At 62.4% G+C, this 52986-nt stretch carries 50 protein-coding genes and 4 pseudogenes; 36 read left to right on the top strand and 18 right to left on the bottom strand.

Annotated elements, in window-relative coordinates:
* Positions 1-122: 122 nt before the first annotated feature.
* Positions 123-1163 (bottom strand): gentisate 1,2-dioxygenase, encoded by a 1041-nt coding sequence (gene gtdA, locus IVA98_RS25245; protein WP_247302645.1) that lies wholly within the window; start codon positions 1161-1163, stop codon positions 123-125.
* Positions 1164-1357: 194 nt separating this feature from the next.
* Between gtdA and maiA the strand changes: the two genes are divergently transcribed.
* The gene (gene maiA / locus IVA98_RS25240; protein ID WP_247302647.1) at positions 1358-1990 is read left to right on the top strand and encodes a maleylacetoacetate isomerase; all 633 of its coding nucleotides are present in this window, start codon (positions 1358-1360) and stop codon (positions 1988-1990) included.
* A complete protein-coding gene (locus IVA98_RS25235) occupies positions 1980-2492 on the top strand; it encodes a MarR family winged helix-turn-helix transcriptional regulator (protein WP_247302649.1) in 513 nt (170 codons plus the stop codon). The genes maiA and IVA98_RS25235 overlap by 11 nt, the downstream gene beginning before the upstream one ends.
* 63 nt (positions 2493-2555) lie before the next feature.
* Here IVA98_RS25235 and IVA98_RS25230 read toward each other — a convergent pair whose 3' ends face one another.
* The 5 genes from IVA98_RS25230 to IVA98_RS25210 form a co-directional block, all read right to left on the bottom strand.
* Positions 2556-4169, bottom strand: a complete 1614-nt coding sequence (locus IVA98_RS25230) for a benzoate-CoA ligase family protein (RefSeq protein ID WP_247302651.1) — start codon at positions 4167-4169, stop codon at positions 2556-2558.
* Positions 4166-5305 carry an FAD-dependent monooxygenase gene (locus IVA98_RS25225; protein WP_247302653.1) on the bottom strand — a complete coding sequence of 380 codons (1140 nt, stop codon included), beginning with the start codon at positions 5303-5305 and terminating at the stop codon, positions 4166-4168. Before IVA98_RS25225 ends, IVA98_RS25230 begins: the two co-directional genes overlap by 4 nt.
* A gap of 190 nt (positions 5306-5495) precedes the next feature.
* Positions 5496-5711, bottom strand: a complete 216-nt coding sequence (locus IVA98_RS25220; RefSeq protein WP_247302655.1) for a hypothetical protein — start codon at positions 5709-5711, stop codon at positions 5496-5498.
* 132 nt (positions 5712-5843) lie between these two features.
* On the bottom strand, positions 5844-6671 hold the full coding sequence (locus tag IVA98_RS25215; RefSeq protein ID WP_247334886.1) for a hypothetical protein: 828 nt from the start codon (positions 6669-6671) through the stop codon (positions 5844-5846).
* Between the two features lie 155 nt (positions 6672-6826).
* Positions 6827-7828 carry an NADP-dependent oxidoreductase gene (locus IVA98_RS25210; protein WP_247302658.1) on the bottom strand — a complete coding sequence of 334 codons (1002 nt, stop codon included), beginning with the start codon at positions 7826-7828 and terminating at the stop codon, positions 6827-6829.
* A 211-nt stretch (positions 7829-8039) separates the two neighbouring features.
* On the opposite strand from IVA98_RS25210, the gene IVA98_RS25205 reads away from it, so the two are divergent.
* Together IVA98_RS25205 and IVA98_RS25200 are read left to right on the top strand one after the other, a co-directional pair.
* A complete protein-coding gene (locus IVA98_RS25205; RefSeq protein WP_247276360.1) occupies positions 8040-9338 on the top strand; it encodes a dicarboxylate/amino acid:cation symporter in 1299 nt (432 codons plus the stop codon).
* A 9-nt stretch (positions 9339-9347) separates the two neighbouring features.
* Positions 9348-10289 (top strand): amino acid ABC transporter substrate-binding protein, encoded by a 942-nt coding sequence (locus IVA98_RS25200; RefSeq protein ID WP_247302660.1) that lies wholly within the window; start codon positions 9348-9350, stop codon positions 10287-10289.
* 156 nt (positions 10290-10445) lie between these two features.
* Here the strand turns inward: IVA98_RS25200 and IVA98_RS25195 are convergent, their stop codons facing one another.
* Positions 10446-11252 (bottom strand): ATP-grasp domain-containing protein, encoded by an 807-nt coding sequence (locus IVA98_RS25195; protein WP_247302662.1) that lies wholly within the window; start codon positions 11250-11252, stop codon positions 10446-10448.
* 373 nt (positions 11253-11625) lie between these two features.
* Here IVA98_RS25195 and IVA98_RS25190 point away from each other — a divergent pair, with 373 nt between their 5' ends.
* The 3 genes from IVA98_RS25190 to IVA98_RS25180 all read left to right on the top strand — a co-directional run bounded on the left by IVA98_RS25190 (position 11626) and on the right by IVA98_RS25180 (position 14759).
* Positions 11626-12399, top strand: coding sequence for a ferredoxin--NADP reductase (locus IVA98_RS25190; RefSeq protein ID WP_247302664.1), 774 nt, complete (start codon positions 11626-11628; stop codon positions 12397-12399).
* 330 nt (positions 12400-12729) lie between these two features.
* Positions 12730-14418 (top strand): FMN-binding glutamate synthase family protein, encoded by a 1689-nt coding sequence (locus IVA98_RS25185; RefSeq protein WP_524536412.1) that lies wholly within the window; start codon positions 12730-12732, stop codon positions 14416-14418.
* 101 nt (positions 14419-14519) lie between these two features.
* Entirely contained in the window at positions 14520-14759 is a 240-nt protein-coding gene (locus tag IVA98_RS25180; protein WP_247302871.1) for a PilZ domain-containing protein, read from the top strand.
* Positions 14760-14832: 73 nt separating this feature from the next.
* Here the strand turns inward: IVA98_RS25180 and IVA98_RS25175 are convergent, their stop codons facing one another.
* From IVA98_RS25175 to IVA98_RS25165, 3 genes are all read right to left on the bottom strand, one after another.
* Entirely contained in the window at positions 14833-16128 is a 1296-nt protein-coding gene (locus IVA98_RS25175; RefSeq protein WP_247355724.1) for a hemolysin family protein, read from the bottom strand.
* 247 nt (positions 16129-16375) lie between these two features.
* Entirely contained in the window at positions 16376-18346 is a 1971-nt protein-coding gene (locus tag IVA98_RS25170) for a carbohydrate porin (RefSeq protein ID WP_247302668.1), read from the bottom strand.
* Positions 18347-18696: 350 nt separating this feature from the next.
* On the bottom strand, positions 18697-19503 hold the full coding sequence (locus IVA98_RS25165; protein WP_247302670.1) for a creatininase family protein: 807 nt from the start codon (positions 19501-19503) through the stop codon (positions 18697-18699).
* A gap of 165 nt (positions 19504-19668) precedes the next feature.
* Between IVA98_RS25165 and IVA98_RS25160 the strand changes: the two genes are divergently transcribed.
* The 6 genes from IVA98_RS25160 (at position 19669) to IVA98_RS25135 (ending at position 24576) form a co-directional block, all read left to right on the top strand.
* Positions 19669-20691, top strand: coding sequence for an ABC transporter substrate-binding protein (locus IVA98_RS25160; RefSeq protein ID WP_247302672.1), 1023 nt, complete (start codon positions 19669-19671; stop codon positions 20689-20691).
* A gap of 104 nt (positions 20692-20795) precedes the next feature.
* Positions 20796-21611 (top strand): ABC transporter ATP-binding protein, encoded by an 816-nt coding sequence (locus IVA98_RS25155; RefSeq protein WP_247302674.1) that lies wholly within the window; start codon positions 20796-20798, stop codon positions 21609-21611.
* Entirely contained in the window at positions 21608-22426 is an 819-nt protein-coding gene (locus IVA98_RS25150; RefSeq protein WP_247302676.1) for an ABC transporter permease, read from the top strand. Before IVA98_RS25155 ends, IVA98_RS25150 begins: the two co-directional genes overlap by 4 nt.
* Positions 22426-23415 carry a 2-hydroxyacid dehydrogenase gene (locus tag IVA98_RS25145; protein WP_247302678.1) on the top strand — a complete coding sequence of 330 codons (990 nt, stop codon included), beginning with the start codon at positions 22426-22428 and terminating at the stop codon, positions 23413-23415. The genes IVA98_RS25150 and IVA98_RS25145 overlap by 1 nt, the downstream gene beginning before the upstream one ends.
* Positions 23415-24107 (top strand): AprI/Inh family metalloprotease inhibitor, encoded by a 693-nt coding sequence (locus IVA98_RS25140; protein ID WP_247302680.1) that lies wholly within the window; start codon positions 23415-23417, stop codon positions 24105-24107. Before IVA98_RS25145 ends, IVA98_RS25140 begins: the two co-directional genes overlap by 1 nt.
* 94 nt (positions 24108-24201) lie before the next feature.
* Positions 24202-24576: a hypothetical protein gene (locus IVA98_RS25135; RefSeq protein WP_247276373.1), complete on the top strand. Its 375-nt coding sequence runs from the start codon at positions 24202-24204 to the stop codon at positions 24574-24576.
* A 17-nt stretch (positions 24577-24593) separates the two neighbouring features.
* On the opposite strand, the pseudogene IVA98_RS25130 reads toward IVA98_RS25135, so the two are convergent.
* Positions 24594-24758, bottom strand: a pseudogene (locus tag IVA98_RS25130) (JAB domain-containing protein); the annotation flags it as partial.
* Positions 24759-25138: 380 nt separating this feature from the next.
* Here IVA98_RS25130 and IVA98_RS25125 point away from each other — a divergent pair.
* Positions 25139-25990: a hypothetical protein gene (locus IVA98_RS25125; RefSeq protein ID WP_247355723.1), complete on the top strand. Its 852-nt coding sequence runs from the start codon at positions 25139-25141 to the stop codon at positions 25988-25990.
* Positions 25991-26125: 135 nt separating this feature from the next.
* Here the strand turns inward: IVA98_RS25125 and IVA98_RS37730 are convergent, their stop codons facing one another.
* A complete protein-coding gene (locus tag IVA98_RS37730; RefSeq protein WP_524536411.1) occupies positions 26126-26512 on the bottom strand; it encodes an XkdD/Y8K6 family phage-associated protein in 387 nt (128 codons plus the stop codon).
* 271 nt (positions 26513-26783) lie between these two features.
* Here IVA98_RS37730 and IVA98_RS25120 point away from each other — a divergent pair, with 271 nt between their 5' ends.
* Positions 26784-27545: a hypothetical protein gene (locus IVA98_RS25120; protein WP_247355722.1), complete on the top strand. Its 762-nt coding sequence runs from the start codon at positions 26784-26786 to the stop codon at positions 27543-27545.
* A gap of 74 nt (positions 27546-27619) precedes the next feature.
* Here the strand turns inward: IVA98_RS25120 and IVA98_RS25115 are convergent, their stop codons facing one another.
* Positions 27620-27838 (bottom strand): helix-turn-helix domain-containing protein, encoded by a 219-nt coding sequence (locus IVA98_RS25115; protein WP_161532547.1) that lies wholly within the window; start codon positions 27836-27838, stop codon positions 27620-27622.
* Between the two features lie 508 nt (positions 27839-28346).
* On the opposite strand from IVA98_RS25115, the gene IVA98_RS25110 reads away from it, so the two are divergent.
* From IVA98_RS25110 to IVA98_RS25100, 3 genes and pseudogenes are all read left to right on the top strand, one after another.
* Positions 28347-29114 carry an HNH endonuclease family protein gene (locus IVA98_RS25110; RefSeq protein ID WP_247355721.1) on the top strand — a complete coding sequence of 256 codons (768 nt, stop codon included), beginning with the start codon at positions 28347-28349 and terminating at the stop codon, positions 29112-29114.
* 43 nt (positions 29115-29157) lie between these two features.
* Positions 29158-30354 carry a DUF932 domain-containing protein gene (locus IVA98_RS25105; RefSeq protein ID WP_247355720.1) on the top strand — a complete coding sequence of 399 codons (1197 nt, stop codon included), beginning with the start codon at positions 29158-29160 and terminating at the stop codon, positions 30352-30354.
* Between the two features lie 187 nt (positions 30355-30541).
* A pseudogene (locus IVA98_RS25100) lies at positions 30542-32694 on the top strand (ParB/Srx family N-terminal domain-containing protein).
* A 40-nt stretch (positions 32695-32734) separates the two neighbouring features.
* On the opposite strand, the gene IVA98_RS25095 reads toward IVA98_RS25100, so the two are convergent.
* Positions 32735-33088 (bottom strand): hypothetical protein, encoded by a 354-nt coding sequence (locus IVA98_RS25095; protein ID WP_247355719.1) that lies wholly within the window; start codon positions 33086-33088, stop codon positions 32735-32737.
* A gap of 310 nt (positions 33089-33398) precedes the next feature.
* On the opposite strand from IVA98_RS25095, the gene IVA98_RS25090 reads away from it, so the two are divergent.
* The 4 genes from IVA98_RS25090 to IVA98_RS25075 all read left to right on the top strand — a co-directional run bounded on the left by IVA98_RS25090 (position 33399) and on the right by IVA98_RS25075 (position 41163).
* Positions 33399-37730 (top strand): strawberry notch family protein, encoded by a 4332-nt coding sequence (locus IVA98_RS25090; RefSeq protein ID WP_247355718.1) that lies wholly within the window; start codon positions 33399-33401, stop codon positions 37728-37730.
* A complete protein-coding gene (locus tag IVA98_RS25085; protein ID WP_247355717.1) occupies positions 37730-38791 on the top strand; it encodes a DUF7146 domain-containing protein in 1062 nt (353 codons plus the stop codon). Before IVA98_RS25090 ends, IVA98_RS25085 begins: the two co-directional genes overlap by 1 nt.
* A 325-nt stretch (positions 38792-39116) precedes the next feature.
* Entirely contained in the window at positions 39117-40061 is a 945-nt protein-coding gene (locus IVA98_RS25080) for a DUF2493 domain-containing protein (RefSeq protein WP_247355716.1), read from the top strand.
* Between the two features lie 151 nt (positions 40062-40212).
* A complete protein-coding gene (locus tag IVA98_RS25075) occupies positions 40213-41163 on the top strand; it encodes a phosphotransferase (protein ID WP_247355715.1) in 951 nt (316 codons plus the stop codon).
* A gap of 138 nt (positions 41164-41301) precedes the next feature.
* Here the strand turns inward: IVA98_RS25075 and IVA98_RS25070 are convergent, their stop codons facing one another.
* Together IVA98_RS25070 and IVA98_RS25065 are read right to left on the bottom strand one after the other, a co-directional pair.
* Positions 41302-41592, bottom strand: a complete 291-nt coding sequence (locus IVA98_RS25070) for a hypothetical protein (protein ID WP_247355714.1) — start codon at positions 41590-41592, stop codon at positions 41302-41304.
* Positions 41592-42179: an RNA polymerase sigma factor gene (locus IVA98_RS25065; RefSeq protein ID WP_247355713.1), complete on the bottom strand. Its 588-nt coding sequence runs from the start codon at positions 42177-42179 to the stop codon at positions 41592-41594. The genes IVA98_RS25070 and IVA98_RS25065 overlap by 1 nt, the downstream gene beginning before the upstream one ends.
* A gap of 119 nt (positions 42180-42298) precedes the next feature.
* Here IVA98_RS25065 and IVA98_RS25060 point away from each other — a divergent pair, with 119 nt between their 5' ends.
* The 5 genes from IVA98_RS25060 (at position 42299) to IVA98_RS25040 (ending at position 45648) form a co-directional block, all read left to right on the top strand.
* Positions 42299-43156, top strand: coding sequence for a protein-L-isoaspartate O-methyltransferase family protein (locus tag IVA98_RS25060; RefSeq protein ID WP_247355712.1), 858 nt, complete (start codon positions 42299-42301; stop codon positions 43154-43156).
* Between the two features lie 206 nt (positions 43157-43362).
* On the top strand, positions 43363-43857 hold the full coding sequence (locus tag IVA98_RS25055) for a GNAT family N-acetyltransferase (protein ID WP_247355711.1): 495 nt from the start codon (positions 43363-43365) through the stop codon (positions 43855-43857).
* Positions 43858-43963: 106 nt separating this feature from the next.
* The gene (locus IVA98_RS25050; RefSeq protein WP_247355710.1) at positions 43964-44170 is read left to right on the top strand and encodes a cold-shock protein; all 207 of its coding nucleotides are present in this window, start codon (positions 43964-43966) and stop codon (positions 44168-44170) included.
* A gap of 729 nt (positions 44171-44899) precedes the next feature.
* Positions 44900-45253: an integration host factor subunit beta gene (locus tag IVA98_RS25045; protein ID WP_247355709.1), complete on the top strand. Its 354-nt coding sequence runs from the start codon at positions 44900-44902 to the stop codon at positions 45251-45253.
* A 203-nt stretch (positions 45254-45456) separates the two neighbouring features.
* Positions 45457-45648: a hypothetical protein gene (locus IVA98_RS25040; RefSeq protein WP_247355708.1), complete on the top strand. Its 192-nt coding sequence runs from the start codon at positions 45457-45459 to the stop codon at positions 45646-45648.
* A gap of 143 nt (positions 45649-45791) precedes the next feature.
* Here the strand turns inward: IVA98_RS25040 and IVA98_RS25035 are convergent, their stop codons facing one another.
* Complete coding sequence (locus IVA98_RS25035; RefSeq protein ID WP_247355707.1) at positions 45792-46211, bottom strand: hypothetical protein; 420 nt, start codon at positions 46209-46211, stop codon at positions 45792-45794.
* Positions 46212-46616: 405 nt separating this feature from the next.
* Here IVA98_RS25035 and IVA98_RS25030 point away from each other — a divergent pair, with 405 nt between their 5' ends.
* From IVA98_RS25030 to IVA98_RS25020, 3 genes and pseudogenes are all read left to right on the top strand, one after another.
* Positions 46617-47039 carry a hypothetical protein gene (locus IVA98_RS25030; RefSeq protein WP_247355706.1) on the top strand — a complete coding sequence of 141 codons (423 nt, stop codon included), beginning with the start codon at positions 46617-46619 and terminating at the stop codon, positions 47037-47039.
* 603 nt (positions 47040-47642) lie between these two features.
* Positions 47643-47969: a DUF736 domain-containing protein gene (locus IVA98_RS25025; protein ID WP_247355705.1), complete on the top strand. Its 327-nt coding sequence runs from the start codon at positions 47643-47645 to the stop codon at positions 47967-47969.
* Between the two features lie 436 nt (positions 47970-48405).
* A pseudogene (locus tag IVA98_RS25020) lies at positions 48406-49134 on the top strand (class I SAM-dependent methyltransferase).
* Between the two features lie 43 nt (positions 49135-49177).
* Here IVA98_RS25020 and IVA98_RS25015 read toward each other — a convergent pair.
* The gene (locus tag IVA98_RS25015) at positions 49178-49411 is read right to left on the bottom strand and encodes a helix-turn-helix domain-containing protein (protein ID WP_247355704.1); all 234 of its coding nucleotides are present in this window, start codon (positions 49409-49411) and stop codon (positions 49178-49180) included.
* Positions 49412-49640: 229 nt separating this feature from the next.
* Between IVA98_RS25015 and IVA98_RS25010 the strand changes: the two are divergent.
* The 6 genes and pseudogenes from IVA98_RS25010 to parA all read left to right on the top strand — a co-directional run.
* Positions 49641-49904: pseudogene (locus IVA98_RS25010) on the top strand (DUF2285 domain-containing protein).
* 129 nt (positions 49905-50033) lie between these two features.
* Positions 50034-50243, top strand: a complete 210-nt coding sequence (locus IVA98_RS25005) for a transcriptional regulator domain-containing protein (RefSeq protein WP_247355725.1) — start codon at positions 50034-50036, stop codon at positions 50241-50243.
* On the top strand, positions 50179-50820 hold the full coding sequence (locus IVA98_RS37725) for a DNA -binding domain-containing protein (protein WP_524536410.1): 642 nt from the start codon (positions 50179-50181) through the stop codon (positions 50818-50820). Before IVA98_RS25005 ends, IVA98_RS37725 begins: the two co-directional genes overlap by 65 nt.
* A 220-nt stretch (positions 50821-51040) precedes the next feature.
* Positions 51041-51292 (top strand): helix-turn-helix transcriptional regulator, encoded by a 252-nt coding sequence (locus tag IVA98_RS24995; RefSeq protein ID WP_247355702.1) that lies wholly within the window; start codon positions 51041-51043, stop codon positions 51290-51292.
* A gap of 15 nt (positions 51293-51307) precedes the next feature.
* A complete protein-coding gene (locus IVA98_RS24990) occupies positions 51308-52423 on the top strand; it encodes a replication initiator protein A (protein ID WP_247355701.1) in 1116 nt (371 codons plus the stop codon).
* Positions 52420-52986 (top strand): ParA family partition ATPase (gene parA, locus IVA98_RS24985; RefSeq protein ID WP_247355700.1); only part of this gene is annotated, 567 nt, incomplete at its 3' end. The genes IVA98_RS24990 and parA, both read left to right, overlap by 4 nt.

The following is a 52986-nucleotide window of genomic DNA, read 5'->3' as shown; positions in this document are numbered from 1 at the left end:
CCAGGCCACGCCTTGACGGACGCGAGCACGGCATCATCATGGCAGGCGCAGACCATCCGGGCGGAGCAAAAAACTGCCGCCACTTAATGGTTGCTACGAAGCCAGCTACGAGACCTGCTCCGTCACGCGTTCCCGCGATCTTCCCGAAACAGATCCAGCTTCTGCTGCACCGGCCGGTCCGAGAAGCTGAACAGCACGGCGTCCTCATCCGCCTCGTGCGTGACCCAGTGCCAGCTCGGCACCACGAACAGATCGCGCGGGCCCCATTCGAAGGTCGCATCCCCAATCCGGCTGCGGCCGCGGCCTTCGATCGGGCAGAACACCGTGGCATCGGTCGAGCGATAGCGCGCGGTCTTGAAACCCTTCGGCAGCAGCTGGATGAAGGTGCCGATGGTCGGCATTGCGAAATCGCCGGTCTCGGGATTGCTGAATTTCAGCTTCAGGCCGTGGCAGGCGTCCCATTCCTGGCTTGCGCGGGCTTTCTCCAGCGCTTCGCGGGTGTAGGCATAGGGATAGCTGAAGATCGGCGAGGTCTTCGAGCTCCGCTTTACGTCGACCGGCAGCAGGTTGTGGCCGTAGCGCGCAAAGCTGTCGCCGGCTGGTCTTGTGATCTTCTGCTGGTCCTCCCTTGAGCCTTCCGCAAAGGAGCAATCGAAGAACTGCACCAGCGGGATATCGAGGCCGTCGAGCCAAAACATCGGCTCGCTGGTCTCGTTGGAATGATCGTGCCAGGTCATCGACGGCGTGATGATGAAGTCGCCGGGCTCCATCGCGGTGCGCTCGCCGTCGACCGCGGTGTGGGCGCCCTTGCCTTCGAGCACGAAGCGCAGCGCGGACTGGCTGTGGCGGTGCGCGGGCGCGACGTCGCCGGGCACCACCATCTGCACCCCGGCATAGAGCGAGGTCGTGATCTTGGACTGGCCGCGCAGGCCCGGATTCTCCAGCACCAGCACGCGCCGCTCGGCTTCCTTGGCGGTGATCAGCTTGCCGGCTTCCGTCATGTAGTCGCGGATGATTTCGAACTTCCATAAGTGAGGCCGGCAGGCGCTCTTCGGCTCCGGCGTGATCAAATCGCTCATCACCGTCCACAGCGCGGTGAGATTTTCGCCGTCGATCTTCCGGTAAAATGCCTCGCGTTCCGGCGTCTTGGTCACGGCTTCCATGGTGCGGCTCCGTTCGTTTTGTCGATTGACAGTATACTGAGGATATAGGTAGCGTCAACGTGAGGGATGTTGGTCGCCATTCCGGGGCGATGCGGCAGCATCGAACTATGGTGCGCACTTGCGCACCTGGAATCTCGAGGTTCCGGGTTCTCGCTCCGCGAGCCCCGGAACGACAAGAAACAAGGGAGGTCTCAATGAAGCTGCACGGCTATTTCCGCTCCAGCGCCGCCTATCGCGTGCGGATCGCGCTGAACCTCAAGGGCCTCGGTGCCGAGCATCTGCCGCATCATCTGCGCAAGGGCGAGCAATGCGCGCCCGCCTATCTCGCCATCAACCCGCAAGGCCTGGTGCCGGCGCTGGAGGACGATGCGGGCGAAGTGCTGACCCAATCGGTCGCGATCATCGAATGGCTCGACGAAACGCATCCCAATCCGCCGCTGCTGCCGAAGGACCCGCTGCGCCGTGCCAAGGTGCGCGCGTTCGCACTCGCGATCGCCTGCGACACACATCCGGTGCAGAACCTGAAGGTGCTGGCGCGGCTGCGCGAGCTCGGCCTTGCCGAGGAGAAGGTCCAGGACTGGGCGGCCTGGGTCAACCGCGAGGGATTGTCGGCCTGCGAGACGCTGATCAGGGGCGAGCCGGGCCCGTTCTGCTTCGGAGACGCGCCGACGCTGGCCGATCTCTGTCTGGTGCCGCAGCTCGCCAATGCGCGCCGTTTCGGCGTCGATGTGTCGGCCTATCCGCGCCTGCTTCAGGCAGAAGCCGCCGCCAAGGCAATGCCGGCCTTCGCCAATGCCGCGCCGGAGAAGCAGCCCGATGCCGAGTAAGCCTCTTCCTCCGATCACGATGGATGCGGTCTATGCCGCGCCAGGCTATCTGTTCCGGCGCATGCAGCAGATCGCGGTCTCGATCTTCATGGAGGAGTGCAAGGCGTTCGACCTGACGCCGGTGCAATATGCGGCGCTGATCGCGGTCCACACCCATCCCGGCATCGACGCGACGCGTCTGTCGGCGGTGATCGCCTTCGATCGCTCCACGCTCGGCAGCGTGATCGAGCGGCTTCAGGCCAAGGCCTATATCGAGCGCAAGCCGGCGCCCGAGGACAAGCGGATCAAGCTGCTCTATCTGACCAGATCAGGCGCCGCGATCCTGCGCGACATCATCCCCGCCGTAGAGCGAGCCCAGGCGCGCATGCTGGAGCCGTTGAAACCCGCCGACCGCAAGGCGCTGCTGGAGCTCTTGGTGCAGCTCGTCGATCTCAACAACGAAGCCTCACGCGTGCCGCTGCGGGCCGAGGATGCGCTGGAACATCTGGGGAAGGGCGGGTGAGGTCTTCGCGGGCGATGACAGCGTGGGTATGGTCACGTGAGCGTATCCCTCACATCCTCGGCCTCACATCCGCAGCAACGCCTGCCGGTCGATCTTCCCCGTGCCGGTCTTCGGCAGCTCGTCGATGAAGATTACCTCGCGCGGATATTTGTACGGCAATAGCTTGCCCTTCACATAATCCTGGAGCTTGCGCGTCGTCTCGCTCTGATCAGTGGCGCGGTTGTTCATCACCACCACGGCCTTCAGCGTCATGCGCCGATCCGGCAGTTCGGCGGCGAACACCGCGCATTCGCGAATATCAGGGTGGTCGGCGAGGCAGAGTTCGACCTCCAGCGGATAGACCCACTGGCCGGAGATCTTGATGAGATCGTCGGCGCGGCCGCGGAAGAAGTGGAAGCCGTCGGCATCGCGCACGAAGCGATCGCCGGTGTAGATCCAGCCGCCCTCGCGAATGGTCTCGGCGGATTTGTCCGGCCGGTTCCAGTACAGCGGCGTGTTGGAATCGCCGCGCACCCACAAGATGCCTTCCTCGTTATCGGCGACGTCGCGGCCGTCCTTGTCGCGTAGCGCAACCTCGTAGCCGGGCACGCGCAGGCCGGCGGCGCCGAGCTTCCTCTTGTCAGGACGGTTGGAGAGATAGATGTGCAGCACCTCGGTCGAGCCGAGACCCTCGACGATCTCGAGGCCTGTGAGCGCCTTCCAGCCGTTGAAGACTTCGGCCGAGAGCACCTCGGCCGCAGAGAGCGCCATGCGCAGCGACGAAAAGTCGGTCTTGTCGGCGCCCTCGGCCTTGGTCAGTGCCGTGTAGAGCGTCGGCAGGCCGAAGAACACCGTCGGCTTGTATTGCTCGATCGCCGAAAAGATCGATGCGGGCTTCGGCTGGCCCGGCAACAGCAACGTTGCCGCGCCCGCCGAGAATGGGAAGGTGACGGAATTGCCAAAGCCGTAAGCGAAGAAGATCTTTGGTACCGAGAAGCAGATGTCGCCAGACGTCAGCTTCAACACGCTCCGGGCAAAGGCGGCTTCGCTATAGGCCATATCGTGCTGAAGATGCACGATGCCCTTGGGCCGGCCGGTTGAGCCGGAGGAGTACATCCAGAACGCCATCTCGTCGCGATCGGTGTTGGCTTCCGCGAGTTCGGCCGGGGACTGCATCAGCCAGCTTGCCGCTGCGATCGCAACAGGCGCGGCGTGGTCGCGCACCTCGCCATTGACGACGATCAGCGTGTGCAGACCCGTGTCCCTGCAAGCTTCCGCATTGAAGCGCGCGCAGAATTCGGCATCCGCCACCGCAACGGCAGCGCCGGAATCGGCAAGATAAAACTGCAAGAGGTCCGGCGGCGTCAGCGTGTTGATCAGGAGCGGCACGAAGCCGGCGCGCACCGCGCCGAAGAAGGCGGCGGGATAGGCCGGCGTGTCGTCGAGAAACAAGAGCACGCGGTCGCCGCGCTTGAGGCCGAGCGAGGCAAGCCCGTTGCCCCAGCGGCAAGCCTCGGCGCAGAGCTCGGCATAGGTCCGCGTGCCCGCCGGGCCGATGAGCGCGAGCTTGTCGCCGCGCCCTTGATCGAGATTGTCGAATAGCACGCGGCCGGCATTATAGATTTGCGGAACGGCAAAGCCGATCTCGCGTGCGCCGGGGCTGTCCGCGGGCACCTGGTCGCGAATCTCGTTGCTCATGCCGCACCCCCGCCGTTCTTGGCCGCCTCGTAGCGCGCCATGAAGGCCGGGGACATCGCCCGCAGCCGGGAATCGTCGATGCGGCCGGACCGGGTGATGTAGCTATAGGCGAAATCCATCACGGGCAGCTTCATGTGGTCGGCGAAGTGCTCGTACCAGAACGCGCTGGTGCGCGCGGCATCGACGAGCTTCTGCACGATCGGCTTGCGCGTGGCCTGGTAGCGATGCAGAGCGGTCGACAGATGCGCATCCGATTCCAGCGCCTTGACCAGCGCGATGGCGTCTTCGATCGCGAGCCGCGTGCCTGATCCGATCGAGAAATGCGCCGAGTGCAGGGCATCTCCGAGCAGCACGATGTTCTTGAACGACCAGTGCTCGTTCCAGACCCAGGGAAAGTTGCGCCAGACCGATTTGTTGGAGACGAGGCAATGGCCACCAAGCGTGTCGGCAAACACCTCCTCGCAAACGCCCTTGGACTGCTCGACGTCCTTGTAGGCGAAGCCATAGGCCTGCCATGTCGCGTGATCGCATTCGACCAGAAAGGTGCTCATGTTCGGCGAGTAGCGGTAGTGATGAGCGTTGAAGGCGCCGCGGTCGGTCTTCACGAAAGTCTGCGACAGCGTATCGAAGCGTTTCGAGGTGCCGTACCAGACGAACTTGTTGGAGGAGTAGGACAGCGAGGTGCCGAAATCGCCCTCATAGGCCCGGCGCACCAGCGAGTTGAGGCCGTCGGCGGCGACGATGAGATCGTGGCCGTTGAGTTGGTCGATCGCATGGATCTGGGTGTCGAAGCACGGGGCGACGCCGGCATCGAGCGCGCGCTGCTGCAGGAACTTGAGCAGCTCGAGCCGTCCGATCGAGGAGAAGCCGACCCCGTCGATGGCGACGCTGTCCCCGTGCAGGTTCAGCGTGATGTTCTCCCAGCTCTCCATATGCGGCGCGATCGCGTCGACCGTTTCGGGGTCGTCGGCGCGCAGGAATTCCAAAGCCTGGTCCGAGAACACGACGCCAAAGCCCCAGGTCGCGTCGGCCGGGTTCTGTTCGAACAGGTCGACTTGATCCTCGGGGTGACGCTTCTTCCAGAGATAGGCGAAGTAGAGCCCACCGGGCCCCCCGCCAATCACGGCGATCCGCAACGTCTGCCTCCCTAATTGACAGTATACTCACTATCTAGGGGTAGACTAATGTGCTCCGGCGTCCGGCGCCAGCGGAATTATGAAAGGCGAGGCGCGCCGAAGCTCACTCCCGAACGCGCGTTTGGCGCGTGTCCGAAGCAGTTTCGCGCGCAAGCATAGCCAAACTACGCGGGCTTGGCCATGCGCACCGTCAGACGCAGCGCTTCACGTAGACCCCGTTCACCAGCACCCTGGTGCAGCGGACGGCCGGAACCGGCTTGCGGACCACGACCGCCGCGCTCGGCCCGGCGCAGCCGGCGCGATACACGCCGCGGGCGCAGACCACCGCATTGGCGTCGGTGGCCTCGAACGTCATGGTCGCTGCGAAGGCAAGGAGTGCAGAAGCGACGAGCAGCAATGAACGCATGTTGTCCTCCTGGTCTGGCCGTGATCGAAATCGGGTCCTTGCAAAAGACTTGTCGTTGCAGGCGTGCGGGAATTCATTCGCGCAGGCCGCCAAGCATTGCCCCTGTGCCTTGGCGCGCGATCGTGCGCTGCCTCATCGCACTGCGAACGGGGCGAGCACGTCCTTGCACGCCGGCGATAGCGAGGCGGCATTGCTGGAGATGCATTGAATGATGCGGCCGCCGCCGGGCGCGACGCCGGCGCAGAGCGTGCGGATGTCGGCGCCGCAGGCCGACCTTGCGATGAACAGCTCTTCGCGCGGCCGCAGCGGGCGCAAAACGATCGCCGCTGGCGCGGCCGCCGGTGCTGCTGCCGCGGGAGCCGCACCCGCGGGCGCTGCCGTTGCAGCCGCGCCACCGCCGGACGCCGCACTCAACGCGCTCTGGCAGGCCGGCGAGACCTTGGCCTTGCTCTTCTCCAGGCATTCGAGCGCGGGGGCGCCGTCCGGCGGCACACTGGCGCACACCTTGGGATAATCGGCGCGGCACGCGCTCTTGACCGCCGCAACCTGCGCGCTGCTCGGCTGCGTGGCGGCAGCAGCCTTCGGCGCCGGCGCGGCGGCCGGCTTTGCAGCGGGAGCGGAGTCAGCCTTCGGCGTGGCAGGCGCCGCTGCCGGCTTGGGCGCAGCCTCGGTCTTCGGCGCAGCTTCGGTCTTCGGCGCCGAAGCAGGCTCGACCGCGCGAACCGCGGTCTGGCATCCCGATGACAGGCTGGACATGTTCTTTGCCAGACATTGATACGCTTCCACCCCGCCGGGCGTCACGCTCGAGCAATGCGCCATGAAGTCCGAGCGGCATGCCGAGCGGATGGCGCCCTTCTGCGCCTCGGTCGGCGCCTGCGCGAACGCGCCTGTTGCAATTGCGAAGAACGCTGCCGCCAGCAACACCTTGCGCGTTGATGCATGTCTCAACGTGTTGAGCATCTGACTGATTTCCTGCCCTGCCGGTCACGCCGACGACTCTTAAAATATAATGCAATCGCAATCGTCGCGAATGATGCCTCGCGCGTGGCATCATTCGCCGCTTTGATCTCTCCTGCAAGCCAATTATGCAGGTGCAATTGCGCCGTGGCGGCGTCTCAGAGCCTTATCATGCGCTTGCCGCGGTTCTCGCCCGCCAGCAATCCAATCAGCGCGTTCGGTGTGTTCTCGAGGCCATCGATAATGTCCTCCTGCACCTTCAGCTTGCCCGAATTGACCCACGCTTGGAGGTCTGCCAGTGCGCGCTGGCTGTCCTTCATGTAGTCCATCACGATGAAGCCCTGCATGACGAGCCGCTTCACCACGATCAAGCCGGGCACGCCGCGCGGGCCGTGTGCGGCGGGCGCGCCGTCATATTGCGAGATTGCACCGCAGCAGGCGATGCGGCCGTAATTGTTCATCTGCGGCAGGCAGGCTTCCAGAATGTCGCCGCCGACATTGTCGAAATAGACGTCGATCCCCTTGGCTGCAGCTGCGCGTAGCGCCTTGAACACCGCGCCGTCCTTGTAGTCCACGGCCGCATCGAAGCCGAGCTCGGAAGTCAGCCAATTGCATTTGTCGGCGCCGCCGGCGATGCCGATCACGCGGCATCCTTTGATCTTGGCGATCTGTCCGACGAGTGAGCCGACCGAGCCCGCGGCCGCGGAGACCACGACCGTCTCGCCCTCCTTGGGCTTTCCGATCTCCAGCAGGCCGAAATAGGCGGTCAGGCCGGCGATGCCGAACACGCTGAGCAGATGCGTCATCGGCTCGAGCTTCGGCATCTTGGTGAGATGCTTCGCCGGCACCGCGGCATATTCCTGCCAGCCGGTGTCGCCGAACACGATGTCGCCCGCCGCCAGCTCCGGCGCCTTCGAGCTGACAACCTCGGCAATGGCGCCGCCGGCCATCACGCTGTTGGCTTCGACGGCGGAGCGATAGGTCGCGCCATGCATCCAGGCGCGGTTGGCGGCGTCGAGCGAGATGTATCGCACGCGCAGCAGGGCCTCGCCGTCCTTCGGCTCCGGCACTGCGTGCTCCACCATCTTGAAATGCTCGGGCCCGAGCTTGCTGCTGGGTTTTTCCACCAGGAGAATCTGGCGATTGATGTTGCCGCTCATGGCGTTCCCCTCTCCGATCGTTTGGCGATTATTGATGCAGCGGCAGCCAAGAAAACGTGCAAGCCGCATGCGTTGTGCGCTGCATGAAAGCTAGATCGCGGCGTTCCATTTCACAACGAGAACATCCGGCCAACACGAGCACACGCAAAGCGTGTTGCGTCGCTGTGATATCTGCGACATCATGAAGCGCCGGTGTACGTGGGGGTAAGCGATGTCCAACAGGTTCACGCAATACATTCTGGCCGCGATGGTGCTGGGCATTGTCATGGGCTCGGCGATCTACAATTTCCTGCCCGACACGCGCGCCGACTGGGCCTCGTCCATCAACCTGATCGCTATGATGTTCCTGCGCCTGATCAAGATGATCATCGCGCCGCTGGTGTTCGCGACCCTGGTCGGCGGCATCGCCCATATGGGCTCCGGCTCCAAGCTCGGCCGCATCTTCGCCAAGACCATGGGCTGGTTCGTCAGCGCCTCGTTCGTGTCGCTGTTGCTCGGCCTCATCATGGTGAATTTGCTTCAGCCTGGCGCGAACTTCCCGGGCACGCTGCCCGCGGCGGGCCAATCGACAGGCCTGCCGGTTTCCGCCTTCTCGATCGAGAAATTCTTGACCCATCTGATCCCGACCTCGATCGCGGACGCGATGGCGCAGAACGAAATCCTCCAGATCGTGATCTTCGCCGTGTTCTTCTCGGTGGCGATGGGCGCGATGCCCGAGCGCTCCAAGCCGATCCTGGCGCTGATCGACGACATCGGCCACATCATGCTGAAGGTGACGAGCTACGTGATGTTGTTCGCGCCACTCGCGGTATGGGCCGCCATCACCGCGACGGTCGCCAAGAATGGACTCTTGGTGCTCTGGAAGCTCGTCGTCTTCATGGGCGGCTTCTATCTCTCGCTGGCGATCCTGTGGACCATCCTGGTTATCGTCGGGTTCATCGTGATCGGGCCACGCTACGGTCATCTGCTGAAGCTGATCCGCGAGCCCCTGATGATCGCATTCTCGACCGCGAGCTCGGAAGCGGCCTATCCGAAGACGTTGGAGGGCCTCAACCGTTTCGGCGCCTCGTCGCGGATCTCGAGTTTCGTGTTGCCGCTCGGCTATTCCTTCAACCTCGACGGCACGATGATGTACTGCACCTTCGCCAGCGTCTTCATCGCGCAGAGCTACCACATCGACATGCCGCTCGGCACCCAGCTCGCCATGCTGGCGACGCTGATGATCACCTCCAAGGGCGTCGCCGGCGTGCCGCGCGCCTCGCTCGTCGTGATCGCCTCGACGCTGGCGCAGTTCAACATCCCCGAGGCGGGCCTCTTGATGATCATGGGCATCGACACCTTCCTGGACATGGGCCGCAGTGCCACCAACGTGATCGGCAACACGCTGGCGACCTCGGTCGTGGCCAAATGGGAAGGTGAGCTCGGGCCCGAGCACGAGCTTGGACCTAGTGATGCGGTGCCCGAGGATATGGTGCCCGGTGAAGTGCCCGCCATGGCCGGCCATGGGTAGGAGCGAACCATGGGCCAGTTCCTGGCGAGGTCACTGACCTCATTCTGCTTATGGCTCGCGGCATGTTTGCTGATGACTTCGTTGTTCGTGAGCTCGGCGTTCGCCCAGACCGGCAGCGAAGGGCTCAGCCCGACGCTGTCGGCCATCAAGCAGGCGCACACCGTGCGGCTCGGATATCGCGAGAGCTCGCCGCCATTCTCCTTCCTCGACCAGGCGGGGCGCCCGATCGGCTACAGCCTCGAGCTGTGCGAGGCCATCGTCGAGGAGATCGGCATCGAGGTCGACGATCCCAATCTCAGGATAGATTACGTCAAGGTCACCTCGGACGACCGCATCGACGCCGTGCTCCAGAACAAGATCGACTTTGAATGCGGCTCGACTACCGCCAATGCCGAACGTGGCAAGCGCGTCGCCTTCTCGCCGCTGATATTCGTCGCCGGCACCAAGCTGATGGTGCCGAAGGCGTCGAACGTCCGGTCGCTGACCGATCTGAAGGGCAAGACCATCGTGGTGACGAAGGGCACCACGAACGAGCAGGCGATCCAGGCAGCCGACAAGAAGCTCTCGCTCGGTCTTAACATCGTGACCGCGCCGGATCACGAGCAGTCGTTTCAGATGGTGAACGACGGCAAGGCGGATGCGTTCGCGACCGACGACATCCTGCTCTACGGCCTGATTGCGCGTCACAAGGCCCAGGAATATTTTCGCGTGGTCGGGGACTATCTGTCCTACGATCCCTACGGCATCATGTTCAGGAAGGGCGAGCCGCAACTCGCCGCCGTGGTCGAACGCGCCTTCCGCAAGCTCGGCTCGAACCGCGACCTTATCCCGCTCTACAACAAATGGTTCACCGCCAGGTTTCCCACCGGCGAACGGCTGAACGTACCGATCTCGCTGCAGCTGGAAGAAGCCTTCAAGGCGATGGACGATTCGCCGGGCGCGAATAATTGAGCCGCGAGCTCAGTGCACCAGAGGCTGGCTCGCCGCGCAGCGGCGAGACGGTGAGGGGTCTCTATCCGCACGAGCAGCCTCGCGAGTGGAGAGAACCCCTCATCCGGCGCTTCGCGCCACCTTCTCCCGCAAGGGTAGAAGGGTTCCACCCTGCGCTTAGCAGTCAGCTCGCCTCCCAAACACCCGGTCCAGCGCCGCGTCGTACGTCGCCTGCACCAACTCCGGATGCAGCTTCGCCAGCGACTCCATCATCACGCCGGAATTGATCTCGAGCACGCGCCAATCGCCATCGACGCGCACCACGTCGATCGACGCAAAGGCGATGCCGATCGCGCGCGCAGCATCGATCGCGAGCTTGACGCAAGCCGTTCGAACCTCGCCGCTCCCCAGCAATACCGGCTTTGCGCCGGCATCAAGATTGTGTCGCCAATCTGTGCCACGCTGCTTACCGTAGACGACGAGGGGGACATCATCGAGCAGCACCACGCGGACCTCGTCCTCGATCGCGACATAGGGCGAGATCACGAGCCCGGCATTCATCGAGAAAACTTCGCCAACCGCGTGATCCAGCTCCGCCTCCGTCGTCACCTTGAACACCGAGCGCCCCGATGTCCCCTCATTCGGCTTCACCACCACGCCTTGCGGATGGCCGTGAAGCAGCTCAAGCATTGCATCTCGCCAGGTGGGGCCAACGACATTCTTGCCGAGCTTCGGGTTGAGGAACAGATGATGCGGAATGCACGGCACGCCCTCCAGCGCCAGCGCCTCGGCGGTGGCCGATTTATCGCTGGCGAGACGATGCGCGATGGCGCTGTTGAGGCCGATGTCGTAGCCGAAGGCGAAGCGGCGCGTCTTGCCCCGGCGCATCGCAACCAGCCAGCCACTGGCGTGGACATCGACCGCAATGCCATGGTCCGCGCAATAGCGCCTGATCGCCTGGATGAAGATCCGCTCGCTCGTCATGGTTCGGTCGTTCCTGTCGCCAAAAGCCGCAAAAATGCGGGAAACGGCGCCAAACCGGGGTGAAAATCAGAGCTATTCTTAATGAAATTCTCGTTAGCGCGACGGAAATTAACTGCTGCCATCGAGCCCCGGAGGGAAAAGAAATTGCCCGCCGCGCGCGCGGGGCAGCAAATTCATTAATGATGCGCCCAATTCCGCCCAAATGCCGGTTTGGCGGGCACTAATTGCTTCCGAAACGAGGTTGATTATTGGTCTCAATGGCGTAGATCACACACGCGAAATCCTCCGCCATGGCAAATGGTGCTCGCCCCGCCGTCAGGGGCCTGGCAATCCTTTTGTCCGAAAACCGCAAATATTCGGAATATCGAAAATCATGAGCGCGTTTTACCGAGAGAAGGTTCTTTCCGTCCACCATTGGACCGACACGCTGTTCAGCTTCCGCGCCACGCGCGATACCGGCTTCCGGTTCCAGAACGGCCAGTTCGCCATGATCGGCCTCGAGGTCGACGGCCGCCCGCTGCTGCGCGCCTACAGCATGGCGAGCGCCAATCACGAGGAACAGCTCGAGTTTTTCTCGATCAAGGTTCAGGACGGTCCGCTGACCTCGCGCCTTCAGAAGATCAAGGAAGGCGACACCATTCTGGTCGGTCGCAAGGCGACCGGGACGCTGATCACCGACAATCTGCTTCCCGGCAAGCGGCTGCTGCTGCTGTCGACCGGAACCGGCCTTGCGCCGTTTGCGAGCCTGATCAAGGATCCCGAGGTTTATGATCAGTTCGAGTCGATCGTGCTGGTGCACGGCTGCCGCCAGGTCTCCGAGCTCGCCTATGGCGAGAAGCTGGTCGCGAATTTGCGTGAGGACGAGGTGTTCGGCGAGCTGCTCGCGGACAAGCTCGTCTACTATCCGACTGTGACCCGCGAGCCGTTCCGCAACCGCGGCCGCATCACCGATCTCATCAGCTCCGAGCAGATCTTCAACGACATCGGTCAAGGCCCGCTCGACATCGCAACCGACCGCATCATGATGTGCGGCAGCCCCGCGATGCTCGAAGAGCTGAAGCTGATGTTCGAAGGCCGCGACTTCGTCGAAGGCTCCGGCAACAAGCCCGGCCATTTCGTGATCGAAAAGGCGTTCGTCGAGCGCTAAGCCCCCCTCTTCGTCGTCGGTGTGGTCCTGGCGAAGGCCAGGACCAGTACCGACCGGGTGAAGTTTGGCGAAGGCTTGGTCGTTGCCAGTCTTCGCAACAACGCCCGCTTAGGGGTGGTCCTTGCTTTCGCCAGGAGGACAGCGGCGGGTGAGGCGCCTTTGCCCGCTTAGCCGCGTCCCTTTCCCCTTCTGCTGCACTGCAAAAGCCCGCCCATCGGGCTGATTGATTTGTCTCAGCCGAATTCGCTAGCCTGAAACAAGGGCCGCGTCATATCCGTATGACAGGCACAGGCGTATCGTATCGCCTCATGCTGGCGAGAGGATCGGATCGTGGCCGAGGACAACAAGACGCACGAAGCTCCCAAACGCCTGCCCCTGGCGGAAGAGGGGGTCATGGAAACCCTGCTGCTTCCGTTCTCGCCGCGCTTTATCGTGCTGACGATCTGCGCGGTTGTCACTGCGCTGCTGATCGCCATCGGTATCGTCGACCGCAAGATCTTCGACATCCTGCTGGTCCCGATCCTGATCTTCGGCGCGCTGACGCTGCTCGGCGTCCGCGATCTCCTGCAGAAGAGTCACGCGGTGCTGCGCAACTATCCGATCTCCGCGCACATCCGCTTCCTCCTGGAAGAAATCCGCCCCGAGATGCGGCAATATTTCTTCGAGAGCGAGAAGGACGGTATGCCGTTCTCGCGCGATACCCGCGCGGTGGTCTATCAGCGCGCCAAGATGGAGCTCGACAAGCGTCCGTTCGGCACCCAGGAGGACGTCTATCGCGAGGGTTACGAGTGGATGCATCACTCGGTCTCGCCGAAGGCGCATGCCGAGGAAAAATTCCGCGTCGTCATCGGCGGGCCGGATTGCGCAAAACCCTATTCGGCCTCTGTGTTCAATATCTCGGCGATGAGCTTCGGCGCGCTCAGCCCCAACGCGGTGCGTGCGCTGAATGCCGGCGCGAAGAAGGGCGGTTTCGCGCATGACACCGGCGAGGGCGGCGTCAGCCCCTATCACCGGGAGATGGGCGGCGACATCATCTGGGAGATCGGCTCCGGCTATTTCGGCTGCCGTCATCTCGACGGCAGCTTCGATTCCGAGGCGTTCGCGCGCGTCGCCGGCGAGGACCAGATCAAGATGGTTGAGCTCAAGATCAGCCAGGGCGCCAAGCCCGGCCATGGTGGCGTGCTGCCGGCCGCAAAGGTCTCGGAAGAGATTTCCAAGATCCGCGGTGTCGCGATGGGCGAGGATTGCATTTCGCCGGCCTCGCACCGCGCCTTCTCCACGCCGGTTGGCATGATGCAGTTCATCGCCGAGATGCGCCGCCTGTCCGGCGGCAAACCGGCCGGCTTCAAGCTGTGCATCGGCCATCCCTGGGAGTTCCTGGCGATCTGCAAGGCGATGATAGAGACCGGCATCTATCCTGATTTTATCGTCGTCGACGGCAATGAGGGCGGCACCGGCGCGGCGCCTCTGGAATTCATGGATCATTTGGGCATGCCGATGCGCGAGGGCGTCAATTTCGTCCACAACGCGCTGGTCGGCATCAATGCGCGCGACCGTATCAAGATCGGGGCGTCCGGCAAGATCGCCACCGCCTTCGACATGGCGCGCGCCATGGCGATTGGCGCCGACTGGTGCAATTCGGCGCGCGGCTTCATGTTCTCGCTGGGCTGCATCCAGTCGCTGAGCTGCCACACCGACCGCTGCCCCACGGGCGTCGCGACGCAGGACCCGACGCGGGCGCGCGCGCTCTACGTGCCGCTCAAGATCGACCGCGTGCACAATTACCACCATGCGACGCTGCACTCGCTGACCGAGCTGATCGCCGCTGCCGGCCTCGAACATCCGCAGCAGCTGCGTCCGATCCACTTCAGCCAGCGGACGTCGACCACCCAGGTGCAATCCTTCGCACAGCTCTATCCGGCGCTGCGCCCGGGCGAGCTGCTCGAAGGCACGGAAGATCCGCGGTTTCGCGACGCCTGGCGGATGGCACGCTCCGAGACGTTCCAGCCCGCGCAGTGAGTGTCGCGCCGCCCCGCAAGGACGCCGGTCCCGGCGCGTAAAAACATCGCGAGCTCGGCTGCGGTTAACTCTTGGTTCAACTTTGGGTGTAAATTGTGCCCATGGACGAACGGCGCGACAAGGCGAGACATCGCGTGCTGAAGGCCGGGACGATCGAGTTCGGCGGCGGCGCGATCGACTGCACCATCCGCAATCTGTCCGACACCGGCGCAGCCCTCGACGTCACCAGCCCAGTCGGCATCCCCGAACATTTCACCCTGTTCGTCCAGGCCGACGGGACGCATCGATCGTGCACCGTGGTCTGGCGCAAGGAAAAGCGGATCGGGGTGAGGTTCGGGTGAAGGTTTTGCGTTTGGCCTGCGCCGGGACGAGTGGGTGCGGCGTCCCGCGCTCGGTGCATACAATTGCGCGCCCTCACGCCGCCGCCTCTTCGCCCCGCCGGCTCGCCAAAATCTTGTCGATCCGTCGTCCGTCGAGATCGACCACCTCCATGTGCCAGCCGGCGAAATCGAAGGCGTCGCCGACGTTGGGCAGCATGCTGAACTGTTGCAGCACGAGGCCTGCCACCGTGTTGTAGCGATGTGGCGGCAGCTCGATGCCGAGCAGTTCGCCGAACTCGTCAACCGGCATCCAGCCGGAGATCAGGAGCGAGTCGTCGTCGCGCCTGATAAAGGCCGGCTCGGGCGGTCCTTCCTCGGAATGGAAGGCGCCGACGATCGACTCGAGGATATCGGCGGCCGTCACCATGCCTTCGAAGGCGCCGTATTCGTCGTAGACGAAACCGACGTGAACCGGCGCAGCTTTCAGGATGGCCAGCACGTCGCGGGCATCGGCCGAGGCCGGAATGCCCGGCGCCTCGCGCACCAGCGCGCGCAGATCCGGCGTGCGCTCGTTCATATAAGCGATCAGCAGGTCCTTGGCCTGGAGCACGCCGATCGGCTTGTCGCGATCGCCGTCCGAAACGGGGAAACGCGAATGCGGGCTCTTCGCGATGATCTCGTGAATGGTCTTCACATCGTCGTTCAGGTCGATCTCGTCCACCTCGGTGCGCGGCGTCATGACCGCGCCGACTGGCCGATCGCCGAGCCGCATCACGCCCGCGATCATCTCCTTCTCGCCGGGCTCGAGCACGCCGGCGCTTTCGGCCTCGCTGACGAGGTGATGGATTTCGTCCTCCGAGACCTTTTCCTCGGCTCTGCCGCCGCGACCGAGCAGCGCGAGGATCACCTTGCCCGAGACATCGAGCAGGACGACGAGCGGCAGCGAGATCCGCGCCAGCAGGTGCATCGCGGGCGCGACCCTGACGGCGATGCTCTCGGGGTCGCGCAGTGCCACCTGCTTCGGCACCAGTTCGCCGACGATCAGGGTGGCGTAGGTGATGAGCGTGACGACCATGCCGACGCCGACGATGTCGGCAATGCCTGGGGACATACCGAGCTCGAGCAGCCATTGCGTCAGCCGCTGCCCGAGCGTCGCGCCGGAGAATGCGCCGGAAAGCACGCCGACCAGCGTGATGCCGATCTGCACCGTCGAGAGGAATTTGCCTGGATCGGCCGCCAGCGTCAGCGCCCGCTCGGCGCCGCGCACGCCCTTGGCGGCGAGCAGCGACAGCCGCGCCGGGCGGGACGACACGACGGCGAGTTCGGACATGGACAGCAGGCCGTTGATGACGATCAGGACGACGACGATGACGAGTTCGATCGAGAGCATTGATGTTCCGCGGTAAGCGACTGTGGCTGGGCGCCCAGGCCTTGATATAGGTATTCAGCGAGACACAATCCCGCCGCATCTGGCGCCTCGGGAACCGCATGATCGATGGTTCCTGCGCGCCGGCGAGGCCGGCCGCGGCTTCGCCGTCGCCTCCGAACAACTCTTCCCGCTCGGAAATCGTATTTGAAAAGCGAATCCCTGCGCGTCTCGAAGGACTACGCGCGCATTCATCCCGCCCGAGCTGCGTTCAGAACTCGCCGTGCAGCCGTCCCGAAAACACCGACACCGGTCCGCGGTCGGCGTTGTAGGCGGGATTGACGATGAGCTGGTAGTCGGCTGTGAGGGTGAGGTTTTTGTTCAGCGCGTAGGCGTAATACGTCTCGAGGATGCGCTCTTTGCGATAGTTCAGCGCCCCGTCGCCGATCAGCACGCCGAGGCCGCCGGCGGCCAGGAAGTCACGATAATCCTGCGAGATCGCGTTGAGCGCGCCGCCGATGCCGATCACGTCGTCAGGCCGGCCCCATTTCGTGCCCTTGATCGACAGTCCGGCGGACAGGCTGCGATGAATGTCGGTGAAGGCCAGCGTTTCGAAACGGCCGTCGTTCCAGCTCCAGCGGCCGAACAGCCCGACATCGTCCGTGATCGCCTGCTCGAGATTGAGCACATAGCCGTACTTTAAACGGCCGCGCCGGGTCTGCGTGATATCGAGATTGAGCGCGGCATTGTCCAGCGTCTCGCGGAAGCTGCCCATGTTCGCGCTGTCGAGCCAGCCCATGGTCCTGAGCTTGCCGGGCTGGCCGAACAGCGAGAAGCGCGTCTCGAGCTCGAGCACGTACTGGCCGCGCTCCCCGACCCTGGTGTCGAAATGATTCGAATTGGACTCGGAGACCATCAGGAAATAGCCGCCACGCAGGGCCCAGTGCTTCTGGTTGAGCTCGGCGGTGACGCCGTAGGTGAGGCCGACCTTGTCGGCGGAATAGTCGAAGGCGCCCGGCGCCCATAGCGACCAGTTCATGAAGTCCTTGCGGGTGTCCTTGGCGTAGGCATTGCCGTCGAACACGTCGATCACCGCGAACTTGCCGGCCTGCAAGGTGAGGCGGGACACGTCGACCTTCTGCCCGAGCTGCAACTGGCCGCTCGCGAGCTCCTCTTGCTCGCCACCGAAGCCGAAGGTCTGGCGCACGAATAGGCGCGAAGTGTTGTAATGCGGATAGGGGAAGTTCGACTTCTGCGCTTCGCCGTTGGGGAAGCCGGCGGCGCCAACGGTGTCGTTCAGTCCAAACCCCTGGAGCAGCTCGGGATTGTAATAGACCTCGCCACCGTCCCAGAGCCGTGCGTTCAGGAACAGGCTGTTGCTCCAGGTCGCCTTGGCCTGCGCCGACGGTGAGAGCGAATTCGGCCCTGTGTAGAGGGCGGGGAACAACGGATAGCCTTGCGGCAGATAGGTGCTCTGGCCGTGAATCTCCCAGCGGTCCGAGTCCGTGTCGGTCAGGGAGCTCTTCGGGACGTAGCTTGGCAGGCCCTCCCAATCGACCTTGCGGTTGAGGCCGAGCCTGATCTGCTGGAAGTCGAGCGACGAGGAGCTGTATTGGGCCCCCGTCGAGAAGGCGACGTTGGCGCCGTCGAAGCGGCTGTAGAGATATTCGAGCCGCGCACTCCAATGGGGCGCAAAGCCGTATTCGATGCCGGCGCCTGCGACCCAGCCGGGCCGCGTGTTCAGGATTTTTGGGATTTCGGCACCGGAAGCCGGCGCGTCGAAATAGCGCTCGCCCATCCAGGCAAAGCCGCCGGTGACGTAGAGCAGCCACGGACCGCTGGTGTAGCCGACGCGGCCGCGCAGGCTCGCAGTGTAGTCCCATTGCTGCGTGACGGTGTTGGCGGTCGTCGCCAGGAAGGAGACGATCGAGTTCGAGGTGATGTAGTTGGGAAACGAGAAATCGCCTTCGACGCCCACCAGCCAGCCGGAATTCAGCCGGTAATTGTAGCCGGCCTGGACGCCGCCGATCATGCCGCTGAAGACGCCGCTGTCGTTGAGTGCAGCGCCGTCGTTCAGCGCAAAGTGCGACGAGCCGCGGCCATAGCCGGCATGCGCGCCGATATAGAGCCCCGTCCAGTCATAGACCGCTCTCAGCGCCGAGGCCTTCAGCGGCAGATCGGCCGCGGTGCCAGTGGCGGGAAAAGCCAGCACGCCCGTCGCAATCGCCGCGGCCGTCCGCAAGTACCTGTAACGGTGACCTCTCAACGTCAAAACGCACGCCCCCAAAGGCCAATGTATTCCATTCGCCGCAGCCGACATCCCTGCCGATTCGCAGCGGCCCTGTCATCAGTTCTAATACCCGCGCAATCGCCCGGGATGATCTCGGCTCGACGCCGATTCTTCCCAGGTTTCGCGACCTTCTTTGAACGCTATTGCGATTAATTCGCAATAGCAACTGGTGCGGATTGCCGCAGGTGATGGTTCGCACCTCTGTGTGACGGGGCTGCAACGATTCCAGCGGGCCCAAAAACCAATGACCCTCCTGGCGGGACAGCCCGGCGCGAGGCGCGAGACGGGATGAGGCGCCGCAGCTAACCAAGCGGCCCCTTGGCGAGCCTGTTCACGTCGAAATCATCGACCTCGCCCAGCAATTCGCAAAAGGCGCGGGCGCCCTGGTCAAGGAGCTGTTCGCCTTTGGCCGGATCAGCCAGCGTCGCGTTGCCGACGGCGCCGCTGGGATTGAGATCCTGCGCCTGCCAGGCGAACGGCGCGGGCCGCTGCGTCGACAGAAAGCGATATTGCCGCTCCATTGCGATGCTGCTCGCGGGAAAATCCGCGATCGCATCCGTGCGCACCTGGTGAGGATAGCGCGCCAGCATGATCGAGGTCTCGATCGCGCCGCCGTGGATGCCGTGGCGCACTTCGTCGGCCGGGAACAGTCTGTCGGCGCCCGACAGCCGCGACCACGACGTCGTCACCACGAACATCTTTTGATGCGCGCGAAGATCCTGTGCGACCAGCATCATCGCCGCGCTGTTGCCGCCATGGCTGGTGATGATGACAAGCTTCGTCACGCCGCGCCGCGCGACGTCTTCGCCGATAGCTGTCCATCGCTTCAGCGCAACGTCGGTCGGCAGCGTCTGCGTGCCTGGATAGTCGATATGCTCGGTGGAAATGCCGACCGGTTCAACGGGCAGGAAACTGGCCGGAACGGTTTCGGGCAGCAGCTTGCGCACGCGCGCGAGATAGGCATCCGCAATCAGCACGTCGGTTTCGAGCGGCAGATGCGGGCCGTGCTGCTCGGTCGCCGCCAGCGGCAGCACGGCGATCCAACCCGAGGCCTCGGCCGGGGCAACATCGGCCCAGAGGATCTCGGTCCAGTCGCGGGACGGCATCATTGAGCTTTCCTTGGAGGTTTCTTTGCCCGCATTTGTCACGTAATTTGGGGTATGAGGGGACGCGGGCCCGAACGGCTCGCGTCCCCGAACTTCATGCAGTTTTATCGCGTTGCGTTCACATGAGCCAGACGCGATTGGGCCAGCAACGATCGACGGAGTCCCTTCATGAGCCCCTCTCATCTGCGGCGAGCGTTAACGGCGGGCCTGATGGCCGCTTTGATCGGAAGCGTCCCGGTGGAGGCCGAAACGCTCGACAAGGTCACCTTCGGCACCAATTGGGTCGCCGAGGCCGAGCATGGCGGCTTCTTCCAGGCGGTCGCCGACGGCACCTACAAGCGTTACGGGCTCGACGTCACCATCGTCCCGGGCGGGCCCAACGAGAACAACCGGATGCTGCTGATCGCCGGCAAGATCGATTTCTTCATGGCCGCGAACACGCTGATGTCGTTCGATGCGGTGGCCAACAACGTCCCCGTCGTGACCATCGCCGCGGTCTTCCAGAAGGACCCGCAAGTGATGCTGACGCAGCCCGATGCCAAGATCAGCAAGATCGAGGACCTCAAGCCCCTGACGCTGTTCGTCTCCAAGGAGGGCATGACCAGCTACTTCCAGTGGCTGAAGTCCGAATATGGATTCAGCGAGAAAAATGTCCGCCCCTATAATTTCAATCCTCAGCCCTTCATCGCCAACCCCAAGAGCGCCATGCAGGGCTACGTGACATCCGAGCCCTTCGCGGTCGAGAAGGCGGCCGGCTTCAAGCCCAACGTACTGCTGCTCGCCGATTACGGCTTCAATACCTATTCGACCCTGATCGAAACCCGCCGCGACGTGGTCGAGAAGAAGCCCGATCTGGTGCAGCGCTTCGTCGATGCCTCCATCATCGGCTGGTACAATTACATCTACCGCGACAATTCCGCTGGCAATGCCATGATCAAGAAGCTCAACCCCGAGATGACCGATGATCTGCTCGCCTACTCCGTCGCCAAGATGAAAGAGCACGGCATCGTCGATTCCGGCGACAGCCTGAAGAACGGCATCGGCGCCATGAGCGACGAGCGCTACGCTTCCTTCTTCAACAAGATGGTGAAGGCGGGCGTGGTGAAGCCCGATCTCGACTTCCGCAAGTCCTATACGCTGCGCTTCGTCAACAAGGGCGTCGGCGTCGAGCTGCGCCCGAGCAAGCCGTAACGCATGTTGAGATCTGGCGCAGGCGGCTCGGTGTCCCACACCTCTCCCCGATGGGGAGAGGTGAAAGACGCGGCCCGACCGCGTCTCACAACAGCCTGCGACCAATGCTAGAGAGCTCAACCTCGCCCGCCGTCGAGGCCAGCCTGACGGCGCTCGCCATCAGCCTGCGCGGCGTGACGAAAGCGTATGACAACGGCGTCATGGCGCTCGGCCCGCTCGACCTCGCCGTGCGCAAGGGCGAGTTCATCTCGCTGCTGGGTCCGTCCGGTTGCGGCAAATCGACGGCGCTGCGGCTGATCGCGGGGCTCAGCACGCCCTCTTCTGGAATCGTGCGGGTGGCGCGCCGCGAGGGCGCGCCGCAGCCGGGCCGCGGCATCGGCTTCGTGTTCCAGGAGCCGACCCTGATGCCCTGGACCAGCGTGCGCGAGAACGTGCGGCTACCGCTGAGGCTTGGTCGCGTTCCGAAGGCCGAGGCGTGCGCGCGTGCCGAGGCGGCGCTCGCCAGCGTCGGGCTTGCCGATTTTGCCGATGCCTTTCCGCGCGAGCTCTCCGGCGGCATGAAGATGCGGGTGTCGCTGGCGCGCGCGCTCGTCACCGATCCCGATATCCTGCTAATGGACGAGCCGTTCGCGGCGCTCGACGAGATCACGCGCTTCCGCCTCAACAATGATTTGCTCGCGCTGTGGCGCAGCCTCGGCAAGACCGTCATCTTCGTCACCCATTCGGTGTTCGAATCAGTTTACCTGTCGCAGCGCGTGGTGGTGATGACGGCGCGGCCCGGCCGCATCCAGGCCGACCTCCGCATCGAGACGGTCGAGCCGCGGGGCGAGGAGTTTCGTACTTCAGTCGCCTATTCCGATTATTGCCGCAGGGTGTCGGCGACGCTGGCGCCGTCCTATGCGGGGCAATCGACGCTATGAACGTGCAAGCTGCCGTCACCGCAAAGCCGTCCGGCGCGCAACGTGCAATGCGCCTCGTGCCGCCCGTCCTCGTGTTCGCGGCCGGCCTTCTCGCCTGGGAACTGGTGGTCCGTATCAAGGAGATTCCGCCCTACGTGCTGCCGGCGCCCTCCGTCATCTTTCTGACGCTGATCAAGGACTGGGCGGTGCTGTCGCAGTCGCTCGCCACCACGCTTCTGACCACGCTCGAAGGTTTTGTGGCGGCGAGCATCGGCGGCATCGGGCTGGCGCTCTTGTTCAACCAGTCGAAATGGGTGGAATATTCGCTGTTCCCCTATGCCATCGTGCTCCAGGTGACGCCGGTCATCGCGATTGCACCGCTCTTGCTGATCTATCTGGAGCAGCAGACCGCGGTGGTGGTCTGCGCCTTCATCGTCGCCTTTTTCCCGGTGCTGTCCAACACCACGCTCGGGCTCAATTCGGTCGACCGCAATCTCGCCGGCCTGTTCCAGCTCTATGGCGCATCAAAGCCGCAGGCGCTGCGCTTTCTCAAGCTGCCCGCGGCGCTGCCCTACATCCTCGGCGGCTTGCGCATCGCCGGCGGCCTGTCGCTGATCGGCGCGGTCGTGGCCGAGATTGCAGCGGGAACGGCCGGTGCTGGCTCCGGGCTCGCCTACAGGATCGCCGAGTCAGGCTATCGATTGAACATACCCCGCATGTTCGCTGCGCTGCTTTTGTTGTCGCTCGCCGGGATTGTCATCTATGGGGTGCTGGCGCTAGTTTCGCACCTCGTTTTACGCCGCTGGCATGAGAGCGCGCTTGGAAAGGAAAACTGATGACCGCCGGTTCAATTTCGTCCGAAAAGATCGATCTTTTGATTTATGGACCAGTGCGGCCGATCCTCGAGAACGGGTTTTCCGACCATTTCGTCGTGCACAAGGCCGAGACGCGCGGTGACCTCGAGCGGCTGACGCCGGCGGTCCGCGACAGGATCCGCGGCGTCGCCGTGACTTATCACACCGTGCGCGCCGACAAGGATTCACTGTCGCAGCTGCCGAAGCTGGAAATGGTGGCGAGCTTCGGCGTCGGCTACGATCACATCGACGCCAAATACGCGGCCGAGCACAATATCATCGTCACCAACACGCCCGATGTCCTCACCGAGGAGGTCGCCGACGTTGCGATGGGCCTTCTCATCTCCACACTGCGCGAGTTCATCAAGGCCGATCGCTACGTCCGCTCCGGACTGTGGCAGACGCAGAACTATCCGCTCAGCGTCGGCTCGCTGCGTGACCGCAAGGTCGGCATCGTCGGCATGGGCCGGATCGGCCAGGCCATCGCGCGCCGGCTCGATGCTTCGCTGGTGCCTGTGGTTTACCATTCCCGCAACCCATCCAAGAATGTCTCCTACAAGCACTATCCTGATTTGATCGAGATGGCGAAGGCGGTGGACACGCTGATGGTGATCGTGCCCGGCGGCGCCAGCACCGACAAGATGATCAACGCCGAGGTGCTCAAGGCGCTCGGCCCGCGCGGCGTGCTCATCAACGTCGCGCGCGGCTCGGTGGTCGACGAGCCGGCGCTGGTTCAGGCGCTGAAATCAGGCAGCATCCTCGCCGCCGGCCTCGACGTGTTCGCGGCGGAGCCGAACGTGCCGGACGAGCTCAAGACCATGCAAAACGTGGTGCTGCTGCCGCATATCGGCTCGGCCTCGGTGGTGACGCGCAACGCGATGGATCAGCTCGTGGTCGACAATCTCAAGGCCTGGTTCGCCGGCAAGGCGCCGCTGACGCCGGTTGCGGAAACGCCGTTTAGGGGGCGCTGATGAGAGCTCTTCGAGGCGTTGCATTGATGATCGCGGCATGTGCTGCCGCGATCGATCCTGCGCACGCGCAGGATGCGGCGACCCTGAAGAAGCAGATGCCCGGGCAGTGGGAGCTCTCGACCACCGAGCGCAACAAGACCTGCGTCATCACCCTCAAGGGCGACGCCAAGGGCCAGGGTTTTAAGCTGGAGCTGGAGCCGGCCTGCAAGACCGCGCTGCCCTTCACCAAGGACATCGTTGCCTGGAACGTCCGGGGTCTCGACATCGTCCGCTTGCAGGACGCCACCGGTGAAGCCGTGATCGACTTTACCGAGGTCGAGGCCGGCATCTTCGAGGGCCTGCGCCAGGGCGAGGGTGTCTACATCCTGCAGGATCTCGCCGCGGCGCGATCGATGGCCAAATCGATGGACCAGATGATTGGTGACTGGTCGATGGTGCGCGGCAACGGCCAGCCGGTGTGTGGGCTGACGCTGACCAACACCGAGGCGGGCGCGGACAATTTCCAGGTCTTCCTCAAGCCGAAATGCGACGCGGCGATCGCGCAATTCAACCCGACGCAATGGCGGCTCGAGCGCGGTCAGATCCTCCTCATGTCGAAATCAGGCGAGGCCTGGCAGTTCGAGGCCGACGACAACGCGCAGTGGCGGCGCGTCCCCGATACCGCCGATCCCTTGCTCATGCTGCGTCAATAGGCAAGCCTTCAGCGCTGCCGAACAACGGGCGTGAACGCGGAACCGGCCGCCAGGGCAGCCGTTGACGAAAGAGCGATTTCGTTGGGAGATCCGCATGGCCAAGCGCATCCTCGCGATCGGCATTGAGCCCGGCAATGCGGATTATAGCGCATTCCCGCAGCTCACGCCCGAACATGTCCGCAGCTACATCGAGGCCCAGCTCCTGCGGCTGCGCGGTCTCGGCTTCGAGGTCACGAGCTGTCTGATCGATCTCGATGCGACTGCGGAGGCTGCCGTAACGGCGGCGCTGCGCGACGAGCGCTTCGACTGCATCGTGATCGGCGCCGGCCTGCGCGAGCCGAAGGAACGGCTGCTGCTGTTCGAGAAGGTGCTCAACCTCGTCCACCGCCTGGCGCCGGAAGCCGCGATCTGCTTCAACACGACGCCGGCCGACACAGTCGAAGCGGTGCAGCGCTGGGTCGAGCCATGAATTGACGTCCCGGCCTGCTAGATCAACCGCATCCCGCGCAGGCTGGCATGCCCGTTCCTGCCGACGATGATGTGGTCGTGCACGGAAATCCCGAGCGGCTTTGCGATATCGATGATCGCTTTCGTCATCTGGATGTCGGCTTGCGAGGGCGAGGGATCGCCTGAGGGATGGTTGTGCATGACCGTGCTGGTTCAAGTATGTATATGGATACGCTAGCTTTTTATGCGTGTCATCAGTGGCAGGGGACGCAGACTGGGGACGGTACGTCGTGAGCCGGCGTGATGATCACGGTTGCATATGCTCGAGAATGTAACGCAGATTTGGAGCTATAGCGATCATGATCCGAATCATAGTCGGTGCCTTCCTGGTCTTCGTACTTGCTCGCGGACACGCTCGATGATCTTGGTGCATGACAAGCGAAAAGTGCCACTTGACACGAAAATCAGCTTGTTTTCAGGGGTTTTGCGAGGGGCGTGAGGCGCTTGTTGTACGTACTGTTGCCAGTTCGCCGGGTGCTACTCGGCAGGGTTTTTAGGCCGGAACGATCACGGAAGATCACGCGATGAACATTAGCAAAAATGGGCGTGACAGGGAAGGCGGCGACATACTCCCGCTACCGCCTACACGCGGCACAAGCGCGCTACACGCCTATACGCGTGCGTCCATGTCTGACCTCAGATTTTTTAGCTTCATCTGCGATACAGTAGTCTCAAGTGACTATGTGGCACACATCGCAAAGCAAGCGCTCGACGGGGTTAAATCAAAGGCGAAACAGCCTACCGAGCTGGCTCAGTCAGCGCCTGGCAATCGTACGATCTTTCTAAGGAAGAACAGTCAAGCTCTGCTTGAAATGTTCATCGCTAGGCAAGTCGACAACTTTCAAAAGTATCTCGTTGATCTGATCCGCCAGGTATTACGCTCCAAGCCAGCCATGCTCAGCACTAAGCAGCAATCAATTTCGCTAGAGGATGTTTTGAAGCACGGCAGCATCGAAAGTCTAGTGCATGACGTTATCGAGCGCCGGGTAAACACGCTATCTTACGACGGCTTCGCCGACCTCCAAAAATGGAGCGAAGAACGTGGCATTCAGATCAAGGTTGCTGCGTCGAGGCGTGATGCCGTCGTTGAGCTAATCTCTACCAGAAACGTCATTGCTCATAACCGTGGCTTTGTGGATGAGCGCTACCTTCGAGCGGTTAAGAATGCCAAATTCAAAGTTGGGGAATGTCGAAAGATAGAGGTTGAAGAACTCTTCAATGCACTGAAGCTGCTGAATGGAGTTGTCTTCGCAACAGATAGCGCCGCTAGAATAAAATTCAAATTGGCTACTGTCGAAATAAGACCGCGCAAGAAGCCTGGCCGAAAAAAGAAAAAGGAAGCCGAGGATTCGCAGCAACAGCTTCCTCTTGGGTGATGCAGGTTGATTTATGCGGCTTTCTCGGCCGCGTTGTATGAGGCCGTCAGCAAGTATGACCATTGCGTACCAATGAGGCTGCGTGGGCTGCGCCATTCGTATCTGTATCGACTTCCGCTCACAACCCACATCCCGTTATGAGTCTCTACAACGCGAATTTGCAGACCGTGCTTTTTGGTTGTTCGTCGGTCTCCTATTTTTGGCTTGCGCCTCTGCGGGCCTAGAATGGTTAGTCTCATGACGCACCGCCTTTCGCCTTGGCGATGGCTGCGGCGGCAATCTCTCGCCACGCCACAAAATCAGCATCGAATTCATTTGCTCGATAGCGCTAGAGAAGAACTGCCCGATTCTGAAAAGCTCCTTCAGGACCGCCAGCAACTCAGGTGCAGCGGCGATCAAGTGGGCGTCGGCCTCTAGGTAGCCATCCAAGCACAGAATCAATTCGCCGCGCTTAACGCCAATGAGGCCGGTATGCGGGACTTCCACCACCTCCCACGGCCCCGGCGTGTGCTTTGCGTCCATACATTCCTTTCGTTTGTGAGTTGACGATTGGAATTGTAGTCGCAAGCGCAGAATATTAAGCACTCGCACGTAATTGAATTTCGCTATCGCCGCGAACGCACCGATAGATTTCGGATTTCCGTGTTACCAGTTAGGCCGCCACGTCACCCCAGCGACGCTACACTTCTGTTGCCAGTTCGTGTTTTGCTACTCGCCTATACTTCCCGCGATTACCTGGCTTTGATCTGTCAAGCAGTATTCAGGGCAATGCGAAGACTTGCGGTGATCTTGCGTGACTTTTCGGGTGATTGTGGCAAACAAGCAGCCCTCAAAGGCGCATGTGCGTCGTCAGCTCAAACTCCGCGTCGAGTTGATCCCGAAACCGCTCGCGAAACTGAATCTACGATCGAGTGAAGGCATCGGAAAGGCGCGATGGGATAAACTCCGCCGCAGGCTCGTAAAGCTACGGGGCGCCTGCTGCGAAATTTGCGGGTCGACAGGGCCGCGACTTCAAGCTCACGAAGTCTGGGACTATCGAGAAAATGAAAGCGCCGGGACCGCAACGCTGCTGCGTATCGAGATCGTTTGCGTCGATTGCCACGACATCCATCATTGGGTGCGGACGATATTGCTGGAGGAAAGAAAGATCACAGCCGAACGATACAAGTATCTCAGGAGGCATTTCCGAGTGATCAATGATTGTCGTCACAAGGTATTGGACGATCACCTTCTGAAAAGCGCGCGAATATGGAAGCGTCGATCTAAGAAGGAATGGAGGATTGATTGGGGAGAGTTTGAGCCTCTCGTCGAGAAAGCTAAAGAGGCGCGGGATCTGTGGGCCGAGCGCAATCCCGATAACGGCGAATACTTCAATGTCCGTCCCGGACGTCACATGCCGAGCCGATGTCCCGAGTGCGGCGCTATCGGGAAGCTGACGCCTATCGTGGTCGACCAAGACGAAATGAGCGAAGGCGAAGAAGTAGAATACGAAGCCGGGATGTGGGGCTACGCCTTCTGCGGGGCATGCCAATCAAACGTCTTTTGGCAGGTCTAGCGGCCAACGAGAATTGGCGGACATTCGCACAAGGGAGGTCTTCCTCCTTGTGGTTGGCGAGGATGCCTGCCGCGTTAAGCTCCTACGCTAGGTCCTTTCGAAGCACTACAAATCACAAGGTTTTTCCGATCCCATGCGTCAAGCTCGTCCAGCGGGTATAGGACGGCTTTGCCGATCTTAACGTATGCAGGCCCAAGTCGCATCGCGCGCCAGTTCCGCAGCGTGCCTACTGTCACCTCGCCACGGTATCGTGTAGACACTTCCTCGGGCGTGAGGAATTTGGCGTCTGACATTCGTATTCTCCATCACTCTGCCGCACGACGCAGCACGGTCGAATGGCCGAGATGTTGACACCCGGAGTGACGGAAGAAAACGGTATTCTCGATAAGCTAGCGTAGCTCGCATCAAACTCGGACGACTTGGCGCGCCGGCCGTCGTTGAACATCGCAGGATGGAGTGACGGAGCGTAGTAAAAATACTTGCGCCTCGCGGTCCCAAGTTCACGAAGTCGAGGATGCTGAAGGTCGTCCGATGACGCGCTGGCCAGGACTGACGGCGGTAGCTGAAGTATTCGTTACTGGGTGACGTTGTGGCGGTCAATCTTAACGGGATGCGTGACGGTGTTGGCCAATCCCGCAGCGATGTTCGCAACCGACACCGGGCGATCGCGACAACCTGGTCGACTGGTCGACTAGCGCTTGGAGCAGATACCGCCCGCCTTGGCCTTTTGCCGTGCGCCACCGCAGTCAGCCTAAGAAAATGGAGACGTTCTTCCGGGACTTGGAGCGCCTTGCGTACTCCATGTTGATCCGTAAGAGCAGTATCAATGACCGCATAGAGAAATTCTCACGGCTCACCAAGGAAGTCGAGAGCGGTGATGATTTGGCAAGCGAGAAATCCGCGCTACAGCTTTCGCAGGCCGAACCGGCAGCGACGTTCAAGGTTTTGAGCGGACCTCTATACGATACACTAGCCGCTCGCGCCCGGTCCGCTGTGTTGCTTCGTCTGGACGCATTGATGTCCGGCGGCGGCGCAAGTTACGACTACGATACAATCACCGTTGAGCACGTGATGCCGCAGAATCCGAAGGCAGACAGCAAGTGGATCGAGTGGTTTCCCGACGCGCAGAAGCGCCTCGACATCGTTCACTCGCTCGGAAATTTGGCCCTTCTGACGGGGAAGAAAAATGCCTCGGCCAGCAATTGGGAGTTCGATCGCAAGAAAAAGGCGTACTTCGCAAAAGACGGCGTGTCGCCGTTCGTGTTGACGACGCAAGTTTTGGAGCACAACGATTGGACTCCTTCCATCGTGCCGCTCGCCAAAAGCAGCTTTGCGATAAGCTCGAGACGCATTGGCGTCTGCAAAACCGTAAAGCGACTTGATCCACTAGAGCTCAACCGGCGTCGCGTAGACGTCGATCCGACTTCCTTAACTCCGAAATTATCCCGTGAGGGGAAAGCCTTCCCCTGCGGCCGAGCCTGTAGTCTCGGCCGACCCCTTCTGCGGGGGAGGATCCCGCAACGCCCCATTAGAGTGAGAGGACGGACGGGCTTCGCCGTGACGGGTTGAAGAACGGAGGAGAGGCCTCCGGCGCCCGTCATGGAGATGACCCATGACCGAAGTCGAAGTTCTGAGCACTGGCCGCGACCACGTCGGCGGCTACAAGGTGGATGTGACCCGCGGCGAGCGGGTCGGCCGCGTATCGTCGGAATGGTTCTCGAGGCCAGCGGACGAGCGCTATGTGTCCCTGTCGAATCTCTATGCCGCCGTGCGTGGACGCACCGAGCGCAGCCGGACCCGAACGGTCGAGAGCGCTACTATCCGGGTTGAGGCCAGGCGCGAGGATGCCGAGCGCCTAGCCCTGGTGCTGCCCGGCTCCGAAGCGCCGATCGCACCGACCCACTGGAGCTTCGGCCAACTCGCCGGTTTGGTCGGAGCGCCGGCGGCTTACCTCCGTCAGCTTCCAGCGCCGCTGGCCGGCATCAATCTGCAATACGGCTTGACCTCGCATTCCGCTGAGCAGGTGAAGACGCTCGAGATCGAAGACGGTCGCGTTGAGCTTCGCGCCGTTACGGGTCCCGAATACGGGCGTATATTCGACCACGAACTCGTGGCGGCCGTTCAGCGCATTGCCGGCAATGGCACGGGCGACACGCGCTGGAAGGTGCCGGGCGTGCTCGACTGGTCGACCGGCGTCTATAATCCGCATGTCGACATCAGCCAGGATACGACGACACTCTACGCATCCGACCGCGACGTCTTCCTGTTCCTGGTTGACGATCTTAACCCGATCGAGGCGGGCCGGCTGCGTGATGGCTCGCCGGACCTCTACTTCCGCGGCTTCTACTGCTGGAATTCCGAGGTGGGCGCCAAGACACTCGGCATGGCGAGCTTCTATCTCCGCGCCGTCTGCCAGAACCGCAATCTCTGGGGTGTCGAGGACTTCGAGGAGATCACCATTCGTCACTCCAAATACGCCGCCTCACGCTTCGCGCACGAGGCCGTGCCGGCGCTGACCAACTTTGCCAATTCCTCGGCGATGCCCTTTGTCAACGGCATCAAGGCCGCGCGAGAAAAGATCGTCGCCCGCACCGACGACGATCGCAACGAGTTCCTGCGCAAGCGTGGCTTCTCGAAGACAGAGACAGCGAGGATCATCGAGACGGTGTTGGCCGAGGAAGGACGCAAGCCCGAAAGCGTGTTCGATTTCGTGCAAGGAATCACAGCGGTTGCGCGGGGCAAGACCCATCAGGACGCGCGGCTCGATCTGGAGGCGCGCGCGAAGAAGCTGCTCGACCGAGCAGCCTGATACCCGGAAAGCCGGGGATGCGGAGCGGCGTATCTGCGGAACGGCGTATCTCCCGCTTCGTGCGTATCCCGTTTCTTCCGATCGTGGTTTGCAGCGCGGCCCTCAGAGGAAGAGGGCGGCGCTGCGCTTCGCGACGGGTTGGAGGCTCAGAGAGAGTCTTTGGGCCGCCCGTCGCGGAGTATCACTCATGGCGACTTCCGTTCAGAAGATAACCCTCTCGTCTTCGCGCGACATCCCCTTCAACAAGCTGGTGCTCAGCCAGTCGAATGTCCGGCGCGTGAAGGCGGGCGTCTCGATCGAGGAGCTGGCCGAGGATATCGCTCGGCGCACCCTGCTTCAGAGCCTCAACGTCCGGCCGGTGCTCGACGCCAAGGGCGATGAGACGGGCATGTTCGAGATCCCGGCCGGCGGTCGCCGCTACCGGGCACTGGAGCTACTGGTGAAGCATAAGCGCTTGGCCAAGTCCGCGCCGGTTCCTTGCGTCGTGCGCGATCCGGCGACCGACATTTTGGCCGAGGACGACTCGCTTGCCGAGAACATCCAGCGCGCGCCGTTGCACCCCCTTGATCAGTTCCGCGCCTTTCAGGCTATGCGCGAGAAGGGCAGGACTGAGGAAGATATCGCCGCTGCCTTCTTCACGTCGGTCAATGTGGTGAAGCAGCGCCTGCGTCTCGCCTCGGTTTCACCCGCGCTGCTCGACGTCTACGCCGACGACGGCATGTCGCTCGAGCAGTTGATGGCTTTCACCGTCACCGCCGATCACTCGCGTCAGGAGCAGGTCTGGCAGGCGATCTCCGGGTCGTGGTCGAAGGAGCCGTATCAGATCCGCCGCATGCTGACGGAGAAGACGGTGCGCGTCTCAGATCGGCGAGCCGTGTTTGTCGGCCTCAACGCTTACGAGGCGGCCGGCGGTGTGGTGCTGCGCGACCTGTTCCAGTCCGACGACGGCGGCTGGCTGGAGGACGTCGCGCTGCTCGACAGCCTGGTCGCTGAGAAGCTGAAGGCAGAGGCGGAAACGATCGCTGCCGAAGGCTGGAAGTGGATCGAGGTCGCCGCGACCGATTTCCCCTACGGCCACACCCGGGGCTTGCGCGAACTGGACGGCGTGTCCGCTGATCTCACGGCCGAAGAGCAGACAACCATCGAGGCGCTCAACGCCGAATATGCCAGGCTGGAAGCCGAGTATGACAGTGTGGACGAACTGCCCGACGAGGTTGACCAGCGACTTGGCGGGATCGAGACGGCTCTCGCCGCCTTCGACGATCGAGCCGTCACCTATCAGCCGGCCGATGTTGCGCGCGCTGGCGTGTTCGTCGGCATCGACGCCGAAGGCAGGCTGTCGGTGGATCGCGGCTACGTGCGGCCCGAGGACGAGGGGCCTGTGGTCGAGCCGGGGCAGGGCAGCGATGGTGAACCCGCCGGCTCGGTTGATCCAGACGGCGAGGGGCCCTCGGCGCCGGTCATCCAGCGCGCCGTCATCAGTATCGGCGGGCAGGTTGCAGAGCCCGACGACGGGCATGAAGATGCGGTGAAGCTGCTGCCGGACCGTCTATTGACCGAGCTCACGGCGGAGCGGACGCTGGCGCTGCGCGACAAACTGGCGGCCACGCCTTCGGTGGCCTTCCAGGCGGTGCTCCACAAGTTCTGCCTCGACGTCTTCTCCCGCTATTTCTCCCATGGGGCGGCGATGGAGGTTTCCGTGCGCACGGCCGGCTTCCCGATGCAGGCGCAGGGGCTGAGGGACACGCCGGCGGCCAAGGCGATCGACGGCGCGCCACAAGACCTGGGAGGAGCGGATACCGAAGGACGAGGCGAGCCTCTGGGATTGGCTCACCAGTCTGACGGGCGACGAGCAGGCGGCGCTTTTTTGCGCACTGCGCCTCGTTCGGCGTGAACGCGCTGTACGAGAAGGGCGACCGCTACGGCGGCGGGGTTACGCCGCATACCGTCGAGCAGCGCATCACTGACGCCGATCGCATAGCCCGGGCTATCGATCTCGATATGGTGGAAACCGGCTGGCGTCCGACCGTCGAGAACTATCTCGGCCGGGTGCCGAAGCGCCGCATTCTGGAGGCGGTGCGGGAAGGCGCCGGCGAGCGGGCCGCCCAGCTCATCGATCATCTGAAGAAGGGCGACATGGCCAAGGAGGCCGAACGCCTCCTGGCGGAGACCGGCTGGCTGCCCGAGCCCCTGAGAATGGCCGACGCCGACCACGCGGCGACCGTCCACACCACGGAGCCCGAGCGCGATGACGCGGCGCTGCCAGAATTCCTCGCGGGCGATGACGAGGAAGCTCCGACCGACGAACCTGACGAGCCGCACATGATTGCTGCCGAGTAGAAAGACTGGCTGGGGCGACGAATGTCGCCCCAGCCTATTCTTATGCGCTGCGAGCAACCCGCGGCTGCACCCGCAGGCCGTCGATCCAGATCGCAATCTTGCCGGCGGCAACAAGGCCGGAGGTTTCCGCCACGAACCGCCGTACCGCCCGCGTGTTGCTGACTTCGAAGCGATGTCGATAGCCGTGAGCTACAGCGCCATCGGTAAAGCCCTTCAAAGCGGCAAACCCTGCCGATTCCTGGATCTCGAACTGAACCCTCCACCGCGTGCGTCGTGGCCGAACAGCATCGATGACCTCGACGCCGATGCGGTGCTTACCCCCGCTGCGAACGGTTACGGGTTCGATCTTCTTGCTGGGAAACTTTAGAATCTGAGCCATCAAATCCTGCTTCATTGTGCGAAGCGGTTCGATGGATGCCGGGGGGCTCGTGAACCGCATGCCGAGACCCGACCCGCGCAAAAGCACGGATACAGGTCAGCGGCGGCCTGTTGACGAGGCCATTCAGCTCTTGTGGCTCGCGCCACAAGCGGTTCTTGCCGCGCAGTGCGCAGCGACCCTGACACGGCAAAAGTAATGTCCCATCCGCAGCGTTTCAAGGTCATCGGGCAGAGAGCGAGAGGCGGACGGGAACGAGTTTGAGCCGATGCGGTCGAGAGAGAGCGCCGGCCGGCTCGCCCATTCCGCTCTCCTTAAGGCTTCCCTCATGAACGACGTCTCCCCGATCTCGGCCGACCGAGCCGCGCCGATTTCACCTGTTCGCACTCCCGACGACGCCCGCGTCATCATCGCTGCGGCGGGGCAGGTCCTCCCACATATCGAGCGTGGCCATCGCATCGACGCCGCAATTTTGCGTGCCGCTATGGAAGCGGCCTTCGGCGCATCCGATGCGACGGGCGCCTGGAATTGGAAGACGGCCTATGACGCTTGCGAAGTCGCCACCGTCCTGTTCCTGCGCAAATACGGAAAGGCGCTGTTCCGTAAAGCCGACTCTCCGGCTTCACGGCTTTCCGCGTTGAAGAAAGTCGCCGGACTTCTCCCAACCCACACGCGCCGCTCGGCCGAGAGCGAGACCTTTCAGCAATTCTCGACGCCGATCCCGCTGGGCCTTGCTGCGCTCACCGCGGCCGCGATCACGCCGTTGGATCGCGTGCTGGAGCCGTCCGCGGGTACTGGGCTGCTCGCTATCCTGGCCGAGATCGCCGGCGGCGCGCTCGTGCTGAACGAGCTGGCCGAGACCCGCGCCGGACTCCTGTCTTCCCTCTTTCCGGCCGTCACTGTCACGCGCTTCGATGCGGCCCAAATCGACGATCACCTCGATCCCGCTGTCGTGCCGAGTGTCGTGTTGATGAATTCGCCGTTCTCGGCGATGGCGAACGTTTCGGGCCGCATGGCCGACGCAGCGTACCGTCACATCGCCTCCGCCCTGGCGCGTCTCGCCGATGGTGGGCGGCTGGTGGCGATCACCGGCGCAAACTTCTCACCCGAAGCCTCGGCCTGGCGTGAGGCGTTCGCCCGCTTGCAGGAGCGCGGCCGCGTGGTGTTCACCGCTGCGATCGACGGCGCGGTCTATGCCAAGCACGGCACCACGATCGAGACACGCCTGACCATCATCGACAAGGCGCCGGTCGGCGACCGCCACACATTCCCGGACTCGCCGGGGATCGCGCCCGACATTGCGACGCTTCTCCACTGGATCGGCGAGCGCGTGCCGGCGCGCCTGACCGTCGGATCGAACCGCGCACTTCCCGCGTCGGTCTCGCCGACACCTCGCACCGTGCGCGGCTATCTCGCACGGTCTGCTGCACGTTCGGCTGAGGCATCGGTCGCTGATCCCAAAGCCGTCGACCTCGTCTATGAGACGATCGACTGGACGCCGCCCGAGAGCGCGCGTCTCAGCGACGCCATCTACGAGGAATACCGGCTTCAATCGATCCGGATCCCCAGCGCGCAGGCGCACCCAACCAAGCTGGTGCAGTCGGCCGCGATGGCGTCGGTGGCACCCCCGAAGCCGAGCTATCGGCCGCGCCTGCCGGCGAATCTCGTCAGCGACGGCATCCTGTCCGACGCCCAGCTCGAGACGCTGATCTATGCCGGCGAGGCGCACGGCAACTATCTCGCTGGCGCCTGGACTGTTGACGGGACCTTCGACCTCGTCACGGCCGCCCGCGACGACTCACCGAACGCCGTTCGTTTTCGTCGCGGCTTCATGCTCGGCGATGGGACGGGCGCCGGCAAGGGACGCCAATCGGCCGGCATCATCCTCGACAACTGGCTGCAGGGCCGGCGCAAGGCGGTCTGGATCTCCAAGTCCGACAAGCTGCTCGAGGATGCCCAGCGCGACTGGTCGGCGCTGGGCATGGAACGTCTGCTCGTCACACCGCTCTCGCGCTTTCCTCAAGGACGTCCGATCGTTCTCTCCGAAGGTATCCTATTTTTAACCTACGCTACGCTGCGGTCCGACGACCGCGGCGAGAAGCTTTCCCGCGTCCGGCAAATTGTTGAATGGTTGGGCTCCGACTTCGACGGCGTCATCATTTTCGACGAGAGCCATGCCATGCAGAATGCCGGGGGCGGCAAGGGCGAGCGGGGCGATGTTGCGCCCTCGCAGCAGGGCCGTGCGGGCTTGCGCCTGCAGCACGCGCTGCCCAATGCCCGCGTCGTCTATGTTTCGGCGACCGGCGCCACCACGGTCCACAATCTCGCCTATGCTCAGCGCCTCGGGCTCTGGGGCGGCGAGGATTTTCCGTTTGCCACCCGGGCCGAGTTCGTCGAGGCGATCGAGGATGGCGGTGTCGCGGCGATGGAAGTCCTGGCCCGGGACCTGCGCGCGCTCGGCCTCTACACTGCCCGCTCGCTGTCCTATGACGGTGTCGAATATGAACTGGTCGAACACCAGCTCACCGACGAGCAGCGGCGGATCTATGACGCCTACGCCGGCGCATTCAGCGTCATCCACAATCACCTCGAGGCGGCGATGCAGGCCGCCAACATCACCGGCGAGACCGGCACGCTGAACCGCCAGGCCAAGTCGGCCGCCCGCTCGGCCTTCGAGAGCGCAAAACAGCGCTTCTTCGGCCATCTGCTCACCAGCATGAAGACGCCGACCCTGGTCCGCTGCATCGAGCGGGACCTGGCCGACGGTCATGCCGCAGTCATTCAGATCGTCTCGACCGGCGAGGCGCTGATGGAGCGCCGGCTCGCCGAGATTCCGACCAAAGAATGGAATGACATCCGCGTCGACATCACGCCGCGCGAATACGTGCTTGATTACCTCGCCCATTCCTTCCCGGTGCAGCTTTACGAGCCCTTCACCGATAGCGACGGCAATCTCTCGTCCCGACCCGTCTTCCGGGATGGCCAGCCGGTCGAGAGCCGCGAGGCCGTCGCCCGCCGCAATGAGCTGATCGAGCGGCTCGCGTCGCTTCCGCCCGTTCCCGGTGCGCTCGACCAGATCGTGCAGCGTTTCGGCACGGACCTCGTGGCGGAAGTCACGGGGCGTTCGCGGCGCGTGGTCCGCAGGGGTGACCGCCTTGCCGTCGAGAACCGGGCCGCCTCCGCCAATCTCGCAGAGACCGCCGCCTTCATGGATGACGCAAAGCGCGTGCTGGTCTTCTCGGACGCCGGCGGCACCGGGCGGAGTTATCACGCCGAGCTGTCGGCGCGGAATCGCCGACTTCGCGTCCACTATCTGCTCGAACCCGGCTGGAAGGCCGATGCCGCGATCCAGGGGCTCGGGCGGACAAACCGCACGAACCAGGCGCAGCCGCCGCTCTTCCGGCCGATCGCCACCGACGTGAAAGCAGAGAAGCGCTTCCTTTCGACGATCGCCCGCCGCCTCGACACGCTCGGCGCCATCACGCGCGGCCAGCGTCAGACCGGCGGCCAAGGCCTGTTCCGGCCCGAGGACAATCTTGAGAGCCACTACGCCCGAGATGCGCTGCGCCAGCTTTATCTGCTGCTTGTGCGCGGCAAGGTCGAAGGCTGCTCGCTCCAAATGTTCGAGGACGCCACCGGCCTCAAGCTGACGGACGAGAGCGGCATCAAGGACGAATTGCCGCCGATCACGACGTTCCTCAATCGCTTGCTCGCGCTCACCATCGACCTGCAAGGTGTGTTGTTCACGGCCTTCGAGCAGTTGCTGAACGCCAAGGTCGATGGCGCGATCGCCAGCGGGGTCTATGATGTCGGACTCGAAACGCTCCAGGCCGAGAGGTTCCTCGTCACCGACCGGCGCACGATCTACACGCATCCCGCCACCGGCGCGGAGACGCGTCTCCTCACCATCACCGAGCGCCGGCGCAATCGCCCGTTAACGCTGGATCAAGTGCTCGACTATCTGGCCGATGCTCGGGCCCTGCTACTCGTCAACGAGCGCTCGGGCCGCGCCGCGGTGCAGATCCCCGCACCGAGCTTCATGCTCGATGACGGCGAGATCGAACGCCGCGTATGCCTGATCCGGCCGATGGAGCACCATCATGCTTCCGTGAAGATGATGGACGAGAGCCACTGGCACGTGGCCGCGCGCGAGGCGTTCGCCGCCGCCTGGACCGGCGAGGTCGCCGAGGTGCCGGAGTTCGCCGAGAGCACGCTCCACATCGTCGCCGGCCTATTGCTGCCGATCTGGAAACGACTGCCGAACGATTCGACGCGGGTTTATCGGCTTCAGACCGACGATGGCGAGCGCATCATCGGTCGCAGGGTTTCGCCAGCCTGGGCGGCGAACGCCTCGATGACCGGGATTTCCGCCCTTGCACCGGAGGCGGCGTTCGCGGCGCTGATGGAGGGGAGGACGGTCCTCGACCTCGCCGAAGGGCTGCAACTCCGCCGCGTCCGTGTCATAGGCACCCACCGCATCGAGTTGTCGGGCTTCACCGACACGATGCGCGATCGGCTGCGCGCCTACGGCCTCTTCAGCGAGATCATCTCGTGGAAGCTGCGCATGTTCGTTCCCATAGATGCGACCGGTACAGTCGTGTTGGCGAAGGTGCTCGACCATTATCCGATCGAGCGCATCGGCGAGCGGGAGGCTGCCTGATGGTCGGGCAGGACGCTTCCGAACTGGCCCGCCGTCTCGCGCGTGACGCCGAGGCCGTGTGCCGACATTATCTCTCCGCAGGACGGCGACAAGGTAGCTACTGGCTTGTCGGCGATGTACGCAACACCCCCGGCCGCTCGATGTTCGTGCGGCTCAAAGAGTCTGCGAAGGGACCTGCCGGCAAATTTACTGACGCCGCGACCGGCGAACATGGTGATTTGCTCGATGTGATCCGGGAAAGCTGTGGCCTGGTCGACTTCAAGGACGTCGCCAACGAAGCCCGCTCCTTCCTCAGCATGCCACGTCCCGAACCGGACCCCAAGGTGAAGCACGCCCGCTCATCGAGATCGAGCGTACCTGCGGGTTCGCCCGAGGCGGCGAGACGACTCTTCGCCATGTCGCAACCCATCGAGGGTACGCTCGTAGAAGCGTATCTCCGTAGCCGCGGCATTACGGCTTTGCACGGAACCGGAAGCCTCCGCTTCCATCACCGCTGTTATTATCGGCCGGACGAGCACTCTCCGACCGAGACCTGGCCGGCGATGATCGCTGCCGTCACAGATCTCTCGGGCCACCTGACCGGCGCGCATCGCACCTGGCTTGATCCGGGCGGCTTCAACGAAGCCAATCTCGGCAAGGCGCCGGTCGACACGCCGCGACGGGCCATGGGCGACCTGCTCGGACATGCGGTTCGCTTCGGTGTGGCGGGCGAGGTCATGGCGGCCGGTGAAGGCATCGAAACGATGTTGTCGCTTCGGTGCGTTCTGCCCAGCATGCCAATGGCGGCGGCGCTCTCGGCAGCGCATCTCTCTTCCATCCTGTTCCCGGACACGCTTCGCCGGCTCTACATCGCCCGCGACGATGATCCCGCGGGCGACGGCGCGATGGCCACGTTGATCGACCGGGCGCAGGCGGCCGGGATCGAGGCGATCGTGATCTCGCCACGGCTTGGCGACTTCAACGAGGATCTCCACCTTCTCGGGATCGACGCGCTTCGCGCCACGAGCCGGGTGCAGATCGCGGCGCAGGACGTCGCCCGCTTCATGGAGCTGGCGCCATAGCCGGAACGGGGAGGGGCGGCGCGGCCGCTTCATTATCCCCAGGCGGGCGGTCCTGCTTCCCTCGGCGCCGGAGAGGACCGCTCCCACGGCCTTCTTAAGAGGGCGATCGGGCGGCAAGCGGCCCGGACCGGCAACCTCGGGAGCCGACTATTTTCCGTCGGCGGCAGAGCCGCCTTTACATCGCGAGGCAAAATAGTCGGCCCCTTCGGTCCTCCGCTCCGCTTCGGCCCTTCGCTGTGCTGCGGGTGCAAGTCCGTTCCGCTCGCCGCTTTCGTCGCCATGAAGGCCGCGATGGGCGCGGTCGATCCGACGAAGGAAAGCCGCAATGACCACCGACCACCACGACGATTTCGAACCGCAGCAGGGCTCATCCCCAACCGGCCAGGTTCTCCAGGAACTCCAGCTCTATGGCTACCGCCCTTTCCAGGACGAACCCGATCCCCGGCCGCTTCCCGAAGCACAAGTACTCGCCGGCAGCATCGCCGACATCTTCGACGCCCTCATGGTGGCATTGTCCGACACCCGCCTTGAACCCGACCTCGAGGACCTGCTCTGGTCGACGGTGAACGTCTTCCACCGCGCCATCGACCGGATCGAGCGCGAGCTCGACGATAACGAGCTGGCGCAGCAGCGCTCGCAACGGGAGCAGGACGGCAGCGAGATCAAATCCGTCGAGCTGGAGCGATTGACTTCAGAGGGCCAAACGTTGATCGAGCGTCGCAACGCCTTCGAGCTGATGCGCGACCAGGCCGCCGAACACTTCGAGCACCATACCCATTCAGCTTGGCGTCCGCGGAACGGATCGAAGGTCAATCACCGTCATCTCACAGCAGCCATGATCGACAGCCGTGATTTTCTCGCAGCGAAGAAGCGCGCCGACAACCAGCTGCTTCTGCCCGCAGGACCGAAGGTGGCGCTGACCGGCGGCCTCGACTTCAACGATCACCGGTTGATCTGGAACAAGCTCGACCAAGTCCACGCCAAGCATCCGGACATGGTTCTGCTACACGGCGGATCGCCGAAGGGCGCCGAATTGATCGCCGCCAAATGGGCCGACAATCGCAAGGTCCCGCAGATCGCCTTTAGGCCGGATTGGACGAAGCATAACAAGGCCGCGCCGTTCAAGCGCAACGATGCGATGCTCAACGAGCTGCCAATCGGGGTGATGCACTTCCCCGGCACCGGCATCCAGGACAATCTCGCCGACAAGGCGAAGAAACTTGGCATCCCAGTCTGGAACTTCGGGCGAGCGGTGTCAGGTCCAAGTTGACCGCGCCAAACGAGCGCTGCGATTTTGCCCTCCCTTTCCGATCACGTTTCCATGGCGCTGCATGGCTGCTTTGTCGCGGCATGCCGGCCGTCGCGAGACGGGGCGCTGTGTTTGTGATATCCGAGCGCGCCTCAGCACGAGGCAGGCGGACATGGAACAGGAATTTAGAGCGACAGTCGAACGAGCGATTTCCGCGTACGTTGCAGATACCTACGGCCTCGCCGGCAGCGTCTCTACCGTCATAAAGGGGGCAAACTGGACCTTTGTTGCTCGTGACGGGGTGCAAGACCGTGCCTTCATTCGCCTGTATCGAACCTGTCGCCGTTCAGCCGCCGACGTGGCGAGCGAAATGGCTGTGCTCCTGGCCGTTGAAGATACCCCCGCGCTTGACGTATCTCGCCCTCTCATTGATCGTGAGGGGCGATCCTTCTCCACATTTGAATTGCCTGACGGCACCAAGCGCCTTCTTGGCGTGTTCGCTCCGGCGGTCGGACGTGAGCTGGCCGCAATCACGGCCGATTGGTATCGCGCCGGTGTTGCACTGTCCCATCTGCATCGACAGACTGGGCTCACGCCCCTCGCGCCGAACAGGGAGCTTTTGAGCGATACTAGGGACAAGGAGACGCTCGCGATGATCGCCGAGAAATCTCCTCGGATCGCTGCCGAATTCAGCAGATCAATGGATCTGCTAGTGGACCTGGGGGCAAACAAGCCAATCGGTCCGACAGGTCTTTGTCATGGCGATGTCAGGCCGATGAACATGCGGATTCAAGATGAGCGCGTCGCATTTTTCGATTTCGACGATTGTGGCCGCGGCCCTCAATGGCTCGACGTAGCGGCCATGGCCCTCTGGTTGGAAAACATGAACGACGGCGATGCTGGCGCTCTGTGGAGGGCTTTCCTGGGTGGATACGGCTTGATTGAAAGTGAGCCCTTCGTCCTGTTTGCGCGTTGGCTGGTTGCCGAGCACCAGCTGCGCATTTTGCGATTCTTGTTCGACTATTGCGAACTCGACGCTGCGCTATGGGATGTCGTTCTGAACCGGGCGGAGACAACGATTGGCAGGGCTGCCCGGAGCGAACTTCGCGCATTCGTCTCCTGATGTGGACTGCGTTGAGACGGAACTCGATGATCGTTTAACTCTTTGCAATGTCGCCGCGGATTCCGGCGGCGAAGCGGGAGTCATCTCTGGACGATATCGCCGGCCTATCATCCTCCTTGCTGTGTCCTCTGCGCTCGCTTAATGCCGGTGATGATGTGCCGACGATCGCCGCCGGCGCGCCAACCGCAGCCCAGCTGCGGATTCGCCGGAGTCTTCGTTCCGGTCCTGATCAAAGTTCCGATGAGGATTTTCATCCGCGTCCGCACCCGCAGCGCTGATCAGATCTCTGACCTCGAGCGCGGCGCCTGCAACGTTCCATCCTTGAAGGCTGGACGTCTGCCGCACCTCTTCATCGGTCGTGGCAAGGATTTCCCCGCTCAGTGTCTCGAGCAGGCGGGCCAAATCTAGACTTGGGTGCCAGCGGGTCATCACTTGCTCCAATTCCGTGGGTCGCGCAGCAAGGCACGTCGCATCCGCCGTCGTGTCGTGTCGTAGTCGAGCTCTGACATATCGTGGACCTTGCAGATCTCTCTAGCCGCCAGGCCGTCGGCCATGCCCGCGATGATCTTTAGCGCCAGTGGATCGGCTTCGAACAGCCGATAGATGTTGGCCAGCGTCTGTGCGGCGGCCAGGACCCGCTCAGGATCGGGCACCTCATCGGCTTCCTCACAGGGTGGCCAATTTCGCTGGTCCGGATTATCGCGGCTCACAAGCAGCCTTCGCTCGAGCCGCGCTCGCCGCCAATGGTCGTTGCAGATGCTGCGCATGACACCCGACAGGAATGGCACGATGGGTACATCGGGCGGCCACGGGCGAGAGCCGTCGAGGACGCGTGCGATCGCTTCGTGGAGGATGTCACTCCAACCCAGTCCTCCTGGCAAGTCGCGGCTCCACAGCCGCGCCAAAGCTTTTAGGCGCACGAGTTCGATATCGGAGAGGGCATCGATGGCGGACGCGACATCAGCGGCGTGTGCAACCCGCTCATCAGCCTTGGGAGCTATCGTCAATCGTTCCATGGTCACACGATATATGCGCTTCACCAAGCCCAGTGCGGACATCAGATGAGAATAATTTTTGACGTGTCCGCGCTCGCGGACCTCAGGCGCACCGCTTGTATCGTATTGGGAGAGCCCTCATGGACGACACGTTGGCAGCGGCGCGCCGCTGGTATGCAGAAGACCTGCGATACAAAGTCCCGGTCCTGCGTAACCCGCAGTTGATCGAGGCATTTGCGTCTGTTCCGCGCGAGCAATTCGTCGGCCCCGGACCCTGGCGCATCATCTCGGACCCGTACAGCGACGCATTCCTGACCTCCGATACCGACCCACGCTGGCTATATCATGACGTTCTCGTGACGATCGATGCGAACCGCAACCTCAACAATGGAATGCCCAGCTTCTGGGCGCGCAATTTGGAGCATCTCGACGTCGCGCGCGGAGAACGTGTGCTCCAGGTCGGTGCCGGGACCGGGTACTATTCCGCGGTGCTGGCGGAGATCGTCGGATCCACTGGTCGCGTGACGGCGATCGAAACTGATCCAATGTTAGCCGCGCAGGCCAAGGCGAATCTCGCGAACTGGCCGCAGGTCGATGTCGTCTCAGGCGACGGCCGGACCGTGGACGTTGGTGAACTTGACGTCGTCATCGTATTCGCCGGGCCCACCCACCCATCCCGCCTCTGGCTCGATCGCCTGGTCGAAGGCGGCCGGCTTCTGATGCCGCTGACCGATGACTCCTGGAGAGGCTTTCTTCTCCGCGTCATCCGGCGTCGAAACCAGTTCGAGGCCTCTTCGATTGGCGCTGTCTCTATCTATCCTTGCATCGGAGGACGCGACGAGGAGGCGGGAAAGCGCCTGCATGCCGCGCTCGAAGGCCTGCCGCCCGGCAAAATTCCGATCCGCGCGCTGCACGTCGGTGATCCCCAATGCGACAACGCCGAAAAGGTCTGGTTTCAAGGGCCAGGATTCTGGCTTGAACGCCATCCTGCAGAATAAGAGGCCGCCATCGCGGTGGCACGAGCGATCTTCGAGCCGGCTTGGGATCATTGAAGACGTCGGCGGCTAACTTGTTGCAGCAATCCGGCGGATGTGGCCTTGGAACCTCGTCCGGCCTTCGCTCAATCGGACAACTTTGCAGAAAGACTGCAGCTAGATTCTGAAACAGTCATTTTGGAGTGTAGTATTTACAGAGGACGGCAGCCATGAGCAGCTCTAATCAGAGCATTGAAATCGTTTTGCGTCCGGCTCGTGCTGGCGACGGTCGGTCGCTGTTCGATGTTACGGTGCAATCCATTCAGGGGCTGGGAAGGAGTCATTACACGAGCAAACAACTCGTCGAGTGGATGGGACAACGTACTGCCGAACACTACGAGGACATCATCAAGAAGGGCCGCACGATTGTAGCTGAGCAAGGAGGCGAGGTGGTGGGGTTCGTCGATTCGGATCCTGGCGAGGTGACGCGGCTCTTTTTGTTGCCTAAGGCAGCGGGTCGGGGACTTGGCAAGCGTCTGCTCAAAGCAGGCGTGGAAAACGCGAAGAGGGGATATTCGGGACCGATCAAGATAGAGTCCACGCTCAATGCGCAGCCGTTCTATGAGCGTCATGGTTTCAGAGCTATTCAGAAAGGATTCTTCTCTCACGGTGTTGGAGGAGAGCCGATTGAAATCGTGCTCATGGAAATGGCACAAATATCGTAACATATGTCAGTCGCGCCATTTCGAGAGGGCGTTGTCGCAAGGAGACTTGCGGACGCAGTGCCGACTGATCTAGATTTCAGGGTGTTTTTTATTTGGAGCGAATGACGTGGCGTTAGGGACTGTCAAGTGGTTCAACCCAACCAAAGGATATGGGTTCATTGCACCGGACGGCGGTGGCAATGATGTTTTCGTGCACATCTCGGCAGTCGAGAAGGCGGGTTATACTTCGCTCGTTGAGGGCGCGAAGGTCAGCTATGAGCTGGTGACGAACCGCAGTGGCAAACAAGCGGCTGAAAATCTTCGTCTAGGGTGACGCCGCTCGGGGCTTTCCTATTCTCACAATGCTTGAAGCGCATCGGCGCAGGATTGCGGGGGGCTCGAGACGCATGGATCTTCGTCAATGTCTGGCTCGCTCCGACATCGACAGCCTTTGCGCGGCTGCTGCAAAAATCGTGATGGGTCAACAACGCCGGTTTGATTAACGCGCTCTTCCAACCATATCCGAAAGCCCGAACTGCCAATAATTTCGCGTATGCTCTGCTTTAAGCACTTCGGATTTCAAATATTTCCATTTCGTTCCAGCAACTTATGGCAAGAAACCAGCGAGACCTTCGTGGTGTCCGGCGAGTTCAGGCCACTCGACCTTTTGCTTTTCAATCGAACGAATAATCCTTGGGGAGCACATGTCGCACTTTATCTCGGCGACGACCACGCCATCCATCTCAGCAAAAGCAGTCAAGACCGGTGATCTGGCCGTTGCCCAATTCCTCCAGCTTTCAGAGTATCGAACCTTCATTGGGGGCAAACGACTCCGAAATGTTGGCGTCGGCCCATAGCCGTTGTCCTCCCGAGTTGAAGCGGTTGCAGGCGACCTTCAGGTACGAATGCTAGCGCTACCGGACGATGACAAACCTCAAATGCTCGACATCTTCAGCCCACCTGCGTTCGGCGGGCTCTGGTTGTCGGGACGCCTACTGCGGCTTGACAGGCGCTAGCGCTTTCGAGAAATGATCGCCCACAAATTCTGTGGACGCCAGTGTCAATGATCAGGTCCGAACTCGTTGAGCGTATCGCCGGCCGAAATCCGCGGCTTTATCAGCGTGACGTCGAGAACATTGTCAATGCAATCCTGGGCGAGATCGTCGCTGCGCTCGCGCGCGGTGATCGGGTGGAGCTTCGTGGATTCGGAGTGTTTTCTGCCAAGCAACGGCGGGCTCGCATCAGCAGAAATCCGCGAACGGGCGCGCTCGTGCCGGTCGACGAGAAGCGTCTTCCGCACTTCAAGGCTAGCAAGGAAATGCACGAACGACTCAACAGTGACGCGGGACTGAAAGCCGGCAACTTTGCCCTCCGAGACAGTCTAAGGACGTCCGGGCAGCCCAAGTGGTCGGGCTGAGCCCGGTGTGGTGAAGAAACAACCTTAATATTGTTCTCGCAAACGTAAGCGCCATTGATGCTTCACAAATCTCAATGAACGGGGCACTCTGAGGTCGGCACCGGGGCTGGACTACATTGCTTCTTATTGAGCTATTTCCCGGGGAGCCGTGGATCTCATCTGCGGCTCCATTTTATTTCGTGAATGTCTTTGAGAAGATGTCGATGGCCATCCAGGATTTAAGTGACGCGAGCGTCCTTAAACTCTACGAAAATATTCGGCAGCAAGTTGCGGCCGATCTGCGTCTAGGTAGCAAACATCGTCTGTTGGGCGAAACTGCGAAACGAGAAGCGCTGCGCCTTGAGGAAGAACTGAAGCGCCGTCGAGTTCCGTATACCCCCATCAGTTGGGGCTGATGCTCGATCCAAATGAAGCCGGCGCGAGTCAATCTGATGAGGGTTGAAGCCGCCTGCCTGTCCCGATGGTGGGAATACCTTCGCTCGGCCAGGTATCATACGCAGCCAGATTCTCTTTCACTCAGCGCTCTCGCGCCTGCATTTCATCGCCTGCGTCGCGCAATCTCGTCAGCGACTGCGCTCGTGGCGCGCACCAGCCGTTCATGGAGAGTCTCGAACATGTCGAGAATCTCATCATTGGGTTCATTCCTGCCTTCTTCGATAGCCTCGGCAACCAGTTCGTCGAGCGGCGTCTCCTTCAATTGACCTTTATCGAGGAGGTGTTCAAATAGCCCGTCGCTATCGGGCTGCGGCTGGATGCGGCCGTCTGAGTTGCACCAAACGCCGAATGTCTGGTGCCTCATAACGGCTTGCTCAACCATCTCCGCCTCCAGTGGGATCAGCGTACCCCACGCCTCGTCCTCCTCATCGACGAATCCCGCTACATACATCTGTTGCTCCTCAGCGTCTTCATCGCGGGGGCGGAAGAACGGCGTGAGGGCGATTTGAGGGGACTTTGCCATAACAATCTCTCCAGGGGGGCAAGCACCAGTTGCATTGGTACATGGCGGCATCAGGGCCTGCGCCGATGTGCCGGATTATCCAAAAGCTGAAAACTGAGGGAGCGGCTGGCGGCGACCCATTAACAATTTGTTCTCTCAACCATCGCCCTTGCAGATAAAATATTCTGGCGCGCGACCGAATCGAATTGGTCAACTTCTGTCGTCTCCTGTGGTCGTGGTTATGCTCACCTGCGCATAAGGACGAATTCGACTCGTTCCAGCGATGAAGGAACCGAGCCTCGCGGAGGCCTGGCGGCCACGGGGTTTCCGCTCGCGCTTACAGTCGTCTCCGCTATACTCATGCACGCGCCGTGGTGGTGGTGGAAGGCGCGACCGTTAAACCTCTATCTCACGGAGCCCACCGCCATGATCATCTTCGGACCGCTGCTCGTCATCACCGGCATTGGCTTCTTTTGCTGGCTGCTATTCACCTTAGCTGTCTTTGCTCTCCCGTTTTTCGTCGGCCTCACGACCGGCATCTGGGCCTTTCATACCGGTGCCGGTGTGCTCGGCTGCATTGCCGTGGGTCTCGTCGCAGGTGGCGCGACCTTCGGCATCGGCCAGCTTGCGCTCGCCTATGTGCCATGGGCCTGGCTTCGAATGCTGGTCGTCGTCCTCTACGTCGCGCCAGCCACTGTCGCCGGTTACAGCGCGACGCATGGAATCGCGCTAATGGCGATGGCTGCACCGAACTGGCAGACAATATTTGCTGTCGTGGGGGCAATCGCCGTCAGCATCACGGCGTTCATCCGCATCACCGGAAGGACCACGCCCGGACCTGCCGGGTAATGCTAGCGGTCAATGTAGCCTCACATTGAGGGCGGGACTGGACAAATATCCGGAATGCACGCGGTCCTCATCGCCTAGTCGAATGAGGCCGATCTGGCTGACGAAGCTCGAGCGACCCTCGCAAAGGCCAGCTTCGTCATGTCATCATGGAGACATGGACCAAGCGGTGTCGTCTCAAGGATATGGCGCGACAACAAACGTGAACGGGCCGTCCCGCCGAGGCGCGATCACGAACGCCAAATCCGACCGTTGCTGACAGGAGAGGGCGCCTGCCACCACCGAACTCACTCGCCGGACTCTCGGTGCTGTCGAAGTCGCCAGGTTCTCCCTGATGCCAGCTCTGTCAGGCCGAGACGCACCGAACAGCCTCTTTGATGGATTGATCTGGCCGAAGGCCGGCTGACGCCTCGATCGCCTAAGGCGCAACAGCGGCGTCACAACTTTCTTCCCCTGCCGGCTGCGCCGTCATTCCTCGCGAGGCAAGAAAGTTCCTCCTTTGCTGTCGAGCCCCTTCGGGGTGCGCCGTCGATCGCCTCCGGCCCTTCGATCACCATCGAGGCCGCAAGGTGCGGGCTCGGAAAACAGAGATCGAGGAGAACAACAATGGCGACCATCGGCACCTTCAAGAAGACCGGCAACAACGAGTTCAACGGCGAGATCGTGACTCTCTCGCTTCAGGCCAGGAACGTCCGAATCGTCCCCGAGACCAGCCGCTCGGGCGAGAACAGCCCCAGTCACCGGGTCTACTGCGGCCGAGTTGAGATTGGGGCCGGGTGGTCCAAGCGCTCCAACGAGGGCCGCGATTACCTCGGTCTTAAGCTCGACGATCCGAGCTTCACCGCTCCGATCTTCGCCAACCTGTTCGACGATGAGAACGGCGAGGGCTTCAGCCTGATCTGGTCTCGCCCCAGCCGTCGCAACGGCGACTGAGCAGATCCACGATGCCTCGCCCGGCTGGTCCGGGCGGGGCATCGCCATGATGAAGGACTGGCCGGGCAGACCTTGCGCCCACGCATCTTGCGATGTTCCGCATAGGATGGCGTTGCCTCATCTATTTGGAGCGAAGGAATCCGATCGCGCGCAAGTTGGCATTTGCGAGTGTGCCGATGTCGCGCGCAAGAGCTGCTGTTGGCGCAGACTATGTGGCATGACTTGACCAGAGCAATCGATTAGGGGATGTTCAAGCCATGATCGACAAGGACACCCAAATTGTTTCCCGATTTGCCGGCATTCCCATAGGCGGGATGCCGGGATGTCGATCGCGCTAACTGATCAAGCGTATCGCCAAGCTCGGCCTCGCCCCTCGCGGACGAGGTTTTCGGGTTTGTGATTGTGCCTCGTCCCATCTCAGCAGATGGAGAACACCATGGCACAGAATATCTACGACAATCCCGATTTCTTCGCCGGTTACAGCCAGCTTCCGAGACAAATTCGCGGTCTGGACGGTGCGCCTGAATGGCCTTCCATAGGCGCGATTTTGCCAACGGTTTCCGGCAAGCGCGTCCTCGATCTGGGATGCGGCTTTGGTTGAGTATCGCGCTGGATGCGCAAGCAAGGCGCAAACTCGGTGCTCGGCCTGGACCTCTCCGAAAACATGATCAGCCGGGCAAAGGCGGATACCAACGATCCAGGAATCGAATACCGGGTCGTAGACTTGGAGATGATTGAATTGCCGGCGGCAGCCTTTGACCTCGCTTATAGTGCTCTCACTTTCCACTATATCAGGGATTTCAGCCGTCTCGTTCGCATGGTCCACCAGGCACTCGTGCCTGGCGGGCATATCGTATTCACCATCGAGCATCCGATCTTCATGGCAGCGGTCCATCCGCATTGGATCGCCGACGAGGACGGGCGCAAGACTTGGCCAGTCAATTGCTATTCGATCGAAGGGGAGCGCCAGACCGACTGGTTTGCGAAAGGCGTAATCAAGTATCACCGGACCATCGGCACAACGCTCAACACATTGATCCGTGCTGGCTTCCGGATCCTGGCCGTCGAAGAGTTCGCCCCGTCCCCCGAGCAGATCACACAAACGCCTGAACTGGAGGAAGAGTTGGAGCGCCCGATGATGCTTCTCGTTTCCGCGCAACGGTAGCATCCAAAGTCAGTTGTCGGCTCAATCGCGCAAGCGCATCTTGTCATCGCGTACGATGAGGATGAACTGTCGTGCGCTTGATCAGGTCAACGGCTTCGACGCCTAGCGCCTGCGCGATCCGGCCCAGCACCGTCACACTCGCCGACACATCGGCGCGTTCGATTGCGCCGACATAACGGACACTTAGGCCGGCACCGTCGGCCAGCTCTTCCTGCGTCATCTTCTTCACATGACGTATCCGACGCAGATTGATCGCCATGACCTCCTTGAGATCCATGGCGACAAGGGAACTCACATCGGAACGATCGTTCCAGGAACGATCGTTCCGATTCGTACGAGGCCGTGTTATTCATAAGCCCTGACGAGTTGTCGTTTGCTCCTTGCGGGGACGCCGTGATGCGGCCTGCGCATCACGGCGGAGGTCGCGCGACATTTCGCGGGTTGCAAAGTTCCCGCCGTCAAATGAATGTCTGGCATTGCTTTGATGCTGAGGGGAGATGATTGCAATGAACGAACTGCCATTTCAGGACCAGCCGCCACAAACCGATCGCGTGAACGCCTAAGACGAGAAACATCTTGCAATCTACGTTCGGTTGTTAATGGCCGAGGAGGAAGGCGCCGACTGGCGTGAGGTCGTTGAAGCGCTCTTTGGTCTCGATCCTTCCCGAGAACCGGATCGTGCCAAGGTCGTCCACGATAGCCATCTGGCCCGCGCACGATGGATGACGGACGCCGGATATCAGTATTTGTTGGAACCAAGGATGCAGTGAGCTGCTCCTGTCACGCAAGTTGCGATCACGCGTGATGCAACTTCGAGGTCTAGCTTGCCGAGCCCTCTTTTCTGATCGTGCCGTGGCCTTCGCTGGGGAGCGCGGAACGTGAAGAAGCAAGAGGACACCATGCCCACACAGTATTGGCGCTCGCCGGAGACGATTGAACGCCTAAGTCGCCTCGAACGCCCGGGCTTCGCCCTCGAGTTCCTTCGCCGCAACGCTGACTACCGCCGCGACTTCGCCCGCGCACAGCGCCAGATCACGCGCGAGGGTGCTGATCCCAAGGCTGTCCATTCCGAACTCGCACGTCGTTGGAGGTTACGGTGTCGCCCATGACCCCGCCGCTCCCGTTGGACCTGAACCGACCCTATGGCTGCCCCAGGCATCGCCGGGAACGCTGATCCTGGAGCCGGCACCGTCCGGCTTCGATATCGCCACATCGGTCGATCGTAACGTCCTTGTGCAGCCGCTCATCGAGCGGCTAGATGCCGACGGACGTGAGCTGGTGATCGCAGACGAATCAGGCGAGCTTCACTTGCGCCTGCAAGACGAGCAGGCCGCGCGACGTCCTGCTGTGCTCGTGCCGCTCGACAGCATGGGCGAGCTGCGGCTCGAAGTCGCGCTAAACTTCGTTCGTCGTCTTGGGGACCAGCGTGTCGGTCTTCTGCCGGCGGCTCTGCGGCTGACGTCGTTTCAGAAAAGGCGATTGATCCAGCTCCTTCATGCCTTCGACGTCCACGACCTGGGCGGCGGCCCACGAGACGTGGCAGCGAAGGTGCTCACCTCCGATCACGCGCAGCGTCGTTCGGTCGAGTGGAAGGATTCGCATGCGCGCCGCAAGGCGAACCGCCTCATTCACGATTCGATCGCCCTGGTCGAGCGAGGCTATCTGAAACTCCTGCGCGGCTTCTGACGCGCGTCAATCTTCCACACAATCCGCTGCAATCGCACCGTTCGCGCCGCGCCTCGCTGGCAATGTCTCAGCTTGCCTTGTCGCCCCCGAAAGGGACCCGAAAGGGGGACACGAGCCTGCAAATATTTTCGTCCACCCCCAACGCCAAAACTCTCCGCCACTCTGGCCCCGACATGCCGCGACTTGGCCGCGGCGCTTTGAGGCAAGACGGAGATCTCCCATGCTCGACCGGTCCGCGCAGCTTACCACACGCTACGTGCGCACTCCCGAGGCCGCGCGCCTCCTCGGCCTGTCGCCGCGCACGCTGGAGAAGTACCGCTGCCACGGTAACGGCCCAACGTTCCGCAAGCTCGGCGGCCGCGTCGTCTACGCCATCGGCGATCTCGAAGCCTGGGCCGATCAGGCCGCCTGCAGCTCGACGTCGGATCCGAGCTACGTCAAGGCGCGCGCCTCCGGCAATGCACATCGCTAACGGTCGCGTTCGCCCATGTCGTCGCGCCGCCTCATCACGCCCAGCGAGCGAAGCAAGCTCGACCCGTTCATCGTCGCCACGGGCGACGCCAGCCCACGCGATCAGCGCGATCTGATGGAGCGGCCATTCTTCTCGCTCGCCAAGGCCAAGCGCACGACGCCGATCCTCTACGAGGCTGGCGACGTCCGCGTCGAAGTCTATGCAGTTCCCGAGCACGGCATGGCGACGATCTGGGACGCCGACGTGCTGATCTGGGCGGCCAGCCAGATTGTCGAGGCTGAGAACCTCGGCCTCAAGACCTCGCGGTTCCTGCGCTTCACGCCCTACCAGCTTCTTGTTGCAGTCGGCAGACAGACCGGGGCGCGGGACTACAAGCTGCTCAAGGGGGCGCTGGCCCGCCTGCAAGCGACCGTCATTCGCACCAGCATCCGACATGGCGAGCATTGGCGGCGTCACCAATTCTCCTGGATCAACGAGTGGGAGGAATGCGCAAGGGCCGACGGTCGCGTCGAAGGCATGGAGTTCGTGCTCCCCGACTGGTTCTATCGGGGCGTCATTGATCGCTCCCTCGTTCTCACCATCGACCCGGCGTACTTCCGGCTAACCGGTGGCATCGAGCGCTGGCTGTACCGCGTCGCACGCAAGCATGCCGGCCGCCAACCGACAGGTTGGCTGTTCGAGGTCGCACACCTCCACGAGAAATCCGGCAGCCTCGCCAAGCTCGCTGACTTCGCCTTCGACCTCCGCCGGATCGCTGCCCGTCAGCCGCTGCCCGGTTACCGCCTGAGCATCGAGCGCAGGGATCGGCGTGAGCTGCTGCGCATCCTGCCGGGCAAGTCATCCACAGTACCTGTGGACGGCGCTGTGGATCAGCTCGGGACTTCGGGCGTTCGCGCTATCGGGACTTCGGGCGTGCCGGTATCGGGACTTCGGGAGTGCAAACCACATCTAACGCTTTGGCAAGACGCGACGATCCCGGGCCGTAACTTAGAGTCTAACTTAGAATCTAACTGTTGTAGTGGGTCGGTGCATGTTGCGGATAACGCCGCCGCGAGCGCTGAGCCGCCAACCGAGCATCCAAGCGAACAATCTCTACCTCATCCCGACCAAAAGACGGGAGGCCGGCGATGATTGTCGCGCTGCTCAACCAGAAAGGCGGTGTCGGCAAGACCACGCTCGCCCTGCACCTCGCCGGCGAATGGGCGCTCCGTGGAAAGCGGGTGACGCTGATCGATGCCGACCCGCAGGGCTCGGCACTCGACTGGTCGCAGCAACGGGCGCGGGAGAACGTCGCGCGGCTGTTCGGCGTCGTTGGTCTTGCGCGCGACACACTCCATCGCGAGGCGCCGGAGATCGCGCGCGCTGCCGATCACGTCGTCATTGACGGACCACCGCGCGTCGCCGGACTGATGCGATCGGCGCTGTTGGCGGCCGACCTCGTGCTGATCCCCGTGCAGCCATCGCCATTCGACGGTTGGGCATCCGCCGAGATGCTCGACCTGCTGCGCGAGGCCCGCATCTATCGTCCGCAACTCGCCGCCCGCTTTGTGCTCAACCGTTGCGGCGCACGCACGATCATCGCCCGCGAGACAGCGGAAACACTCGCCGATCACGATCCGCCGGTGCTTACCAGCACCATCGGTCAGCGCGTCGTCTTCGCGGATGCCGCGCAGTCCGGCCGGCTCGTCTTCGAA

This window comes from Bradyrhizobium sp. 160 (assembly GCF_023073735.1).
Taxonomy (GTDB): Bacteria; Pseudomonadota; Alphaproteobacteria; order Rhizobiales; family Xanthobacteraceae; genus Bradyrhizobium.
Note: the sequence above shows the minus strand (reverse complement) of the source record. Positions and strands in the feature narration are given on the sequence as shown.

Excerpts from the sequence above, each read along its gene's own strand:
- gtdA (WP_247302645.1), bottom strand. The coding sequence starts at position 1,163 with ATGGAAGCCGTGACCAAGACGCCGGAACGCGAGGCATTTTACCGGAAG.
- maiA (WP_247302647.1), top strand. The coding sequence starts at position 1,358 with ATGAAGCTGCACGGCTATTTCCGCTCCAGCGCCGCCTATCGCGTGCGG.
- IVA98_RS25235 (WP_247302649.1), top strand. The coding sequence starts at position 1,980 with ATGCCGAGTAAGCCTCTTCCTCCGATCACGATGGATGCGGTCTATGCC.
- IVA98_RS25230 (WP_247302651.1), bottom strand. The coding sequence starts at position 4,169 with ATGAGCAACGAGATTCGCGACCAGGTGCCCGCGGACAGCCCCGGCGCA.
- IVA98_RS25220 (WP_247302655.1), bottom strand. The coding sequence starts at position 5,711 with ATGCGTTCATTGCTGCTCGTCGCTTCTGCACTCCTTGCCTTCGCAGCG.
- IVA98_RS25215 (WP_247334886.1), bottom strand. The coding sequence starts at position 6,671 with ATGCTCAACACGTTGAGACATGCATCAACGCGCAAGGTGTTGCTGGCG.
- IVA98_RS25210 (WP_247302658.1), bottom strand. The coding sequence starts at position 7,828 with ATGAGCGGCAACATCAATCGCCAGATTCTCCTGGTGGAAAAACCCAGC.
- IVA98_RS25205 (WP_247276360.1), top strand. The coding sequence starts at position 8,040 with ATGTCCAACAGGTTCACGCAATACATTCTGGCCGCGATGGTGCTGGGC.
- IVA98_RS25200 (WP_247302660.1), top strand. The coding sequence starts at position 9,348 with ATGGGCCAGTTCCTGGCGAGGTCACTGACCTCATTCTGCTTATGGCTC.
- IVA98_RS25195 (WP_247302662.1), bottom strand. The coding sequence starts at position 11,252 with ATGACGAGCGAGCGGATCTTCATCCAGGCGATCAGGCGCTATTGCGCG.
- IVA98_RS25190 (WP_247302664.1), top strand. The coding sequence starts at position 11,626 with ATGAGCGCGTTTTACCGAGAGAAGGTTCTTTCCGTCCACCATTGGACC.
- IVA98_RS25180 (WP_247302871.1), top strand. The coding sequence starts at position 14,520 with ATGGACGAACGGCGCGACAAGGCGAGACATCGCGTGCTGAAGGCCGGG.
- IVA98_RS25175 (WP_247355724.1), bottom strand. The coding sequence starts at position 16,128 with ATGCTCTCGATCGAACTCGTCATCGTCGTCGTCCTGATCGTCATCAAC.
- IVA98_RS25165 (WP_247302670.1), bottom strand. The coding sequence starts at position 19,503 with ATGATGCCGTCCCGCGACTGGACCGAGATCCTCTGGGCCGATGTTGCC.
- IVA98_RS25160 (WP_247302672.1), top strand. The coding sequence starts at position 19,669 with ATGAGCCCCTCTCATCTGCGGCGAGCGTTAACGGCGGGCCTGATGGCC.
- IVA98_RS25155 (WP_247302674.1), top strand. The coding sequence starts at position 20,796 with ATGCTAGAGAGCTCAACCTCGCCCGCCGTCGAGGCCAGCCTGACGGCG.
- IVA98_RS25150 (WP_247302676.1), top strand. The coding sequence starts at position 21,608 with ATGAACGTGCAAGCTGCCGTCACCGCAAAGCCGTCCGGCGCGCAACGT.
- IVA98_RS25145 (WP_247302678.1), top strand. The coding sequence starts at position 22,426 with ATGACCGCCGGTTCAATTTCGTCCGAAAAGATCGATCTTTTGATTTAT.
- IVA98_RS25140 (WP_247302680.1), top strand. The coding sequence starts at position 23,415 with ATGAGAGCTCTTCGAGGCGTTGCATTGATGATCGCGGCATGTGCTGCC.
- IVA98_RS25135 (WP_247276373.1), top strand. The coding sequence starts at position 24,202 with ATGGCCAAGCGCATCCTCGCGATCGGCATTGAGCCCGGCAATGCGGAT.
- IVA98_RS25125 (WP_247355723.1), top strand. The coding sequence starts at position 25,139 with ATGAACATTAGCAAAAATGGGCGTGACAGGGAAGGCGGCGACATACTC.
- IVA98_RS37730 (WP_524536411.1), bottom strand. The coding sequence starts at position 26,512 with ATGGACGCAAAGCACACGCCGGGGCCGTGGGAGGTGGTGGAAGTCCCG.
- IVA98_RS25115 (WP_161532547.1), bottom strand. The coding sequence starts at position 27,838 with ATGTCAGACGCCAAATTCCTCACGCCCGAGGAAGTGTCTACACGATAC.
- IVA98_RS25110 (WP_247355721.1), top strand. The coding sequence starts at position 28,347 with ATGTTGATCCGTAAGAGCAGTATCAATGACCGCATAGAGAAATTCTCA.
- IVA98_RS25105 (WP_247355720.1), top strand. The coding sequence starts at position 29,158 with ATGACCGAAGTCGAAGTTCTGAGCACTGGCCGCGACCACGTCGGCGGC.
- IVA98_RS25095 (WP_247355719.1), bottom strand. The coding sequence starts at position 33,088 with ATGAAGCAGGATTTGATGGCTCAGATTCTAAAGTTTCCCAGCAAGAAG.
- IVA98_RS25090 (WP_247355718.1), top strand. The coding sequence starts at position 33,399 with ATGAACGACGTCTCCCCGATCTCGGCCGACCGAGCCGCGCCGATTTCA.
- IVA98_RS25085 (WP_247355717.1), top strand. The coding sequence starts at position 37,730 with ATGGTCGGGCAGGACGCTTCCGAACTGGCCCGCCGTCTCGCGCGTGAC.
- IVA98_RS25080 (WP_247355716.1), top strand. The coding sequence starts at position 39,117 with ATGACCACCGACCACCACGACGATTTCGAACCGCAGCAGGGCTCATCC.
- IVA98_RS25075 (WP_247355715.1), top strand. The coding sequence starts at position 40,213 with ATGGAACAGGAATTTAGAGCGACAGTCGAACGAGCGATTTCCGCGTAC.
- IVA98_RS25070 (WP_247355714.1), bottom strand. The coding sequence starts at position 41,592 with ATGACCCGCTGGCACCCAAGTCTAGATTTGGCCCGCCTGCTCGAGACA.
- IVA98_RS25065 (WP_247355713.1), bottom strand. The coding sequence starts at position 42,179 with ATGGAACGATTGACGATAGCTCCCAAGGCTGATGAGCGGGTTGCACAC.
- IVA98_RS25060 (WP_247355712.1), top strand. The coding sequence starts at position 42,299 with ATGGACGACACGTTGGCAGCGGCGCGCCGCTGGTATGCAGAAGACCTG.
- IVA98_RS25055 (WP_247355711.1), top strand. The coding sequence starts at position 43,363 with ATGAGCAGCTCTAATCAGAGCATTGAAATCGTTTTGCGTCCGGCTCGT.
- IVA98_RS25045 (WP_247355709.1), top strand. The coding sequence starts at position 44,900 with ATGATCAGGTCCGAACTCGTTGAGCGTATCGCCGGCCGAAATCCGCGG.
- IVA98_RS25040 (WP_247355708.1), top strand. The coding sequence starts at position 45,457 with ATGGCCATCCAGGATTTAAGTGACGCGAGCGTCCTTAAACTCTACGAA.
- IVA98_RS25035 (WP_247355707.1), bottom strand. The coding sequence starts at position 46,211 with ATGGCAAAGTCCCCTCAAATCGCCCTCACGCCGTTCTTCCGCCCCCGC.
- IVA98_RS25030 (WP_247355706.1), top strand. The coding sequence starts at position 46,617 with ATGATCATCTTCGGACCGCTGCTCGTCATCACCGGCATTGGCTTCTTT.
- IVA98_RS25025 (WP_247355705.1), top strand. The coding sequence starts at position 47,643 with ATGGCGACCATCGGCACCTTCAAGAAGACCGGCAACAACGAGTTCAAC.
- IVA98_RS25015 (WP_247355704.1), bottom strand. The coding sequence starts at position 49,411 with ATGGATCTCAAGGAGGTCATGGCGATCAATCTGCGTCGGATACGTCAT.
- IVA98_RS25005 (WP_247355725.1), top strand. The coding sequence starts at position 50,034 with ATGCCCACACAGTATTGGCGCTCGCCGGAGACGATTGAACGCCTAAGT.
- IVA98_RS24995 (WP_247355702.1), top strand. The coding sequence starts at position 51,041 with ATGCTCGACCGGTCCGCGCAGCTTACCACACGCTACGTGCGCACTCCC.
- IVA98_RS24990 (WP_247355701.1), top strand. The coding sequence starts at position 51,308 with ATGTCGTCGCGCCGCCTCATCACGCCCAGCGAGCGAAGCAAGCTCGAC.